56 protein-coding genes and 2 pseudogenes are annotated in these 55,866 nt (G+C 63.9%); 40 read left to right on the top strand and 18 right to left on the bottom strand.

What is annotated here, in order from left to right; all coding sequences use genetic code 11:
- Positions 1–239 precede the first annotated feature (239 nt).
- The 3 genes from L2A60_RS09675 to L2A60_RS09665 form a co-directional block, all read right to left on the bottom strand.
- Positions 240–1,340 (bottom strand): type ISP restriction/modification enzyme, encoded by a 1,101-nt coding sequence (locus tag L2A60_RS09675; protein ID WP_235704172.1) that lies wholly within the window; start codon positions 1,338–1,340, stop codon positions 240–242.
- Entirely contained in the window at positions 1,337–2,821 is a 1,485-nt protein-coding gene (locus tag L2A60_RS09670) for an N-6 DNA methylase (protein ID WP_235704171.1), read from the bottom strand. Before L2A60_RS09670 ends, L2A60_RS09675 begins: the two co-directional genes overlap by 4 nt.
- Positions 2,822–2,919: 98 nt before the next feature.
- Entirely contained in the window at positions 2,920–3,189 is a 270-nt protein-coding gene (locus L2A60_RS09665) for a type II toxin-antitoxin system Phd/YefM family antitoxin (RefSeq protein ID WP_235704170.1), read from the bottom strand.
- 107 nt (positions 3,190–3,296) lie between these two features.
- Here L2A60_RS09665 and L2A60_RS09660 point away from each other — a divergent pair, with 107 nt between their 5' ends.
- From L2A60_RS09660 to L2A60_RS09645, 4 genes are all read left to right on the top strand, one after another.
- The gene (locus L2A60_RS09660) at positions 3,297–4,775 is read left to right on the top strand and encodes a PAS domain S-box protein (protein ID WP_235704169.1); all 1,479 of its coding nucleotides are present in this window, start codon (positions 3,297–3,299) and stop codon (positions 4,773–4,775) included.
- 118 nt (positions 4,776–4,893) lie between these two features.
- On the top strand, positions 4,894–5,076 hold the full coding sequence (locus L2A60_RS09655; protein ID WP_235704168.1) for a CsbD family protein: 183 nt from the start codon (positions 4,894–4,896) through the stop codon (positions 5,074–5,076).
- Between the two features lie 29 nt (positions 5,077–5,105).
- Positions 5,106–5,357, top strand: a complete 252-nt coding sequence (locus tag L2A60_RS09650; protein ID WP_235704167.1) for a hypothetical protein — start codon at positions 5,106–5,108, stop codon at positions 5,355–5,357.
- A complete protein-coding gene (locus L2A60_RS09645; protein WP_235704166.1) occupies positions 5,354–5,584 on the top strand; it encodes a hypothetical protein in 231 nt (76 codons plus the stop codon). Before L2A60_RS09650 ends, L2A60_RS09645 begins: the two co-directional genes overlap by 4 nt.
- A 61-nt stretch (positions 5,585–5,645) precedes the next feature.
- Here L2A60_RS09645 and L2A60_RS09640 read toward each other — a convergent pair whose 3' ends face one another.
- The 3 genes from L2A60_RS09640 to L2A60_RS09630 all read right to left on the bottom strand — a co-directional run bounded on the left by L2A60_RS09640 (position 5,646) and on the right by L2A60_RS09630 (position 7,849).
- Positions 5,646–6,185 (bottom strand): YbhB/YbcL family Raf kinase inhibitor-like protein, encoded by a 540-nt coding sequence (locus L2A60_RS09640; protein ID WP_235704165.1) that lies wholly within the window; start codon positions 6,183–6,185, stop codon positions 5,646–5,648.
- A 9-nt stretch (positions 6,186–6,194) separates the two neighbouring features.
- Positions 6,195–6,806: an ABC transporter permease subunit gene (locus tag L2A60_RS09635; protein ID WP_235704164.1), complete on the bottom strand. Its 612-nt coding sequence runs from the start codon at positions 6,804–6,806 to the stop codon at positions 6,195–6,197.
- A 125-nt stretch (positions 6,807–6,931) separates the two neighbouring features.
- Positions 6,932–7,849, bottom strand: coding sequence for an extracellular solute-binding protein (locus L2A60_RS09630; protein WP_235704163.1), 918 nt, complete (start codon positions 7,847–7,849; stop codon positions 6,932–6,934).
- A gap of 82 nt (positions 7,850–7,931) precedes the next feature.
- Between L2A60_RS09630 and L2A60_RS09625 the strand changes: the two genes are divergently transcribed.
- The 4 genes from L2A60_RS09625 to L2A60_RS09610 all read left to right on the top strand — a co-directional run bounded on the left by L2A60_RS09625 (position 7,932) and on the right by L2A60_RS09610 (position 10,241).
- Positions 7,932–8,306 carry a winged helix-turn-helix domain-containing protein gene (locus L2A60_RS09625; RefSeq protein WP_235704162.1) on the top strand — a complete coding sequence of 125 codons (375 nt, stop codon included), beginning with the start codon at positions 7,932–7,934 and terminating at the stop codon, positions 8,304–8,306.
- Positions 8,307–8,447: 141 nt separating this feature from the next.
- Positions 8,448–8,906 carry a TspO/MBR family protein gene (locus tag L2A60_RS09620; protein WP_235704161.1) on the top strand — a complete coding sequence of 153 codons (459 nt, stop codon included), beginning with the start codon at positions 8,448–8,450 and terminating at the stop codon, positions 8,904–8,906.
- Positions 8,907–8,948: 42 nt separating this feature from the next.
- Positions 8,949–9,545: an ankyrin repeat domain-containing protein gene (locus L2A60_RS09615; protein ID WP_235704160.1), complete on the top strand. Its 597-nt coding sequence runs from the start codon at positions 8,949–8,951 to the stop codon at positions 9,543–9,545.
- Between the two features lie 141 nt (positions 9,546–9,686).
- On the top strand, positions 9,687–10,241 hold the full coding sequence (locus L2A60_RS09610) for an acetate uptake transporter (protein WP_235704159.1): 555 nt from the start codon (positions 9,687–9,689) through the stop codon (positions 10,239–10,241).
- A gap of 267 nt (positions 10,242–10,508) precedes the next feature.
- On the opposite strand, the gene L2A60_RS09605 is transcribed toward L2A60_RS09610, so the two are convergent.
- A complete protein-coding gene (locus tag L2A60_RS09605) occupies positions 10,509–10,904 on the bottom strand; it encodes a (R)-mandelonitrile lyase (RefSeq protein WP_235704158.1) in 396 nt (131 codons plus the stop codon).
- Positions 10,905–11,124: 220 nt separating this feature from the next.
- Positions 11,125–11,277, bottom strand: a complete 153-nt coding sequence (locus tag L2A60_RS09600; protein ID WP_235704157.1) for a DUF3309 domain-containing protein — start codon at positions 11,275–11,277, stop codon at positions 11,125–11,127.
- Positions 11,278–11,512: 235 nt separating this feature from the next.
- On the opposite strand from L2A60_RS09600, the gene tatA (L2A60_RS09595) reads away from it, so the two are divergent.
- The 13 genes from tatA (L2A60_RS09595) to L2A60_RS09535 all read left to right on the top strand — a co-directional run bounded on the left by tatA (L2A60_RS09595) (position 11,513) and on the right by L2A60_RS09535 (position 22,834).
- Complete coding sequence (gene tatA, locus L2A60_RS09595) at positions 11,513–11,743, top strand: twin-arginine translocase TatA/TatE family subunit (RefSeq protein WP_235704156.1); 231 nt, start codon at positions 11,513–11,515, stop codon at positions 11,741–11,743.
- A gap of 3 nt (positions 11,744–11,746) precedes the next feature.
- The gene (gene tatA, locus L2A60_RS09590; RefSeq protein ID WP_235704155.1) at positions 11,747–12,013 is read left to right on the top strand and encodes a twin-arginine translocase TatA/TatE family subunit; all 267 of its coding nucleotides are present in this window, start codon (positions 11,747–11,749) and stop codon (positions 12,011–12,013) included.
- 22 nt (positions 12,014–12,035) lie between these two features.
- Positions 12,036–12,632: a methylthioribulose 1-phosphate dehydratase gene (locus tag L2A60_RS09585; protein WP_235704154.1), complete on the top strand. Its 597-nt coding sequence runs from the start codon at positions 12,036–12,038 to the stop codon at positions 12,630–12,632.
- Positions 12,629–13,168, top strand: a complete 540-nt coding sequence (locus L2A60_RS09580) for a 1,2-dihydroxy-3-keto-5-methylthiopentene dioxygenase (protein WP_235704153.1) — start codon at positions 12,629–12,631, stop codon at positions 13,166–13,168. The genes L2A60_RS09585 and L2A60_RS09580 overlap by 4 nt, the downstream gene beginning before the upstream one ends.
- A 7-nt stretch (positions 13,169–13,175) precedes the next feature.
- On the top strand, positions 13,176–13,883 hold the full coding sequence (gene mtnC, locus L2A60_RS09575; RefSeq protein ID WP_235704152.1) for an acireductone synthase: 708 nt from the start codon (positions 13,176–13,178) through the stop codon (positions 13,881–13,883).
- Between the two features lie 11 nt (positions 13,884–13,894).
- The gene (gene lnt, locus L2A60_RS09570) at positions 13,895–15,436 is read left to right on the top strand and encodes an apolipoprotein N-acyltransferase (RefSeq protein WP_235704151.1); all 1,542 of its coding nucleotides are present in this window, start codon (positions 13,895–13,897) and stop codon (positions 15,434–15,436) included.
- Positions 15,437–15,749: 313 nt separating this feature from the next.
- Positions 15,750–16,229, top strand: coding sequence for a helix-turn-helix domain-containing protein (locus tag L2A60_RS09565; protein ID WP_235704150.1), 480 nt, complete (start codon positions 15,750–15,752; stop codon positions 16,227–16,229).
- Between the two features lie 70 nt (positions 16,230–16,299).
- Entirely contained in the window at positions 16,300–16,971 is a 672-nt protein-coding gene (rpe, locus tag L2A60_RS09560) for a ribulose-phosphate 3-epimerase (protein WP_235704149.1), read from the top strand.
- A 17-nt stretch (positions 16,972–16,988) separates the two neighbouring features.
- Positions 16,989–18,563: a heparinase II/III family protein gene (locus tag L2A60_RS09555; protein ID WP_235704190.1), complete on the top strand. Its 1,575-nt coding sequence runs from the start codon at positions 16,989–16,991 to the stop codon at positions 18,561–18,563.
- Positions 18,564–18,699: 136 nt separating this feature from the next.
- Entirely contained in the window at positions 18,700–20,025 is a 1,326-nt protein-coding gene (locus L2A60_RS09550) for an aminotransferase class III-fold pyridoxal phosphate-dependent enzyme (RefSeq protein ID WP_235704148.1), read from the top strand.
- A 278-nt stretch (positions 20,026–20,303) separates the two neighbouring features.
- The gene (locus L2A60_RS09545; protein WP_235704147.1) at positions 20,304–21,062 is read left to right on the top strand and encodes an ABC transporter permease; all 759 of its coding nucleotides are present in this window, start codon (positions 20,304–20,306) and stop codon (positions 21,060–21,062) included.
- 15 nt (positions 21,063–21,077) lie between these two features.
- On the top strand, positions 21,078–22,088 hold the full coding sequence (locus L2A60_RS09540) for a taurine ABC transporter substrate-binding protein (protein WP_235704146.1): 1,011 nt from the start codon (positions 21,078–21,080) through the stop codon (positions 22,086–22,088).
- 11 nt (positions 22,089–22,099) lie between these two features.
- A complete protein-coding gene (locus tag L2A60_RS09535; protein WP_235704145.1) occupies positions 22,100–22,834 on the top strand; it encodes an ABC transporter ATP-binding protein in 735 nt (244 codons plus the stop codon).
- Positions 22,835–23,103: 269 nt separating this feature from the next.
- Here the strand turns inward: L2A60_RS09535 and L2A60_RS09530 are convergent, their stop codons facing one another.
- The gene (locus L2A60_RS09530; protein ID WP_235704144.1) at positions 23,104–23,898 is read right to left on the bottom strand and encodes a helix-turn-helix transcriptional regulator; all 795 of its coding nucleotides are present in this window, start codon (positions 23,896–23,898) and stop codon (positions 23,104–23,106) included.
- Between the two features lie 125 nt (positions 23,899–24,023).
- Between L2A60_RS09530 and L2A60_RS09525 the strand changes: the two genes are divergently transcribed.
- Entirely contained in the window at positions 24,024–25,127 is a 1,104-nt protein-coding gene (locus tag L2A60_RS09525; protein WP_235704143.1) for a DmpA family aminopeptidase, read from the top strand.
- Between the two features lie 61 nt (positions 25,128–25,188).
- Positions 25,189–26,595: an APC family permease gene (locus L2A60_RS09520; protein ID WP_235704142.1), complete on the top strand. Its 1,407-nt coding sequence runs from the start codon at positions 25,189–25,191 to the stop codon at positions 26,593–26,595.
- Positions 26,596–26,659: 64 nt separating this feature from the next.
- Here the strand turns inward: L2A60_RS09520 and L2A60_RS09515 are convergent, their stop codons facing one another.
- Positions 26,660–26,848, bottom strand: a complete 189-nt coding sequence (locus L2A60_RS09515; RefSeq protein WP_235704141.1) for a hypothetical protein — start codon at positions 26,846–26,848, stop codon at positions 26,660–26,662.
- Positions 26,849–26,872: 24 nt separating this feature from the next.
- Between L2A60_RS09515 and L2A60_RS09510 the strand changes: the two are divergent.
- The 3 genes and pseudogenes from L2A60_RS09510 to L2A60_RS09500 form a co-directional block, all read left to right on the top strand.
- A pseudogene (locus L2A60_RS09510) lies at positions 26,873–27,694 on the top strand (chemotaxis protein CheB); the annotation flags it as partial.
- A gap of 94 nt (positions 27,695–27,788) precedes the next feature.
- Complete coding sequence (locus L2A60_RS09505) at positions 27,789–30,692, top strand: response regulator (RefSeq protein ID WP_329603567.1); 2,904 nt, start codon at positions 27,789–27,791, stop codon at positions 30,690–30,692.
- A 9-nt stretch (positions 30,693–30,701) separates the two neighbouring features.
- Positions 30,702–30,905 carry a LuxR C-terminal-related transcriptional regulator gene (locus tag L2A60_RS09500; protein WP_235704140.1) on the top strand — a complete coding sequence of 68 codons (204 nt, stop codon included), beginning with the start codon at positions 30,702–30,704 and terminating at the stop codon, positions 30,903–30,905.
- A 119-nt stretch (positions 30,906–31,024) separates the two neighbouring features.
- Here the strand turns inward: L2A60_RS09500 and L2A60_RS09495 are convergent, their stop codons facing one another.
- The gene (locus tag L2A60_RS09495; protein WP_235704188.1) at positions 31,025–31,471 is read right to left on the bottom strand and encodes a response regulator; all 447 of its coding nucleotides are present in this window, start codon (positions 31,469–31,471) and stop codon (positions 31,025–31,027) included.
- Positions 31,472–32,017: 546 nt separating this feature from the next.
- Between L2A60_RS09495 and L2A60_RS09490 the strand changes: the two genes are divergently transcribed.
- Genes L2A60_RS09490 through L2A60_RS09475 form a run of 4 tightly spaced genes read left to right on the top strand, consistent with a single transcriptional unit; the run spans position 32,018 to position 35,885 of the window.
- Entirely contained in the window at positions 32,018–32,500 is a 483-nt protein-coding gene (locus L2A60_RS09490) for a MerR family transcriptional regulator (protein ID WP_316044766.1), read from the top strand.
- The gene (locus L2A60_RS09485) at positions 32,497–32,712 is read left to right on the top strand and encodes a heavy-metal-associated domain-containing protein (protein ID WP_013640708.1); all 216 of its coding nucleotides are present in this window, start codon (positions 32,497–32,499) and stop codon (positions 32,710–32,712) included. The genes L2A60_RS09490 and L2A60_RS09485 overlap by 4 nt, the downstream gene beginning before the upstream one ends.
- On the top strand, positions 32,709–33,419 hold the full coding sequence (locus L2A60_RS09480; RefSeq protein ID WP_235704138.1) for a cytochrome c biogenesis protein CcdA: 711 nt from the start codon (positions 32,709–32,711) through the stop codon (positions 33,417–33,419). The genes L2A60_RS09485 and L2A60_RS09480 overlap by 4 nt, the downstream gene beginning before the upstream one ends.
- 3 nt (positions 33,420–33,422) lie before the next feature.
- Positions 33,423–35,885, top strand: a complete 2,463-nt coding sequence (locus L2A60_RS09475) for a heavy metal translocating P-type ATPase (protein WP_235704137.1) — start codon at positions 33,423–33,425, stop codon at positions 35,883–35,885.
- 84 nt (positions 35,886–35,969) lie between these two features.
- On the opposite strand, the pseudogene L2A60_RS20880 reads toward L2A60_RS09475, so the two are convergent.
- A pseudogene (locus tag L2A60_RS20880) lies at positions 35,970–36,293 on the bottom strand (hypothetical protein); the annotation flags it as partial.
- A 548-nt stretch (positions 36,294–36,841) separates the two neighbouring features.
- Here L2A60_RS20880 and L2A60_RS09465 point away from each other — a divergent pair.
- On the top strand, positions 36,842–37,309 hold the full coding sequence (locus L2A60_RS09465; protein ID WP_235704135.1) for an Lrp/AsnC family transcriptional regulator: 468 nt from the start codon (positions 36,842–36,844) through the stop codon (positions 37,307–37,309).
- 1 nt (position 37,310) lies between these two features.
- Here L2A60_RS09465 and L2A60_RS09460 read toward each other — a convergent pair whose 3' ends face one another.
- Positions 37,311–38,942: a GMC family oxidoreductase gene (locus L2A60_RS09460; protein ID WP_329603565.1), complete on the bottom strand. Its 1,632-nt coding sequence runs from the start codon at positions 38,940–38,942 to the stop codon at positions 37,311–37,313.
- A complete protein-coding gene (locus L2A60_RS09455) occupies positions 38,942–40,300 on the bottom strand; it encodes an MFS transporter (protein WP_235704134.1) in 1,359 nt (452 codons plus the stop codon). The genes L2A60_RS09460 and L2A60_RS09455 overlap by 1 nt, the downstream gene beginning before the upstream one ends.
- A gap of 164 nt (positions 40,301–40,464) precedes the next feature.
- Here L2A60_RS09455 and L2A60_RS09450 point away from each other — a divergent pair, with 164 nt between their 5' ends.
- Genes L2A60_RS09450 through pdxR form a run of 8 tightly spaced genes read left to right on the top strand, consistent with a single transcriptional unit; the run spans position 40,465 to position 50,729 of the window.
- Positions 40,465–41,325, top strand: a complete 861-nt coding sequence (locus L2A60_RS09450; RefSeq protein ID WP_235704133.1) for an IclR family transcriptional regulator — start codon at positions 40,465–40,467, stop codon at positions 41,323–41,325.
- 55 nt (positions 41,326–41,380) lie between these two features.
- Entirely contained in the window at positions 41,381–43,132 is a 1,752-nt protein-coding gene (xsc, locus tag L2A60_RS09445; protein WP_235704132.1) for a sulfoacetaldehyde acetyltransferase, read from the top strand.
- Between the two features lie 23 nt (positions 43,133–43,155).
- Entirely contained in the window at positions 43,156–44,148 is a 993-nt protein-coding gene (locus L2A60_RS09440) for a bifunctional enoyl-CoA hydratase/phosphate acetyltransferase (RefSeq protein ID WP_262312372.1), read from the top strand.
- Between the two features lie 31 nt (positions 44,149–44,179).
- Positions 44,180–45,604 carry an acylating sulfoacetaldehyde dehydrogenase gene (gene sauS, locus L2A60_RS09435; protein WP_235704130.1) on the top strand — a complete coding sequence of 475 codons (1,425 nt, stop codon included), beginning with the start codon at positions 44,180–44,182 and terminating at the stop codon, positions 45,602–45,604.
- A 10-nt stretch (positions 45,605–45,614) separates the two neighbouring features.
- Positions 45,615–46,742, top strand: a complete 1,128-nt coding sequence (locus L2A60_RS09430; protein WP_235704129.1) for a succinate--CoA ligase subunit beta — start codon at positions 45,615–45,617, stop codon at positions 46,740–46,742.
- Positions 46,739–47,641, top strand: a complete 903-nt coding sequence (gene sucD / locus L2A60_RS09425; RefSeq protein WP_235704128.1) for a succinate--CoA ligase subunit alpha — start codon at positions 46,739–46,741, stop codon at positions 47,639–47,641. The genes L2A60_RS09430 and sucD overlap by 4 nt, the downstream gene beginning before the upstream one ends.
- 46 nt (positions 47,642–47,687) lie before the next feature.
- A complete protein-coding gene (locus tag L2A60_RS09420) occupies positions 47,688–49,130 on the top strand; it encodes an MFS transporter (RefSeq protein WP_235704127.1) in 1,443 nt (480 codons plus the stop codon).
- Between the two features lie 9 nt (positions 49,131–49,139).
- The gene (gene pdxR / locus L2A60_RS09415; protein WP_407932535.1) at positions 49,140–50,729 is read left to right on the top strand and encodes a MocR-like pyridoxine biosynthesis transcription factor PdxR; all 1,590 of its coding nucleotides are present in this window, start codon (positions 49,140–49,142) and stop codon (positions 50,727–50,729) included.
- A 15-nt stretch (positions 50,730–50,744) separates the two neighbouring features.
- Here pdxR and L2A60_RS09410 read toward each other — a convergent pair whose 3' ends face one another.
- From L2A60_RS09410 to L2A60_RS09395, 4 genes are read right to left on the bottom strand one after another with little or no spacing between them, the layout of a single operon-like run.
- Positions 50,745–51,683, bottom strand: coding sequence for a CobW family GTP-binding protein (locus tag L2A60_RS09410; protein ID WP_235704125.1), 939 nt, complete (start codon positions 51,681–51,683; stop codon positions 50,745–50,747).
- A 5-nt stretch (positions 51,684–51,688) separates the two neighbouring features.
- The gene (locus L2A60_RS09405; RefSeq protein WP_235704124.1) at positions 51,689–53,335 is read right to left on the bottom strand and encodes an amidohydrolase; all 1,647 of its coding nucleotides are present in this window, start codon (positions 53,333–53,335) and stop codon (positions 51,689–51,691) included.
- Complete coding sequence (locus L2A60_RS09400) at positions 53,332–54,735, bottom strand: sodium:solute symporter family protein (RefSeq protein WP_235704123.1); 1,404 nt, start codon at positions 54,733–54,735, stop codon at positions 53,332–53,334. Before L2A60_RS09400 ends, L2A60_RS09405 begins: the two co-directional genes overlap by 4 nt.
- A 12-nt stretch (positions 54,736–54,747) precedes the next feature.
- Positions 54,748–54,945, bottom strand: coding sequence for a DUF3311 domain-containing protein (locus tag L2A60_RS09395; RefSeq protein ID WP_235704122.1), 198 nt, complete (start codon positions 54,943–54,945; stop codon positions 54,748–54,750).
- A 297-nt stretch (positions 54,946–55,242) separates the two neighbouring features.
- Here L2A60_RS09395 and L2A60_RS09390 point away from each other — a divergent pair.
- The coding region (locus L2A60_RS09390; protein WP_235704121.1) for an alanine dehydrogenase at positions 55,243–55,866 on the top strand (624 nt) is incomplete at its 3' end.

The following is a 55,866-nucleotide window of genomic DNA, read 5'->3' as shown; positions in this document are numbered from 1 at the left end:
TCTGACTGGCTGAAAAACGCCGTCATTAGAGATGGGTCCCATCCCCTGGAGCGTCGAGCCCGCAGCAAACGGGATTATGGTCGCGAGGCCTGCCGACCGCAGGAACTCGAACCGGATAAAAGGTGAGTTGGCCAGACGCCAGCTTTGTGCAGGACGCTCTGCCCCGGTCGGTTGCCAACGCCATCACGCCGGCTTCGCCGGCGCCGATCGTGCGCGCCTTGGATACAGGCGGGGGCCGTTCAGCCGTCGTCCTTCCCCGGAAACGCGGTTCTTGACCCACCCCATAAAAGGTAGAGGGGGAAGAGATAGCCGCGTTCTTTCGTTCGATTCGATACGAGAGAGTCGTCAGTGATATTTTCGGTGGCGAACGCATGTTGCCAATCGTCTGAAGTCACTTGTCGGCATGTTAGTAGGCCGACATTATCTTGCAACATATGCCGCATGACGTCATGCCGGGGATAACAATGAAAGCCGCGGGAACGGCCGGTATAATAGGTCCAACGTGTATCAAATGGCCGATACAACACCGGCTTGGCACAGGCTGATTCTGGTCCTGAAGCAATCACGTCACGCTGTGCCCATCCCACCCGCCAGTCCCGCACATCCTTGCCGAGGTGATAATGCTCCCGTGCATTTTCTACGTCCCGCTCAGAAAAATCCCGCACCACGCGCATGACATCCTCGCGGGAGAATTGGATTGCAAGATCATCCCGCGCGGTTACGATACCGACGCTGTTGACCGGGAAGATGTCGCCGACGGCAATGAAGCGCCGATATTCTACTTCCAACACGGCATCGCCGGTCTCGAACAAATAGAACGGCGTGGCCGGCTTCACCTCGCGCCAATCGACGGCGGCAAAACTGGTGCGGGCGCAGGTTTCGTACTTGGCAAGGCGCGGGCCAAAAATATCGGCACGGAAAACCTTCCGATCTTTCGGATCGCGCGTCTTGACGAACAGGGAAACGGCAACGCCCTGCTCGATATCGAAAACGTTTTCGTCCTTGCCGCCGTCCGGCGCGTGTTCCTTCTTCTTGGCGTTGCCGTGCAGGTCGAGCAGGTAAATCCGGTCGAAGCTCGCCATCAGGGATTGGCGCATCCCGCGAAAGGTCGGGTTGTCGAGAAACGAATGGTTGGTGATGATGCCGACAATGCCTTCCGGCACCGCGTCGATTTTCATCTGGGCGAAGCGGATGAACTTCACATAATCATCGTTCAGCCATTTCGGGTTTTTCTCGCCGAGCGGTTTGCCATCGACGATTTTATAGGCGTCGATCGCCCTGGTGATCCAATTTCCCTTGTTGCGGGAATGACCCGAATAAGGCGGGTTGCCGGTGATCACCAGGATGGGTTGGTCTTTGACCGATTGCGCGGCTTCGGCTTCGGCGCTGAGCGCAGGGAGTAGAAAATTGGGTTGCGGGCGATCGGTTCGAGGGTGTTGGTGAGGTAGATGCGCAGGCGCTCGGCGCCCTGGAGTCCGATGCCTTTGTCCTTCAGATATTGCGAGAGTTTCAGATGCGCGATGGTGTAGGGCGCGATCAGATATTCAAAGCCGAACACGTTGCGCAGCACATGCTCGCGCACCAGCAGCGCGCGCTTGGCCTCGCTATCGCCAATCGTCTCGAACATCCGCTCCAGCGCTTCGAGCAGGAACGTGCCGGTGCCGGTCGCGAAATCGAGCAGCGTGACCCGCCGGTGATCGGCCAGCCCGTCGGCGATGCCAAATTCCGAGCGCAGCAGATCATCGACGGCGCGGATGATGAAATTCACCACCGGCGGCGGCGTGTAATAAACGCCGCGCGATTTGCGCAGTTTCGCGTCGTACTTCGCCAGGAAATCCTCGTAGAAATAGACGAACGGGTCGCGCTCGAACAGCCGGTGTTCTTCCTCCGACCCCGCGCGCACCGTCCGGCGGATCGCCTTCCGGTTCGAGAAGCTGAGATCGGCGCGGATCGCGGCGAGGTCGAGTCCGTTCATGATCGACAGGATTTCCTCGACCAGCCAGCGGATCGGCGCGTAATCCGGCGCGCGGAGTTCGCCGATGAAGTCGATCAGTTCGCGGATCAGCGGGAACGCGCCGGGGACGAATTGCCGCGCATTGTCCAGCGTGATCGTCTCCTCGGTATTCAACCGCGCCAGAAACAATCCGTAGGCGAGCATCTGCGCGAAGGCGTCGGCGAATTCGCCGAGTTCGAGTTCGTGAAACACCTGGGCCCGGAAAGCGTTATACAGGCCGAACAGGCGGCCTTGCTGGTTGTGGGCGGCCTGGTGTGCGAGGGCTTCGGTCAGGCCGTCGCGCAGCAGGTGCGAGCGGGCGGCCAGCGCCGCGGCGAGATCCTGCGCACGGGCGATGCCGGTGGGGGCGGCCGAGAAAAATCCCCGCAACAGCCGGGCGACGCTGGCGGCGCGATCGGGGTTGAGCTTGTGCTTGCGGCTCTCAAGATCGTCCGGGTAGGCGAGGGTTTCGCGCTCGATGCCGTGCGGGCCGATCCAGATGACATGCAGATAGTCGGTGAGCAGGATGTTATCGGAGAGAAAACGATATTTTTTGATTTGCGCGGATTTCAGGACGGCGTCGAGATTTTCGCCGATGGTTTTGACCTCGACATAGCCGAGCACGGCGCCGCGCGCGGTGATTTTGAAGTCGGGCGAGCCTTTGTCGTCCTGGCGCTTGGGTTCGTGCTGAACGGTGACGCCGGATGGCGCGAACGATGTCAGCAGGGTTTCCAGGGCGGCGCGATCGGTATGCTCGGTCTTCTGGTCAAGCGGGATGCGGCGCAGCGCATCCAGATAGGTTTGAAAACCGTGGTCGATCGCCGTCATCATTCCCCCTGTCGTTAGCGTTCAGGAATGTTGCACGAAAATCCTGGGGAGCCAAACAGGCGGCAGAGAGCGCCGATGAATGTTCAAGCGGCGCTTCGTCACCCCGATGGGACGAGATGGCTATCGATCCGCCTGCCTTCGCCGATCAATTCCCTGATCGAGAGGCCGGCCAGCACAACGCCTTTGCTCGCCTCCCGCAGCCTATCGGCCACGCGCCGCGCCTTCGCGCGATCGAATCCGGCCTCGGCGGCCACCAGCCGGGCAACCGGCTTGCCGCGCCGGGTAATCAGGATTTCGCCGCCGTTTTCGACTTCATCGAGCAGGGACGTCAGCCGGTTTTTCGCCTCGAAAACACCTACGCTGTGCATGACCGCTTCTCATGGCTAGCTATCTGGCTAGATTAGCGAATCCCATACAATCGCGCAATGTTCGAACGCTCTTTCCCATCCCCGCCTGCCGCGCCTAAAACCCAACCATGTCAGAACCCCTCCCGCGCCAGCACGCCGGCCTTCGCCACCTTCGCCAGATCGTCGCCGGGGTCAGCGACGGCGTGATCCTGATCGCGACCGACCAGACCATCATCTGGGCCAACGACCGCGCCCTCGCGCTGCACGGCGTCGAAACCGTCGAGGACTTGGGCGTCACCGTCTCGGAGTATCGCGAGCGTTTCGAGTTGCGCTATCGCAACAACCATCGCCTCGCCGAGGGGCAGTACCCGATGGAGCGCGTGCTGGCCGGCGAGGTGTTCGACGAGGTCGTGGTCGAGGTCGCGGCCGCCGACGCCAGCGATACGACCTGGACCCATCGCATCCGCAGCCTCGTTCTGGTCGATGACGACGGATTGCCCGATCTCCTTGTCCTGGTCATCGACGACGAAACCGAGCGCTACAACGCCGAGGATCGCTTCGAGCGCGCCTTCAGCGCCAATCCCGCGCCCGCGCTCATTCTGTGCCTGGACGATCTGCGCCATGTCCGGGCCAATCGGGGTTTTCTCGAAATGACCGGCTATCGCGAGGAGGACGTCATCGGCCGCTCGATCTACGAAATCGACGTTCTGGAGGGCTCGGCGCGCCGCGAACTCGCGATCGAACGGCTCCAGGAGGGCCGCACCATCCCGCAAATGGAAGCGTTCCTGCAACTCCCCACCGGCGGCGAAAAATGCGTCGTCGTGGCCGGCCAGCCGATCGAGATCGGCGAAGCACGCTGCATGTTGTTCACCTTCGCCGATCTCGATGGCCGCAGGCAGGCCGAGGCGGCGCTCGCCCAGAGCGAGGAACGCTTCGAAATCGCCTTCCGCCTCGCCCCGGTTCCCACCGCGATCGCGCTGCGCAAGGGGTGCCGGTTTCTTCTGGTCAACGATGCCTTCACCCGCGAAACCGGCTACGAACAGCAGGATGTCGTCGATCGCGACGCCGCCGAATTGCCGCTCTGGGCCGATTCCGGCGCGGGCGCCGAACTGGAGCGGCTGCTGCGCAAGGATGGCCGCGTCCGCGGCCTTGACCTGCGCCTGCGCACCAAATCCGGCGATACGCTCGACTGCCTGGTCTCCGCCGAGGCGGTGGAAATTCGCGACCAGTCCTGCGTTCTTCTGGTCGCGCAGAATATTTCCGATCGCAACCGTACCCAGGTCGAGGTCGCCCATGCGATCGAGGCGGTGATGAAGGACACCACCTGGTTTACCGGCGCCGTGCTGGAAAAACTGGTTCGCCTGCGCCGCCCCGAGACCGCAAGCCCGGCCAAAACCGCCGGCCTCGCCGAATTGCCGCCCCGTGCGCGCGAGATTCTGGGGCTGGTCTGCCAGGGGCAGGACGACGCGGCGATCGCGACCCAGCTCAGCCTGTCGCGCAACACAGTGCGCAACCACGTCGCCAGCCTGTATCGCAAGACCGGGGTTTCCAGCCGGGCGAAACTGATCATCTGGGCGCGCGAGCGCGGCGTGACCGGCGCCGATTAGTTTTCACGGCTCATGCTCACTGGTATGGCCGCACCAGCCTGAAAATATATAGCGCGTGCAATTTCGCAGCAATTTTACCAGTATCGCTCCAGGTTACACCCCGACACAGGAGCGAAAAATGGACAAGGATCGGATCAAGGGCAGCGCCAAACAGGTGAAGGGTTCCGTCAAGGAAGCCGTCGGCAAAGTCACCGGCGACACCAGGACGCAGACCGAAGGCGCAGCCGAGAAAGCCGCCGGGAAGGCACAGAGCACCGTCGGCGGCGTGAAGGACAGCGTGCGCGAAAAGCTCGGAAAGTAAGCCTTCGGCGCTATTCGGGATTTTCCAAAATGCAACCAGTTCGCTCAGCGGATCGGGATGCCGCCACGCCGGGCGGCTTCATGGTCTGGACGGCAATCCTGCTGATCTTCTCTCTATTGCCTGGCAAACCGATCGCGAGGGTCGCCGCCACCACGGCCAATGGCGTCTCGACCATTCAATGGTCTCCGGTCGGGCGCGCGGAGATGGATCGCTCGAACCGCGCAAAGCCGCGGCGGCAATCCGGCGACCATGAGTTCCACCCCGGCGGAAGGCGGCAATGACCGAGTTTATGCAAATTCAATCACCAGCGGAGCCGAATGACGCAGCGCCGCCGGCGAGCCCGCCCGATCGCGCGACCCTGTCGGCGCGGCGCCTGGGCGAGTTGGCGCGTTTGATCCGCAAACGCATCGTTGAGGGTCGATTTGCGCCCGACGAGCGTGACCGGTTCGACGACCTCGTCACGGCGGAACTGGATGCGGGACGGGCCGCTTCGGCGATCCCAATTTAGGTCCGGTCTGGTGCCTTTGTTTCGCGTGAAACAAAGGACAGTTATTATTGTTAATTATACGTTAGTTCGGTTTCGCCCGCCCGTAGCGCCCGACGATCGAGGCTGACGCAAGCGAATCATGGGCGAGAGCGGCTGCGAGCGCCGCGTGGGAACGCAGCGCGGCAGCGGGAAGTTTCGTGACGCGCAGCGCATAGACGGTGAGATGGTAGTGGTGCGGTGCGTCGCCAACCGGCGGGCAGGGGCCGCCATAATGGGCGAACCCCCAGTCCGTCTTGCCCGGCTTGGCGCCGTTCGGCAGAGCCCCGCCGGCGGTGAGATGGGTTGCCGAGGCGGGGATATCCGCGACGATCCAGTGCCAGAACCCCTTGCCCGCGCGGGCATCGGAATCGAACAGCGTCACCGCGAAGCCGCGCGTTCCCGCCGGCGCGCCCGACCACGCCACCGCCGGGCTGACATTCCGGCCGGCGCAGCCATGCTGGTCGAACACCTGCGCCAGCGGAATGGTCCCGCCATTGGCGAAGGATGCCGAGGAGATGGTGAAATTGCCGGCCTGGGCGATGCCGGTGGTGGCCAGCAGAACAGCGGCGAGCAGGCGTTTCATGGCATTTCCTCAGCGTTTCGAGCCGCGCCGCAGCAGCCATAGTGGCAGCGGCAGAGCAGCGGCAAGAAAAATCCACAGCAGCGGAAACGTGGCGTCCAGCCCGCGATCCTCCAGATCGACCCAGAGCCGGATCGGCATGCCTTGCGGAAAATAAGCGAAGATCAGCACGATGCCGAGTTCGCCCACCCCGCGTACCCAGGCGAGGGCGAGTGCCGCGCCCAGTCCGTCGCGCGCCATCGGCAGGGTGATGTGGCGAAAGATCTTTTGCCGCGAAACGCCCAGGGTAAGGGCGGATTCGGCGAATTCCGGCGGGATATCGGCGAAGGCGGTCCGCGCCGCGACCACATAGGTCGGCATACCGGCATAAATGCCGGCGATCAGGAAGGCGGCGGGATTGTTGGTGATGATCAGGCCGAATTTCCCGATCAGCGCGCCGACCGGCCCGATCGGGCCGTAGAACGCCGCCAGAAGAATGCCCAGCGCGAGCGGCGGGGTGAGCAGAGGCAGCAGCAGGAACACCTGCGCGGCATGGCGCGACCTGCTCTTCGCCGTGGCGAGCCAGAGCGCCAGCGGCGTGCCGAGCAGGGCGATGACCGCGAGGGTCGCGAGACCGTAGAGCACCGAAGTGGCGATCGCCGAAGCATCGCTGCGGGTCAGATCGAACCGCGCCCAGTCGGTCAGCAGCGCCAGCCCGACGAATGGCGCGGCCAGAAGGGCGAGAACGAATGCGCCGGTGATCGCCTTGGTCAGATGGCGCCGCCTTGCGGAGGATTGTAGCCGTAGCGCGCGAACAAATCCTGACCCGCCTTGCTTTGCATGAGTGCGATGAAGGCGCGGCCGGCATCCGGGTTCGGCGCGTCCTTCGGCACGCAGGCATAGAAGACCAGAGGCTCGGTGTGCAAGACCTTGGTTTTGCCTTTCAGGTCGAGCGTGACCGCCGCCTTGGAATACCATGGCTCGACCATGGCGGGATCGCTGAGATTGATTTCCTTCGGCAGCGGGATGAACGGCAGTTTCAGCGATTTCACCGCGCTTTCGTAACCCGATGTCGCGTCGAGTTCGCCGGCGTCGAGCCGGGCGAGCAGCGAGGGTTCGGTAAAAATCTGGCGCGGGTTGATCGGCGCGCCAAGCACGCGTTTGGCCAGGCCGGGCTGATGGTAGAATTTCTCGGCGAGATCGAAGGTGAACAGGATGTTGCGGCCCTGCGGGTCGGTGCGCGGATCGGTGCGGCCGAAGCGCAGGCCCTTGCTCTCCAGCACGTCATACCACTTGGTTTTGCCCGAAGCCGCCGCTTCGAGCTGCGGCGCGAAGCGCGATTTCGGGCTGTAGGCGATGACCATGGCGGTGCTCGCAACCGGCACGGCGTGGCCGACCAGACCGGCCTTCTGCAGCACGCGGATCGGCCCTGGCGTGATCGAGACGAACACGTCGGCATGCATGGTCTTGCCGGCGATCAGGCGGGCGAGCGCGAAGGCGCCCTGGCCGATGCCGCGATAGGTGATGTGCGTCTGTTTTTCGAATTCCGGTCCGAGGCCCCGGTTCATCAGCACGCCCATCGATCCGGCATAGGCCACCGTGATCGTGCCTGATGCCGCCTTGGCCAGCGCGGGGAGGGCGAGCGCCGCGCCCGCGCCGATTCCGAAGGTCCGCCGATTGATTGCCATGAAGTCCTCCATCGTTTCGGCCGTAGCGATATGGCTAATTGGCTATATCGTCAATCGCGCGATTTCGTGATTGTGTTGCGTCATGGTGAAGGTCCGGCATCCCGAGACGGCGGGGCTGCGCATCCGCGTGGTGCTCGGCGACGGGCTGATCATCGGGCCGGGTCGGGCCGATCTGCTCGAAGGCATTCGCGAGACCGGCTCGATCGCGGCGGCGGGGCGGCGCATGGGCATGAGCTACAAGCGCGCCTGGCAGTTGGCTGAAACACTGAACGCGACGTTTCGCGGCCCGGTGATCCTGGCCGTGAAAGGCGGGGTCGCGGGCGGCGGCGCGCAGCTCACGCCGCTCGGCGATGCGGTGCTCGACGCGTATCGGAACCTGCAGACCGCCTCGGCCGAGGCCGGCGCCGGAGCGCTTGCGGCGCTGACCGGGGCGGTGGCGGCTTCCGGTGCGAAATAACCCTAACAATCTGCCTGAAGATCGGCGCGGCACATCTTTTCAGCGGGGTGATGCAAGCCTAAGTTTGTTCTCAAAGGAGATCGTGTCTTCCGCCCTCCCGAGCGACCCGAACAGAACCGCACGCAAGGCGCCCAGTTCTGGGTGCTGGCGGGATTCGTCGCGCTCACGCTGCTGGTCGCGCTGGTTGGGGGGATGGCGGCGGCGCCTTCGGTCAGACCCTGGTACGCGGTGCTGCCGCATCCGCCGGCCTCGCCGCCGGACTGGCTGTTCGCCCCGGTCTGGACCGTGCTCTATATCGTCATGGCGGTTGCCGCCTGGCGGGTCTGGCTGCGCGGCGACCTGCTGATCGACAACCGGCGCGCGCTGGTTCTGTGGGGGTGGCAGCTCGGGGCCAATGCGGTCTGGGCGCCGGTGTTTTTCGGCCTGCACCGGCCGGGCATCGCCCTGATCGCGATGATTGCGATGAATATACTGGTCGCTCTGACCATCGCCGCGTTCCGCCGGATCGACCGGATGGCGGCGTGGCTTCTGGTGCCCTATCTGGCCTGGGGGATTTTCGCGACCTATCTGAATGCCGGGTTCTGGTGGCTGAACCGATGATGGGCTAAAAAGCACGATCCGCAATACAGGATTGCCGCCGCCATGACCGTTTCCAAGCCTGCCCTTGCCGCCGCCGTCGCCTTGCTGTCGGCATTCGCCCTGACCGGGACGGCCGCGGCGCAGATGCCGACGCCCGGTGCGCCGATGGCGGGCCCGGCGATTCATCCGCAGCCGCGCGAGGAACAGGTTCCGCCGCCCGCGCTGCCGGGAGCTGCCAATTCGGGCGATGTTTCGGCCGGCCCGATCGCGACCGCCGGGGAGGACCCGACCAAGCTGCTGTTTTCCGCGATCAATCACGGCAATTATACCGAAGCCCGCGCGGCGGTGAGCCGCGGCGCCAATCTCGACGCGCGCAACGCGCTGGGCGAGACGCCGATCGAGATGTCGGTCGAGCTGAATCGCAACGACATCACCTTCATGCTGCTGTCGGTGCGCCAGGAAGAAGGCCCCGGCAGCGGCGGCAATGCGGCGCCGCTGCCGGTGGCGGTGCGGCCTTCGGCCCGGACCCCGGTTTTCCAGGCGGCGCGGAGCCGGCCGCGACCGGCGCATAGCCAGCCGGTGCGGGCGCCGGCGAGCCCCGATCAGCCGGGCGTGCCCAACCCGGCGGCGGGATTTCTTGGCTTCGGCGGGCATTCCTGACCGGGGGTCAGTGTTTCCGCCGCGCGGCGGCGCGGCATTCATTCCAAATATTGAAATATGTTGCTATCGAACGATCGGGACGCGATAGTCGGCGGCGCGGCCTGATTCGCTTGCGCCGCTCAAAAAATATTTGGAGGAGTTATGCCCGTTACCAATCCCGCCCCGCTCGGGCTGTTCGGCTTCGCCACCACCACCTGGCTGCTCAGCATGATCAATGCCGGGCTGTTTCCCGGAACCTCGGTGCCGATGGTTCTCGCCATGGCGATCGCGTTCGGCGGCACCGCACAATTCGCCGCCGGCCTGATGGAGGTTCGCAACGGCAACACGTTCGGCTTCGTCGCGTTCTGCTCCTATGGCGCATTCTGGTGGAGTTTCGCGCTGTTCGTCGAGCTGTTCGCGAAGGGCGTGCCCGGCGATTTCGTCGGCTGGTATCTGTTCGTCTGGGGCGTGTTCACCTTCGCGATGTGGATCGCGAGTTTCGCGCTGAACCGGGCAGTGTTCCTGATTTTTCTGGCGCTGTGGATCACCTTCGTGCTGCTCGCCTTCGGGATCTGGCTGGGCGCGCCGGCGCTGACCCATGCCGGGGGCTATACCGGGCTGCTCACCGCCTTGTTCGCGGCTTATCTGGCTGCGGCCGATGTGATCAACGCGACCCATGGCAGGACGATCCTGCCGGTCGGGGCGAAAGCGGCCTGAGCAACCGGCCGGCCGGCGGTGACGTCATCCGCCGCCGGCCGGCTGTGCCGGCGCGCGGAACCATGCTCGCGCCACGTTGTCCGAGATGCCGGAGTGAAACGGCACAAGACCCGCGAACCGTTCTGCGCGTTTCGCGTTGAGCATGCCAAATTGCGGATATCTCGTGTCCTACGGGTCAGCGGCTTGTCTGCATTCGCCGGCCACACCGCCATTGGGTACACACCCTAACGAAGACTTTGTCCTTAATACCTTGCGTCATGACTTGTCTCAGCGCCGGTATTGCGCGTCACTCACCTTTTCCATCCAGTCGACGGGCGAGCCGTTAAGTTTCTCCTGAATGGCGATATGACTCATGGCGGTGGTGGGCGTAGCGCCGTGCCAATGCTTTTCACCGGGCGGAAACCAAACCACATCACCCGGCCGGATTTCCTCGACCGGCCCGCCATCGCGCTGAACCCAGCCGCAGCCGGACGTGACGATCAGGGTCTGACCGAGTGGATGGGTGTGCCATGCCGTGCGCGCGCCGGGCTCGAAGGTAACCAGGGCGCCAGCAACGCGGGCCGGATCGGGTGGGCTGAACAGCGGGTCGATCCGAACCGTTCCGGTGAACCAGTCTGCCGGTCCCTTGCCAGAAGGCTGCGAGCCGCTTCGTCTTACTTCCATGCGAGTTCTCCTCTGCGCATCCGGGCGTTCTACCGATGCATGATGGTCAATCAGGTTCGGCGGTAATTTAGCATGTCGCTAGTGTGGAGATTCTGAAATTCCTATTCGTTTGCGGCGGCAATTTTAGGAATTTGAGAATCAAAGGCCACACCGCTATTGGGGACACACCCTAAGATTGAGACGGCGCAAATGCCGATGAACGGATTGGGCGCGGGGCGGGTCAGAGGATCAGCAGGATCAGGACGACCACGAGAACGAGGCCGAGGCCGCCGCCATACCAGATACCGTGCGGGCCGATGAACAACCCGCCATGCAGGCCGAAGCCGCCACCAAGCACCAACAGGATCAGCAGGACGATCAGCAGAAGCCGCATCGGGCGCTCCGTTCACGTTTTGTAGAGGTCAGATGAGGTGTCGGAGCCGGGTTTCCAAGGGCTGGGCCGGTTGCGCGGCAACGCCCCGGCATGTCGGTCCGGCCGAAACCGGGCGCGCCATTGGCGCGGCCGGCCGGTTGGGCTATGCAGAAGGCTCGGGACCGCGGCCATTGTCGGGTGGCTCGGCCATACCGATGTGCCGAGATACGTATCCCGCTGAGGAAGGATTTGGATCATGGGTGGTTTGAGCATCTGGCATTGGCTGATCGTGCTCGCGGTCGTGCTGATCCTGTTCGGCACCGGGCGCGTCGGCAATCTGATGGGCGAACTCGGCAAGGGGATGAAATCGTTCAGGAACAACCTTGCCGACGATCAGCCCAAGGATGCGTCGATGCTGGAACAGCACGTGCAGGCGCCGGCGGCGCAGGCCGGCTCGACAACGACGACCGAGCGGAACCGGGGCTGAGCCGTGGGTTTCGATTCGCCGGTTCATTGGCTCATCGTCATCCTGGTGGTGGCGCTGCTGTTCGGCGGCTCGCGCGTCGGCAATCTGATGGGCGAGCTCGGCAAGGGCATCAAGGCGTTCAAGCAGAATCTGGGCGACGATTCGGCCAAGCCGGCGCAACCGGCAGCACCGCCGCAGGTGCAGAATCGGGTTGCCGAGGGCACAATACCGCCCGATGCCGCGAAAAGCGCGCCCGAGACGGTGCGCACCGACGATTCTCCGCGATCCTGAGCCGCGCGGGCGGCACGAGGCGATGGCGGAGGCCGCGCGCGATCTTGTCGCGGTCGGCGCGCGGATGGACCGGCTGGGCTGGGTGCCCGGATCGTCCGGCAATCTTTCCGCGAGGCTCGGCGATACCGCCATCGCGATCACCCGCAGCGGAGTTCACAAGGGCAGGCTGACCGAGGCGGATATCATCGAAGTCGGGCTGGACGGCGTGGCGCTTCGCGCGGGCGACAAGCCGAGCGCGGAGACGAAGCTGCATTGCCAGCTCTATGCGCGGTTTCCCGAAACCGGCGCGGTGCTGCACGGGCATTCGGTTGCCGCGACGGTGCTGTCGATGGCGGTGCCGGGCGATGCGCTGGTGCTGGAAGGCTACGAGATCCTGAAGGCGTTTCGCGGCATCGTCACCCATGACACGCGGGTCGCGCTGCCGGTTTTCGACAACGATCAGGACATGGCGCGGCTCGCCGATGTGATCGCGCCGGCGCTTGATGCGGAGCCGATCGGCTATATTCTGCGCGGCCATGGCGTGTATGCCTGGGGGCCGGACGTGGAGCGCTGCTTCTGGCGCCTGGAGGCGCTGGAATTCCTGCTCCGCTGCGAACTCGAACGGAGGCGGATACGATGAGCGGCCTGAGAATTTTCGACGAGAACGCGCCAGGCGCGCCGATGCTCGATACCGGGGATCCAGCCGCGATCGCGCGCGAACTCGGCGCGATCGGCGTGCGGTTCGAGCGCTGGGACAGCCCGGTGACGCTCGATGACGATGCCGAGCCGGAGGCGATTCTGGCGGCCTACCAGCCTTATCTCGACCGGCTGATGGGCGAGACCGGGGCGGGTTCGGCGGACGTGATCAAGATGACGCCGGATCATCCGCAGGCCGGGGCGCTGCGCGAGAAATTCCTGAACGAGCACATCCACACCGAGGACGAAATTCGGTTTTTCGTGCGCGGATCGGGGCATTTCGTGCTGCATACCAGCGGACGGGTCTATGACGCGCTGTGCACGCAGGGCGATCTGATTTCGGTGCCGGCGAATATCCGCCACTGGTTCGATGCGGGGGCGAAGCCGGATTTCATCGCACTGCGGGTCTTCACCGATCAGTCCGGCTGGGTCGCGCATTTCACCGGGGATGCGATCAGCGCGCAATTTCCGGTCGCCTGAACCGATCATGTCCGGCGAGACCGTGCCGCCATCCGTGGTGCTGCTCGATATCGAGGGCACGGTGTCGCCGATCAGCTTCGTCCATGACGTGCTGTTTCCCTATGCGCGAGCAAGGCTGGGCGCGTTCATCGCTTCCCATAGCGGCGAGCCCGACATCGCGGCGGCGCTGGCGGAACTCGACGACATGACGCCCGGCGCGCAGCCGGTGCAGACGCTGCACGCGCTGATGGACCGGGACGCCAAGGTCGGGCCGCTGAAGCTGATCCAGGGGCGGATCTGGGCGGAGGGTTTCGCCGCCGGCGCGCTGAGCGGCCGGTTCTATCCCGAGGTCGCGCCGGTGCTGCTTGCGTGGCACGCGGCGGGGCTGGCGCTCGCGGTCTATTCCTCCGGCTCGGAGGAGGCGCAGCGCCTGCTGTTCGGCCATACCGAAGCGGGCGATCTGACGCCGCTGTTCGTCGGGTTTTTCGACACGCGGATCGGCGGCAAGCGCGAGGCGGCGAGCTATGCCGCGATCGCGCGTGCGCTGGGACGGCAGCCGGCGGCGATTCTGTTCCTGTCGGATGCCGAGGCGGAGCTTGCCGCCGCCGCCAAGGCCGGGCTCATGGTCTGCCAGCTCGTACGGGCGGAAGACGGCACCGCGCCTTCGGCGGCGCATCCTCACGCGCCCGATCTCGCGTCGGTCGCGGCGCGGTTTGGCCTGCCTCAGCCCTCATAACGGAGTTCTCGATGACCCTGCTGGAACGGTGGGCCGCGCGCGTCCCGGCCCCGCTCAAATCCGGCCCGTGGCGCGCCTTCGGCCTCGGACTGCTCGCCGCTTTGGCGCTGCCGCCGTTCTTTCTGCTGCCGCTGCTGTGGATCGTGGTGCCGGGCCTGCTGCGCCTGCTGGCGCGCGCGGGGGGCTGGCGGCGGGCGATCTGGCTCGGCTGGTGTTTCGGGTTCGGCTTCAACCTGCTCGGGCTGTTCTGGGTGACCGAGCCGATGCTGATCATGGCACGGCAATTCTGGTGGGCGGTGCCGTTCGCCGCGCCGGGGCTCGCGGCGGCGGTGGCGTGCTACATGATGCTGCCCGCGGCCGCGAGCTACTGGATCAGGCCGGTGACGGCCTTGTCCCGCCTTGCGATGATTTTCCTGTTCGCCGGCGCGCTGGCGATGGCGAATCTGGCGCAGCAATTCCTGTTCACCGGGTTTCCGTGGAATTACTGGGGCGCGGATTGGGCGCTGCCGGGCATCGCGGGTGTGGTGATGATGCAGCCGGCTTCGGTCGGCGGCATTTATCTGCTGACCTTGCTGACCGCGATCGTTGCCGGGCTGCCACTGCTCGGCCCGCGCGGTTGGGCGGCGGCGGGTGCCGTGCTGGCGGTCTGGGCGGGATTCGGCGTGTGGCGCACCGATGCCGGCCCGGCGCCGGACCACAATCTGACCGTCGCGATGATCCAGCCGGATTTCGCGGTGCCGGGCAGTTTCACGCGACCGGCACTGATCGCGCGCTGGCACCGCGATCTCGCGATGACGCAGCAGGCGCTGCAGGCCGCCGGGGCAGGACCGAAAGTGGTGGTCTGGCCGGAGACCGCGAGCCCGGCCTTGCTGCAGACCGATGCATCGGCGCGCGGCGCGATCGCGAGTGTCGCCGGCAATACCCCGGTGCTGGCGGGGTCGTTCCGCTATGCGCGCGATGGGCGGCCGCGCAATTCTCTGGTCGCGGTCGAGGGCGCGGGGCCGGCGGCGGCGTGGTACGACAAATGGAAGCTGGTGCCGTTCGGCGAGTACACGCCGAAATGGATCCCGCTCAAGATCACGCCGGGCGGCGGTTTTTCGCCCGGTCCGGGGCCGCGGACGCTCCATGTGAAGGGGATTCCGCCGGTCGGGCCGCTGATCTGCTACGAATCGATCTTTTCCGGCGAAATCGTCGATAAAAGCGACCGGCCGGCGTGGCTGCTGAACATCAGCGACAATGCCTGGTTCGGCGACACCACCGGCCCGCGCCAGGATTTCGCGACCACGCGGCTGCGCGCGGTGGAGGAGGGGCTGCCGCTGGTGATCGACACCAATTCCGGCATTTCGGCGGTGATCGGGCCGCACGGGCGGGTCGTGGCGAAATTAGGACTCGATCGGCGCGGGGTTTTGGCGCATAGACTTCCGGTTGCATTGCCGGTAACCCCTTATGGGCGGTTCGGGCTGACGATGGCCGGGATTCTCAGCCTCTATTGCGTTGTTTTGGGGCTGATTTTTTTGATCGTCTCGGTCACGTTGCGCACTGAAAGGCGCTAAGCAGCTCGTCTTAAAAATTGTTCACTCTTGTAGAAAATTTAAAATTTTGCTATCGCTGGTGGTAAGATGAGTGCTATACCAAATATCTGCGGTAGAAAGATTATGAAATGATAATTTTGTTTTTCGACAGTATCATTGTGTTTGATGACAGAATTATGACATATGACACCAAATGAATGTGATGAATTGTCTCGCCGATTTTCAGGAGATGTTGACCCCAGGCGCGGGGGAGCCGGGGGGTCGTTGCTGAATCGTTCTGGAAACCAATGTGTCGGGCGGTGACGAACGATCCGCCGGAGCGCCGGAGGCGTCGATGATCGCAAATGAGATGATGGATCGCACGGATCGGGACGGCAGGCCGAGCCCGATCGATGTTCATGTTGGCTCGCGCATCCGGCTGCGCCGCACTCTGCTCGGGATGTCGCAGGAGAAACTGGGCGACGCGCTGGGGCTGACGTTTCAGCAGGTGCAGAAATACGAGCGCGGGGTGAACCGGGTGGGAGCCTCGCGCCTGTTCGACATTTCGCGGGTGCTGGACGTGCCGATCAGCTTCTTCTTCGACGACATGCCCGAAGGGATGAACGAAACGCCGATGTCCGGCCCGCGTGGGCGCAGCCATGGTTTTGCCGAGGCGCAGGAGCCGTTCGGCGTCGGGCTCGACGATCAGTTGACCAAGCGCGAAACCCTCGAACTGGTGCGCGCCTATTACCGGATCAGCGAGCCGACGGTGCGCAAGCGGATGTTCGAGCTGATCAAATCCCTGGCGCCGGCGGACCCGTTTCCCACCGAATGATGGCCGATCGGGCGCCTGGCCTTCGCGCGGCGCTTGTGAAGTCGCGGCGCTGTTGGCTAAACGTGGAAGGATGAAAGCAACGCCCGGATCGCCGCTTGTCATCGCACCCAGCCTGCTCGCCGCCGATTTCGGCCGGCTTGCCGACGAGGTCGCCGCGGTGGAACGATCCGGCGCGGACTGGCTGCATCTCGACGTGATGGACGGGCATTTCGTGCCGAATATCAGCTTCGGCGCGCTGGTTCTGAGGGCGCTGCGCAAGCGGAGCAATCTGCCGTTCGACGTGCATCTGATGATCGCGCCGGCCGACCCGTATCTCGCCGAGTTCGCGGAGGCCGGAGCGGATCACATCACCGTCCATGCCGAGGCCGGGCCGCATCTGCACCGTTCGCTGCAGACGATTCGCGGGCTGGGCAAGCGGGCCGGGGTTGCGCTCAACCCGGCGACCCCGGCGGATGCGGTCGCGCATGTGCTCGATCTGGTCGACATCATCAATGTCATGACGGTCAATCCGGGATTCGGCGGCCAGCGCTTTCTCGACAGCCAGTTGCCGAAAATCGCCGAACTGCGCCGCATGGCGACGGCGAGCGGGCGGGAGATTCGCATCGAGGTCGATGGCGGGATCGACAAGGCGACCGCGCCGGCGGCGATCGAAGCCGGGGCGGACGTGCTGATCGCCGGCAGCTCGATTTTCGGCAAGCCGGATTACGCCGTGGCGATCGCGGCGCTGAAGCCGGGATCGTGACCGAGCGCGGCCCGGTAATGCGCGGCGCGCGGCAATGGATGGCGAAACTCGCTTCCCTGCGCGGCGCCAGCGTGCCGGATGCGCCCTCGCTGCCGGTGCGCGACCCCTGGCCCGGCGAGCCGGCGCGTGGCGCGCGAATCATCAAGGGCGAGATCGAATATCTCGGCGTGGTCAGGCCGCTGCGGCCGGGCGGGTTCACCTCCGGCGACGCGTCGGCGCCGATGCTCGCTCATATCCACGAATTTTCCTGGCTGCGCGATTTGCGGGCCCTGGGCACCGATGCCGCGCGGAGCCGGGCGCGGGCGCTGATCGAAGACTGGATCGATACCGAGGCGCTGCCGTCCCTGGCCGCCAGCCCGCCGGTGACCGGCGCGCGGCTCGCCGCGTGGCTCGGCCATTACGATTTCTTCGCCGCTTCCGCCGATGACGATTTCCGTCAGATGCTGATGGCGAAACTGGTCGCCGATGCGCGCCTTCTTGCCGCTTCGCTGCCCGCCGAGGTGCGCGACGGCAGGGCGTTTACCGCGATCAAGGGATTGATCGCCGCCTCGGTCGCGCTACCCGAACACGCGGCGTTCCTGCCGCGCGCGCTGCGCTTTCTGGCGCCCGAGATCGAGCGCCAGATCCTGCCGGACGGCGCGCATGTCGAGCGCAGCCCGGCGGCGCATCTCGCCGCCTTGCAGGATCTGACCGAAATCCGCGCGCTGCTTCAGGTCGCGCGCGCCGAACAGCCTGCGCAGCTGCCGGGGGCGATCGAGCGCATGGCGGTCGCGCTGCGCGCGCTGCGCCATGGCGATGGCGGGCTCGCGCTGTTCAACGGCACGCGCGAGGACTGGCCCAATCTGATCGACCTCGTGCTGAGCCAGGCGGGACGGACCGGGCGCAGCACCGCGTCGCTCGCCTATCCCGGTTTTCACCGGCTGGCCGCCGGCAAAAGCGTCGCGATCGTCGATGCCGGCCCGCCGCCCGCCGCCGGGCTCGACCGCAACGCCCATGCCGGCACGCTGTCCTTCGAGTTTTCCGCCGGGCGGGAACGGCTGATCGTCAATTGCGGTGCGGCGCCGGCTTCCGCCACCGATTGGCGCGACGCGCTGCGCGCCACCGCTGCCCACTCGACCATGGTGATCGCCGATGTTTCCTCGGCCGAGATCAGGCCTGACGGCCTCGGCCGCCGGCCGGTCGCGGTCGAGCTGCAGCGCCAGGAGGCCAATGGCGCACACTGGCTGGAAGCCAGCCACGACGGCTGGAAGAAACTGTTTGGCGCGGTCCATCGCCGCCGCCTGTACCTCGCCGAAAGCGGCGAGGATTTGCGCGGCGAGGACAGTATCGAGGCTGACGAACCGCAGCCCTTCACGCTGCGTTTCCATCTGCACCCCAACGTCACCGCCAGCCTGCAGCAGGACGGCGAGGCCGCGCTGCTGCGCCTGCCCTCCGGCCAGGGATGGCGGCTGCGTGCCGGCGGTGCGGTGCTCAGCGTGGAGGAGAGCATCTATTTCGGCGGCACCGAACCGCGCCGCGCCGAACAGATCGTGCTCACCGGCCAGCCAGACGGACCGCAACAGGTCAAATGGGCGATCACCAAGATGGGCTGAGGATAGGTTGAGGCCAGCGACAAACTGGCACCATGATTTGTGATTGTCTGGCCGGACATCCCGCCGATAAACAATGATTTCATCTGAACGAAACCGGAGACATCGCTCTCCGGTTCACCGGCTGAGGGATCATGAGATGTCAAGCTCCGACCTGTCGCTCCAGCATCATTGGATGCCGTTTACCAACAATCGCGACTTCAAGGCCGACCCGAAAATGGTCTACGGCGCCGAAGGAATCTGGCTGACCGGCGCGGACGGGCGGAAGATTCTCGACGGCAGCTCCGGCCTGTTCACCACCCCCGCCGGCCACGGGCGCAAGCGCATCGCCGACGCGGTGCATCGGCAGATGATCGAACTCGATTACATTTCGAGCTTCACCCGCGGCCATGAGCCCTCGTTCCGGCTGGCCGACCGGCTTGCCGCGATGCTGCCGCCGGGGATCGACCGGATCTTCTTCGTCAATTCGGGGTCGGAATCGGTCGATACCGCGATGAAGATCTGTCTTGCCTACCACGCGGCGCGGGGCGACGGCGACCGCAAGATGTTCGTCTCGCGGGAGCGCGCGTATCACGGCATGAACTTCGGTGGCCTGTCGCTCGCGGGCATGGTGCGCAACCGTCTCGGCTTCGGCACGGGGCTGCCGGGCATCGTCCATATGCGCCACACCGGGCTGCCGGAACATCGGTTCGTGTTGGGCGAGCCCGCCCAGGGCGCCGAGCTTGCCGACGATCTGCAGCGCATGGTCGATACCTATGGCGCCGACAGCATCGCGGCCTGCGTGGTCGAGCCGATCGCCGGATCGACCGGCGTTCTGGTGCCGCCGCGCGGCTATCTCCAGAGGCTGCGCGCGATCTGCGACCGGCATGGTATTCTGCTCGTCTTCGACGAAGTCATCTGCGGCTTCGGCCGCACCGGCAAGGCGTTCGGCGCGCAGAGCTTCGGCGTGACGCCCGATATCATCACCATGGCCAAGGCGCTCACCAACGGGGCGCTGCCGATGGGAGCGGTCGCGGTGCGGCAGAATATCCAGGACACGATCATGGCGGCGGCGCCGGAAAACGCGATCGAGTTCATGCACGGCTATACCGCTTCCGCGCATCCGGCCGCGTGCGCCGCGGCGCTGGCGGCCCTCGACATCTACGAGGAAGAGAATCTGTTCGAGCGGGCGGCGCAGATGTCGGCCTATTTTCTCGACACGGTCGCCGGGCTGCGCGATCTGCCTTCTGTCACCGATATCCGTGGGTATGGAATGCTCGCCGGGATCGATCTCGCGGCAGGCACCGGGCCGGGCGCGGGTGGCTATATGATGCAAAAGCGCTTGTTCGATGCCGGGCTTCATGTGAAGATCACCGGAGATACGATCATTCTCGCGCCGCCGTTCACGGTTAATGGCGGCGAGATCGATCAGATGCGCGATATTCTGCATGATGTTCTTGCGGCCGAACAGCGCGCCGCGGCGTAGGATGAGCGTTTGGCCGGGTTTCGGGAGATGATTTCAGAAGAATAGAACAATCCGAAAAAACCCCGGCACGAGAATCGATAAATGAGTGGCCTGCTTATCCCTGAAGTTCATGCAGGGAACTTCAGGAGCAGGACACGAGGAGGAAGGGTGCGTTGCAGGAAGAGATAATCGTTCAGGAAAACACGGCGCCGGCCGACGCATTGCCCGAGGCTCCGGCTCCGGCACTCGGAGCTGATCGCCCCCCGCCGGTTGCGCAGTTCCCCCTGCGGTGGCGGCACGTGTCCCGGTTCGCGACGGCGACGGCGTTGTGCGTGGCCCTTGTCCTGTGGGAACTTGTTTCGGTTCTGCATATTTTCCCACCGGTCGCCCTGCCGTCGCCGGTCGCGGTCTGGCACGCGCTCGTGCTGCTGCTGGTGCAGGGCTATGGCGGCCATTCTCTGCTCGACGACATCTGGATCAGTTCGGTGCGCATCGCGATCGGCTTTATCGGGGCGATCGTGCTCGGCGTGCCGACCGGACTGCTGATGGCGCGGAGCGATCTGATCTTTCGAATCATCGATCCGTTCCTGCAATTCGTTCGCCCGGTGCCGCCGCTCGCCTATATTCCGCTTCTGGTGGTCTGGTTCGGCATCGGCGAACTGCCGAAGATTCTCCTGATTCTGATCGGCACGGTTCCGGTCATCATCATCGGCACGATCTCGGGCGTCAGGGGCACGCCGTCGTTGCGGCTTTCCGTCGCGCGCACGCTCGGCGCCTCGGAAAGCCAGATCTTTCGCTATGTGATTCTGCCTTCCGCCTTGCCCGAGATTTTCACCGCCATGCGCGTCGGTATCGGCGTTGCCTGGACCTGCCTGGTCGCCGCCGAGCTGATCGCGGCGGATCAGGGGCTCGGGTGGCTCGTGCAATATGCCGGACAGGCATTGCAGGTTTCGATCGTCATCGTCGGGATCATCGTCATCGGCGTCATCGGCTATGCGATGGAACTGCTGATCCGGGTTTTCGAGCGCCGCGCCGTTCCGTGGCGTGGTCACGCGTAACAATAGGAGATCATCATGACGGCATCGCGTAAAATTCTCCTTGCAAGCCTGACGGCGGCGACAATGATCGGCGGGTTGGGAGCCGCCTATGCGGCGAAACCGCGCGTGGTCATCGGTTATGAGAATAACGGCGCCGATCCCTACATGGTGACCCAGTCGCTCGGCCTGTTCCAGAAGACGATTCCGGCAAACGTGACATTGAAATTCTTCGCGTCCGGCCCGGCGGCGATGAGCGCCCTGGCGTCGAACAGCCTGCAATTCATGTGCGGGCTCGGCGTGCCGCCGTTCGTCGCGGGAATTTCGCAGGGCCTGCCGCTCGCCATCGTGTTCAATCAGGAGCGCTATACGACGGCGGCGGGAATCGTCGTGCGGCCGGGAAAGGGGATCAAGACTGTCGCCGATCTGAAGGGCAGGAAGATCGCGATCGCCGAGGGCTCGCAATCCTCGTTCGAACTGGCGACGTTTCTGGCCGAAGCCGGTGTGCCGTTCGGCAGCGTGCGCCAGCTCAACATGTCGCCGCCGGAAATGCGCGTCGCCTGGACCACCAAAAGCATCGATGCCGCGATCGTCTGGGACCCGGTTTTCGACGCGCTGCGCGGGCTCGGCGGGCGCGTGCTCAAGACCGATGCCGAGTTGCCGCCCGATGCCTCATCCTACAATATCTGCATCGCCGACACCAAATGGGTTGCGGCACATCCGAAGCTGGCCACCGATTTCGTTCGCGCGCTCGATCAGGGCGTGACCTATACGAAGCAGCATCCCAAGAAGGCGCTGGCGATCATGGCGAAAGCCGCGGGCGTTACCCTGCCGGTCGCGAAATCCGAGCTGGCGGGATATCAGATTTTCTCCGCCAAGGATCAGACGACCCAGAATGTGCTCGGCTCCGGCAGCAATGTTGCTAATTCGGCCACGACCAAGACGCTTGAGAATACCGCCAAGGTCCTGCTGAAGATCGGCCGGATCACGTCTCTGCCGAAAAACCCGGCCGAAGCGGTCGAGCCGCGCTTCGCCGCGGCGGCGCAGTAGGGGCGGCGCCGATGCCAATTCTGGTTGATCGCGTCTGCAAGGATTTCGGCCCGTTGCGCGTGCTCGACGATGTGTCGCTGACGATCGAGGATGCCACCTTCGTGACCATTCTCGGCTCTTCGGGATGCGGCAAATCGACGCTGCTGAACATGCTGGCGGGATTGACGCCGCCCAGTGCCGGCCGGCTGACGCTGGACGGTTCGAATGTCACCAGGCCGGGGCCGGATCGCGTGGTGGTGTTTCAGCAGGCGGGGCTCTATCCGTGGCTGTCGCTGCGCGACAATATCGCCTTCGGCCTGCGCATGAAGTCCGCGCGATCGATCGATTGGGCGCGGGTCGATGAGCTGATCGAGGTCATGGGCCTGAAAGGATTCGAGAACCATCGCACCTACGAACTTTCGGGGGGAATGCAGCAGCGCGTCGCCATCGCGCGCGCGCTGGTGATGCGGCCACGGGTTTTGCTGATGGACGAACCGTTCGGCGCGCTCGATGCCCAGACCCGGCATACCATGCAGCAATTCCTGCTCGGGCTGTGGGAGCGGATTCGCGCGACCGTGGTGTTCATCACGCACGACATCGACGAAGCCATCCTGCTCGGCGACCGGCTGATCGTGATGAGCGCGCGGCCGGGCAGGGTGGCCCTGGAACGGGTTGTGCCGCTGGCGCGCCCGCGCCATTGGGACATGACGCTCGACCCGGAATTTCTCGATCTCAAGCGGCAGGCGATGGCGATTCTCGCGGCGTAAAGCCAACCGGCCTGGACAATGACCCATCCCCCCCCGTCATTGCGAGCCGGCGCAGCCGGCGTGGCGGAGCGTCGAAGGTTCCGGCAATCCAAGGGATTGCTGGAACGACGCGGAGGTAATCCATTTTGTTGCAGTGCTGTGCATGGAAAAATCGATTGCTTCCCCCTCGCGTCACGCGAATGCACGCCTTCGCGTGACGCTCGGTGTCGCAATGACGAGTTAGCGTCAGTCGTGAGTCGTAGGCTACGGCGGTTGGTATAAGCCGTGGTCTATGCCAATCGCTTGATGAACTGGGCGAAGATGCCGCCCTGAGACGATACGCCCAGTTTCCGGTAGAGATTGCGCTTGTGGATTTTTACCGTTTCCGGGGAAATTCCCATCTGGCCGGCAATGCTTTTTGCCGAATGCCCGCCGAGAATGAGCAGGGTGGTCTGAACCTCCCGGTCGGTCAGCGGCGGCCTGGCTTTCTCGCGCAGCCAATCCTCCAGGCGGACGAGCTGGTCGGGATCGTTCTGCAATCTTGAGGATTTCAGCGCGCCGTTGCCGTCGGCGTATGTGGCCTGGCGCATCAGCGGCAGCAGCCATGGCGTGTAGAGGCACAGCGCGCCGATTTCGGCATCGGTAAATCGCGCCTGGCCGCCGAGGGAGAGCGACAAAACGCCGAGATCGGGCAAGGGAAGCAGAAACTGGATCTCGTCGGCGACGACATTATGGACGAAATAATGGCGAAAATACTCGGTCTCCCGGAAATGTTCCGGCGCGACATCGTCGATTCGGAACAATCCGGGCGTGAACCGGGTCAGGGAAAACTGATAGAACGGGTCGAGGACATAGAGGCTGTTCACGTACTCGATGAATAGCGTATCCTCGGTCTCGTCCGCGCCGCCTTCGTAAAGCACGATCGGCGGGTAGCCGCCGCGGAAGATCACGGCAACCCAGGAATCGAACGGGACCAGCTTGCGCAGGAAGGTCGCGAGGGACGGCCAGAACTGGCCGGAGTCGAGACGCTCCACGAGATGTCCCAGGCGTTGGTGAAACGCCAAATCCGTCACCGGCAGCATCATCGATTATACCCTCCAATAGGTATAAGGGCGATCGCGCGATACCTCTTTTTGGGAATATCATTGCGCATCGTCAAAGTGCCAAGCTTGCTGGAAGTAATGACAAAAGCGAGGACTGAAAAGAAGGCATGTCAAGTTTATTATCTCCCGCCCCGTGCCGGCGCGCACGGGACATCGGTTTGCCGCTGCCGGGCACACCCGGACGGTTGAATGCCATTACCGACATTCCCGGCGTTTCCGTCGGCTTCACCACGCTGATCAACGACGATGCCGGTATCAGGACCGGCGTGACCGCGATCTTGCCGCGCCAGCGCGACGCGCTTTTGCATCCGGTCTGGGCCGGGACTTTCGCCATGAACGGCAACGGGGAACTGACCGGCTGCCATTGGATCAAGGAGGCCGGGTGGTTCACCGGGCCGATCACCATCACCAATACGTTTTCGCTCGGCATCGCGCACCATGCCACGCTGCGCTGGCTCGTGCGGCATTTTCCCGAGAAAGTCGGCAATACCCATTGGCCGCTGCCGGTCGTCGGCGAGACCTTCGACGGATGGCTGAACGATATCGCCGGGCTTCATCTGCGCGAGGAGCATGTGCTCCGGGCGATCGATACGGCGGCATCCGGGCCGGTGGCGGAAGGCAATGTCGGCGGCGGCACCGGAATGATCGCGTACGAGTTCAAGGCGGGTACCGGCACGGCGTCGCGGGTCGTGACGACCAGGGCAGGGACCTACCGGCTCGGCGTGCTGGTGCAGGCGAATCACGGATTGCGGCCCTGGCTCAACGTTTGTGGCGTGCCGGTCGGGGAGATGCTGCCGGAGAACAGTTTCTGGTCCGCCGAACGCGGCTCCATCATCGTCGCGATCGCGACGGATGCGCCGCTGCTGCCGACGCAGCTCCAGCGTCTGGCGCGACGCGCCTCATTGGGGATCGGCCGCGGCGGCACGCCGTCCGGCAACAATTCCGGCGATATATTCATCGCCTTTTCGACGGCGAACGATCCCGGCGAAGTGCCGGAGCCGGCGCTGCTGCGGTTCGATGCGATCGCCAATGACGATCTGGACGGGCTTTTCATCGCGACGGTCGAGAGCGTCGATGAAGCGATTCTCAATGCGCTGCTCGCCGCCGAAACCATGACTGGAAAAGACGGGCGCGTGGTGCACGCGATCGATCCCGATCGATTGGCTTCGTGTGTCTTGATGCAGCGCGGTCCGACGGCCGGGGCGCATTGAAACGAACCGTTAGAACGGACGACAGATAAAAGACTAAAAGACTATCCAACGGGAGGTAAAAATGGCTTTGATCGAAGACGCGATCGACAAGGATGCACCCGCATGGGTGCCTGCTGGAAACCTGAAGCGCGGCATGAAGGTTCTGGGGGTGCTGTTCATCACCCTGTCTTCGGTGACCCCGGCATCCTCTGTCTTCATCATCGTGCCGGGCATCATGCAGACGAGCGGTTCCGGCGCGTTTCTGAGCATGGTTCTCGCCGCGATTGTCGGGGTTTTCATGGCTCTTGTTTACGCCGAGCTGTCTTCGGCGTTTCCGTTGACGGGCGGCGAGTATGCGATCGTCGGACGGGTGGTCGGCCCGTTCGCCGGCTTCATCGTTCTGGGTATCCTGCTCGTCGGCAGCATTTTGATTCCGGCGGTTCTGGCGCTCGGCGTCAGCACCTATCTGAGCGTTCTGTTTCCCCATCTGTCGGTGGTCTGGACCGCCGTTGCCACCATTGTTTCGACCACAATCATCGCGATTCTGAATATCCGCACCAACGCGGTGATTACCGGACTGTTCCTGCTGCTGGAAATATTGGCGCTGATCGTTCTGGTCGTGCTGGGATTCCTGCATGTCAGCCGGCCGCTCGCCAGCCTCATCACGCATCCTGTGCTGTTGAGCCATGGGCATCTGATCGCAGCGCCGCTCGCCAGCATCGGCATGGCAACCTCGATCGCGATCTTCGCTTATAACGGCTACGGGTCCGCGGTGTATTTCGGCGAGGAAACCCACGATGCGCCACGGCACATCGCCCGTGCGATCCTCTGGGCGCTCGTCATCACCGTTCTCGCGGAGCTGGTGCCGCTGACCGCGGTTCTTCTGGGTGCGCCCGACCTCAAGGCGCTGCTTGGCTCATCGAACATGTTCGGGGATTTCATCGTCAGCAGGGGCGGCAGCGAGATCAATACCATCATCAGCCTTGGCGTTGCCCTGGCGATTTTCAACGCGGTCATCGCCACCACGCTGCAATCCGCGCGTATCCTGTTCAGCACCGGCCGCGATTCGGTGTGGGCGCCGGCCATCGACCGCGCCCTGAGCAAAATCCACCTGAAATTCCATTCGCCCTGGATCGCGACGCTGATCTGCGGCGGTTTTTCGGTGGCGGCGTGCTTCGTGAACGAGAACGTCCTGTTCGTCGTCACCGGCACCGGGATCATCTTCGTCTATGGATCGCTCTGCATCGCGGCGATCCTCGGACGGATGCGCGGCAGCACGGCGCACGCCCATTATAAAATGCCGTTCTTCCCGCTCGCTCCCGTCGCGGCGCTGCTGGTGCTGGGCTACGTGATCTATGCCAATTATCTCGACCCGGTGATCGGGCGGCCGAGCCTGCTGACCACGATCGGCATCGCGGTCGCCGCCGGAATCTATTACCTGGCCGTGCTGCGCCGCCGCGGCGCTTGGACGCTGCGGGGGCCCGAATAAATATGGGGCTGACGTAGATAGATGAGACAGCCGCTCTGAACAGGGCGGCTGTCGGCATGCTCGATCATGGACGCACGGGCGCTTCGCCGCGGCGGGGCTCGAAGAATGCGATTTTCAGAATCGAGGGTCTGCGGCGCGATGGGTGTGCCAGCCCCCGGTAACCGGCGCCGTTTCGGTTTGCTTCGCCGCCATAATCGTCATATCGATTAATTTTCTTGTCGAAAGCGATTATTTTGATGTCGAATGCCTTCATGTTCTAAACTCGGATAGCTTCGTCATGATCGCGTCGGCCAGCACACCTGAAGGCGGGCGAGACGACGCCGGCTTCCCCGTGGTCGGCATCGGGGCGTCGGCCGGCGGCCTGGATGCGTGCCGCAAACTGCTCGACGCACTGCCCGCCGGTCACGGCATGGCGTTGATTCTGGTCCAGCATCTCGACCCCACCCATGAGAGCATGCTGGTCGAGCTCCTGGCCAGCCATACCGCGATGCAGGTGCGTCAGGCGACCGACGGCATGGCGGTCGAACCAGACAAGCTTTACGTGATTCCGCCCGGCGCTTATCTGACGGTCGGTGGCGGCGTGGTGCATCTGTCACGCCCGCAGGCGCGCCATGGGGCACGGTTGCCGTTCGACCATCTGCTGCAATCGATGGCGGATGCATACGGCGCCCGCGCGGTATGCGTCATCCTGTCGGGAACCGGCAGCGATGGCTGCGCCGGGGCCAAGCAAATACGGATGAAGGGTGGGCGGGTCATCGCGCAGGCCCCCGAGGAAGCCGCCTATGACGGCATGCCGCGAAGCGCCATCACCGCCGGCGTGGTCGATCAGGTGCTCGCGGTGGCGAAAATTCCCGCGGCGCTGGCCCGGCTGCGCACCCATCCCGTCCCGCCAAGCGAGCCGGAAGGTGAGTCGGCCCCGAAGGCACAGCCGCACGCCGCGCCGGCGCCCTGGCTTGCCGACATCATCGGACTTCTGCGCAGCAGGACGGCGCATGATTTTACCCTCTACAAGCCGGGCACGCTGCAGCGCAGGATCGAGCGGCGGATGGCCCTGGCGGCGATCAAGCCCGCCGACAGCGGGCGCTACCTCCAGCGATTGCAGACCGACAAGACCGAACTCGATCTGCTGGCCCGCGACTTGCTGATCAACGTCACCAGTTTTTTCCGCGACCCCGCCGTTTTCGCGCCTCGATCTGATATCGTGCCGCAACCTGCTGATCTATCTGCGCCCGGAAGCACAGGCGAAGGTGATTTCGATGTTCCATTTCGGGCTGCGCGAAGGCGGGGTCCTTCTGCTCGGCCGTTCGGAAACGATCAACGGCGCCGACCAGCGGTTCGAGGTGATTTCGAAGCCGGAGCGGCTGTATCGGCATGTCGGGCGCAGGCGGCCGGGCGAGATCGATTTTTCGATCGGCTTCGGCCCTGGCGCACGCGCGCTGACCCAGCCGGGCCACGGACATGGACAGGCACAGGAACGCTCGCCGACCCGCCAGGCCGGCTTCGCCGAATTGTGCCGGCGCCTGGTGCTGGAAACCCACGCACCCGCGGCGGTGCTGATCAACCAAAAGAATGAAACCCTGTATTCGCTGGGCCCGATCGACCGCTATCTGCGGATCGCACCCGGCCATCCCTCCCATGATCTGCTGGCGATGACGGGGCAGGGCATGCGCACCAAGCTACGCTCGGCAATCCACCGGGCGATGGAACACAATGCCCGCATCGTCATCGCCGGAGGCAGTTTCGCGGCGAACGGCAGCAAGGTGGCGTTCGACATCGATGTGCAGCCGGTGCCGAACGAGGGTGAGCCACTATTTCTGGTCTGCTTCGTCGAGGCGCCGGCGCGGGCACGCGAGAAAACCGCGCCCCCCGGATCGTCCGCCGATCCGCGCGTCGCCGAGTTGGAACATGAACTGGCCGCGACCCAGGCCGAGCTTCGCGGCGCGATCCGCAATCTGGAACTCGCCTCGCAGGACCAGAAGGCCATCCACGAAGAGGCGTTGTCCGCCAACGAGGAATTCCAGTCCACCAATGAGGAATTGCTGACCTCGAAGGAGGAGTTGCAGTCGCTCAACGAGGAACTGACCGCGCTCAACGGCCAGTTGCAGGAAACCCTGGAACGCCAGCGCATCATTTCGGACGATCTGCAGAACGTGCTCTACAGCACGGACATCGCGACCCTGTTTCTCGATCGCGATCTGAACATCCGCTTCTTCACCCCTGCCACGAAGGCGCTGTTCAACGTGATCCCAGGCGATATCGGGCGCAAGCTGGCCGATCTGCGATCGCTCACCAACGACAATACCCTTCTGGGCGACGCGACTTCCGTGCTGGACAGCCTGACGCCGATCGAGCGCGAGATCGAGGCGCGGCAAGGCGCGTGGTTCAACCGCCGGATATTGCCGTATCGCACCCATGATGGCGGGGTGGGGGGCGTGGTGATCACCTTCACCGATATTACCGAGCGCCGGCATGTGGCGGATGCGCTGGCGGCGGCCAAGCACCAAGCCGAACTCGCCAATCGCGCGAAGTCGCGATTTCTCGCCGCCGCCAGCCATGATCTGCGCCAGCCGCTGCAGACCCTGGTTCTGATCCAGGGCATGCTGGAGAAACAGGGGCAGGGCGACATTCCGCGGGACCTTACCACAAAGCTGGGCCAGACCCTGGACGCGATGCTGAGCATGTTGAACACCCTGCTCGATATCAACCAGATCGAGGCGGGCGCCGTGCATGCCGACCTGGTCGATTTCCCGATCGGCGGTCTGCTCGGACGGCTGGACGACGAGTTCGCCTATCTGGCGAAGGCGCAAGGGCTGACTCTGCGCGTGGTGCCGTGCGGTCTTTCGATCCGAAGCGATCCGCATCTGCTTGAACAGATGGTCCGCAACCTGCTGTCGAACGCGCTGAAATATACCAGGCACGGTAAAATCCTGCTCGGGTGCCGCCGGCACGGCGGAACGCTGCGTATCGAGATCTGGGACGCGGGTATCGGCATTCCCGAAGCCGAACTCTCGGCGATTTTCCAGGAATACCACCAGATCGACAATGCGGCGCGGGAATACAGCCGGGGTCTCGGCCTTGGTTTGTCGATCGTGCAGCGGCTGGCGGACCTGCTGGGACATCGGGTACAGGTGCGGTCCCGCCCCGGCAAAGGCTCGGTCTTCGCCATCGAGGTCGCATTGCCGCCGTACGAGACGCTACCGCAACACGCGCGCCGGCAGAAAGCGGGAGATATCGCCGCATCGGACAGCCACACCGGCACGATCCTGATCGTCGAGGACGATCCCAAGATTCGCTCCCTGCTCGACCTGTTTCTCACCGAGGCTGGACACCGTACGGCGGCCGCGCGAGACGGCGCTGCCGCCCTCGCCCTGGTGGCGCGCGAACGGCTCCAGCCGGACCTCATCCTCACCGACTACAACCTGCCCGGCAACGTCAACGGCTTGCAGCTTGCGGCCACGCTGCGGCAGCGGCTGCGCCGCCCGGTGCCGGCAATTCTCCTGACCGGCGATATCTCGACCGACGCCCTGCGCAACATTGCCGGCGAGGACTGCGTGGCGCTCCACAAGCCGGTGCGACTGACCGCACTGACCAGCGCCATCCAGCGTCTGCTCGCCGCGCCGCGGCCGGCACCACAATCGCCACCCGTGGCGGCCGGTGCCGGATCAGCCCCACCCATCTGTATCGTGGACGATAACCCCGGCGTCCGTGAGGCACTTCGCGCGGCTCTCGAACGCGAGGGCAGGACCGTCAAAACCTATGCCAGTTGCGAAGCGTTCCTCGATGCCTACCATTCGGGCGGTGCCGTCTGCCTTCTGCTGGACGCCTACCTGCCCGGCATGAGCGGGCTCGATCTGCTGGCGCACCTTCACGAGGCGGGGTATCGGCTGCCGGTCATCATGATGACCGGCAGCAGCGACGTGCCGACGGCGGTTCGGGCGATGAAGGCGGGGGCGCTGGATTTCATCGAAAAACCGATCGGAAGCGGCGACCTGCTCGCCAGCATCGACCACGCGCTCGAACAGATGAGCAACGCGACCAAACGTTCCGCCTGGCGGGAGGACGCGGCGCGGCGCATCGCCGGCCTGACGGCGCGGTAGCGCGAGATCATGGAGATGATCCTCGCCGGGTATCCGAACAAAAACATCGCTGCCGATCTCGGCATCAGCCAGCGCACGGTCGAGGCCCATCGCGCCGCGATCATGGACAAGACGGGCGCGGCGTCGCTCCCGGCGCTGGCAAGGCTGGCGCTCGCCGCCACGTGGACCGGAGACGACACGCCGTTCGCCGAACCCGGGACGGGCAGGCCGTGATGGCCCACTTGCGGGTCAGTTTTTTTGATATGATACCAGCCGGCCTGAATTTTAACCCGTAGCTGAGCCTGGATCGTCATTGCGACGGCGAGCTTGCGAGGCGGAAGCAATCCATTTGTTCAATGCCGTGCTGTGGAAAAATGGATTACCTCCGCTGTCTTTCCATCGGCGTCAGCCGATGGAAAGACATGTGTGGACGGCGCCGTTTTGGCAAGAGCTTTCTTTCGGGATGACATTTGGTCGGGTGCAGCCATGTGTTCGGCCTTGAATGAAGCGGCTCTCATGGCCGCGTCAGTCTGAGCCGCATGGATACGGCCGCCGCTGGTCAACACGTAGGCGACAGGTCCAGTCCGCAGAATCGCGTCGACCGCACTGACGCCGCTGCCTCTGCCCAACCGCGCATCGACGATCATCAGGTCCGGCCGGCAGCGGGCCGCGGCGGCAACGGCGCCTTCTTCGGAGCCTTCGACCGCGCAGACCTCGTGACCCATATCGGTCAGCATCATCGCAAGTAGCGACGTGATCATCGCATCGTCATCGACGATCATAATTCGCAGCGCGTTCATTTCGCTCACGCTCGAGTCTCCAAGTTCTGGACGGGCGCTACTTTGGGCCGCGCCGATGAGACGGACGGTTTTGGATCAAACACGGGATCATAGAAGGCGTGCGTCGAGCGGCATAGACTCGGAAAATACCTTGCCTGCTCAGCAGGTCGAGAAGACCCCTATTAACCGCAACGGTGTCCGGGGCTCGGATAGGTAATTTTCGAGCATATTTTGCTCGAAGGACACTCGCGCCTGTTCTTCGACGCGGTCATGAGCGTCGGGCAGCCCGCGACGGCGGCGTGAGAAGAACAACGTGAACGAAGCGCCGAACGCCCAGCGTCATTCCGGTATCGGGCGGTGCAGGGCGACGCCGGGATCTATTACGTTGCCGTGCTGCGGCGCCGGGGCGCATGGACGCTTCGGGGCCGGAGTAAAATCCCGGCCTAGTAGAGAGAACGGGAGACGCAATCTCCCATGGCGCGATCCTTGCGAATTCCCCCCCCCCCTTGACTCCGTACTATGGTACGGATGCCATAGTGGGCACGAGGTGGTGAGATGAGAGCAGATTTGACCATTGGGATGGCCGCGCGGGCGGCGGGTGTCGGCGTCGAGACGATCCGCTTCTATGAGCGGCAGCATCTGGTCCGACAGCCGCCGAAGCCGGACGGTTCGGGCGCGCGGCGCTATTCCGCCGATACGGTCGGGCGCATCCGGTTCATCAAGGAAGCCCAGGAGCTCGGCTTCTCGCTGCGCGAGATCCACGAACTGCTGGCCCTGCGGGCCGATCCCGCTACCGACTGCTCGGAAGTCCGGGAGCAGGCTGTAGCGAAACGTGCTGACGTGCGGCGGAAGATCCAGCGGCTCCAGGATATCGGCGCCGCGCTGGAGCGGCTGATTGCGGCCTGCCCCGGCCAAGGCGCCTTACAGGCGTGCTCGATCATGGACGCCCTGACGCCTCGCTCCGGCGGGTGCGCCGAGAATGGGAGGCGCCAGCACACCAACCCGAGAAAATCGTCCTGCACAAAGCATAAAAAAGAGAACACGCGATGAAGAACACGATTTTCAGGATCGAGGGTCTGCGCTGCGACGGGTGCGCCAGCACCATCAAGGTATTGCTGGACAAGGAGCCGGGCGTGAAGGCGGTTTCGGTCTCGTTCGCAAGCGGCGAGGCTCGCGTTTTGTATGATCCAGGAATCGTCACGGAAGATCGTCTCGCAGCGACCATCGAACGCCCAGGCTACCGGGTCACGGCCCGACAATGACGCCGAATGTCGCTGTCACGACCGTTCTGCTGCCGATCGGGCTCGGTCTGCTGGGTTTCGTCGAACCCTGCACGCTGGGCACTACGCTGGTGTTCGTCGGATTTCTCGAAAGCAAGAGTGCCCGACGCAAGCTGGTCGAGACGATCGGGTTTGCCCTGACCCGCGCCGTGACGATCGGCCTGTTCGGCATGCTCGCGGCGTTCCTGGGAAGTCTGTTCCTCGGTGTGCAAAAAGATGTCTGGATCGCCCTGGGCAGCCTTTATGCCATTCTCGGCCTACTTGTTCTTACCGGCCAGACAGGACGTCTGATGGTCGCGCTCGGTCCCAGCCTCGCCCGTCTGTCGAACCTGCGTGGATCGCTCGGCCTGGGCGTGCTGTTCGGCTTTAACATTCCTTCCTGCGCGGCGCCTCTTGTCCTTGCCCTGCTTGGCACGGTCGCGGCGGGTGGTGCGGACGGCAGGCCGCTCGCCGTGGGATTTCTTTCGCTCGCGCTGTTCGGCCTGGTGCTGTCGCTGCCGCTCGTCGTCGCGGTGCTGTTCGCGCCGGCGCGCCGGGCGATCGATTGGCTGGGCGGCCTGTCGCGCCGCATGCCGATCATCACGGGACTGGTCCTGATTGCCGTTGGCCTCTGGTCGATCTGGTTCGGATTGTTCGTCTCGATCCGCCACCCGATGCCCGGAATGGGAATGCCGGGAATGAGAGGATAGAAAATGTCAGAAACAATTTCTACTGAAGCGTTCTGGACCGAAGAACCGTCAAACCGGCCCGACCGGCGCAAGATCCGCGCCCGGATCGGTGGCTTGCACTGCTCGCTCTGCACCGGAACCATCGAGAAGGCGCTCGGGCGCCAGCCGGGTGTCGATAAGGTGTCGGTCAGCCTCACCCATGAGCAGGCTCTCGTCGAATACGATCCGGGTGTCGCGCGCCCTGACCAACTGCTCCAGATATTGCGCGAGATCGGCTATACCGTCTCCGACCCGCGCAAGCTGCGCCCCTTCGAGGACGAGGAGCGCGACCTGGTCCGCGAGGGGCGGCGCTTTCTCACCGCGACGGCGTTCAGCCTGCTGGCGATCGCGTTGATCGCGAACCCGGCCAACGGTTCGGCCGCGATCACGCTCAGCGTCGCCGTGTTCGCGAGTCTGCTTGGTTTGGTCTTCCTCGTATTGCGCGCGCGTGGCCTCGCCCCGGCGATTCTCGGCACCGCGGTGCGGGCCGGTGCGGTGGTCGCGCTGCTCCTCGCGCGGCAGCTTGGTTGGGTTGTCGGAGCAACGCCCTGGATTGTCGCCGCGCTGGCCCTGGTCCTGGTCTTCGGCATCGGTCAGCACATCCTGGTGATGGCGTATCAGGCACTGCGGCGCGGCATCCTCAACCAGCATGTGCTGCTCGAAATCGGTGCTTTTGCGGGCATGGCCGGCGGCATCATCGGACTCGTGCTGAAGCAGCCGGGTTACCCGACCGCGCCGTTCTTCGCCGTCTCGGTGATGGTCATGACCTATCACATCTTCTCGGAGTGGCTGTCGCTCATCGTCAAGACGCGCAGCTCGCAGGCAGTGAAGAAGCTGCTCGACCTGCAGCCGGAGACGGCCCGCATCCTGCGGGGTGAGATCGAAATCGAGGTGCCGCTCGCGGAGGTGAAAGTTGGCGATCTGGTGCGGGTTCGCCCCGGCGAGCGCGTGCCCGTGGACGGCGTTGTCGTGAGCGGTCGCTCCGGTGTTGACCAATCCCTCGTGACCGGGGAACCAATCCCGGTCGAGAAAGCGGAAGGCGCCGCCGTCATCGGCGGCTCGATCAACGGCACCGGCACGCTGCTGGTGCAGGTCACGGCGGTCGGCGAGGCCAGCTTCCTGAACAAGGTCATCCGCGAGGTCGAGGATTCGCGGGCACTCAAGCCGGGTCTGCTGCACCTGGTTGACCGCGTGTTGCGCGTCTATACCCCGACGGTGCTGCTCGTCGCGATGACGGCCTTCGTGGGCTGGCTCATCGGCTCCTGGCTCGGCACTGGGCACATCGATGTGGAGCGGGCGGTATTCGCCGGCTTGAGCGTGCTGGTCATGGGCTATCCGTGCGCCGTCGGCATCTCCGCGCCGCTCTCCATCGTGCGCGGCGCCGGCGAGGCCGCCGAACAGGGCATCCTGATGCGCACCGGCGAGGCATTCCAAGGCTTCCGCCTGGTCCGCAAGATCGTCCTCGACAAGACTGGTACCCTCACCGAGGGCCGTCCTGTCCTGCACGAGGTCGAGACACTCGATGGGATCGGGGCGGACGAGCTTCTCGCTTTTACCGCCGCTGCCGAGGCGTCCTCGGAACATCCGCTCGCGCAGGCGGTGGTCAAGGCGGCGTTCGAGCGCGGCGCCGTCCCGCCCGAGGTTGACTCCTTCGATGCGATGCCCGGCAAGGGCGTGGTCGCGCGCATTGAAGGATACGACGTGCTGGTTGGCAATCCGCGCTTTCTGACGGAGCGCGGCGTTGACCTGACAGCGCTGGCCGAGCGTATCCGTTCGCTTGAAGAGGCCGGGCGGACGGTGATCGCGGTGGCGCGCAACGGGCGTGCTCTCGGCTGCCTGGCTTTGGGCGACACCATCCGGTCCGAGGCTAGCGGGGCGATCCAGGCGCTGCGCAAGGCGGGAATGGTGCCGATCATGGTCACCGGCGACAATGCGCGCGCGGCTCGCCGCGTCGCCAGCGATCTCGGCATTGACGAGGTGCATGCGGGAATACTGCCCGACGGCAAGGCGGAAATCGTGCGCCGCCTGCAGGCCGACCGGAGCAGGGTTGCGATGGTGGGCGACGGCATCAACGATGCGCCGGCACTGATGCAGGCGGATGTCGGGATCGCGATGGGCGGCGGCACCGACATCGCCATCGAGTCCGCCGACATCATCCTCCTCTCCAATCGGATCGACGCGCTTCCGGTCGCCCGGATGATCAGCCGGAACAGCTACCGCAAGATGCTGCAGAACATCTCCCTGGCCTTTCTGTTCAACGGGATCGGCATCCCGGTCGCGGCGACCGGGCTGATCTACCCGGTCTGGGCAATGGTCGCGATGGCGGTCAGCGTCACGGCGATTTTCCTCAACTCGCTCTGGGGACGGCCGCGCCTGTTCTTCAACGCGGTCATGAGCGTCGGACATCCCGTGGAGACGGCGGCGCTGCGAGCGGAGGCGGCAGCGTGAACGCCCAGCGTCATTCCGGGATCGGGCGATGCCCAGCAGTTCCGCCTGCGTCGGCACCTGATCCAGAACGAGGAAACCGACGATTGCCGCGGTTGCCGGCAGCAACGAAAGCAGCAGCGCGAAGCTCGCGCGGGGCAGACGCCGCATGGCGAGCTGGTCGCAGACATAGGGGATCACCGAGGAGGATACGCCCACCCCGAACGCCGCGAGCAGAAGCTCCGGGTGGTCGAACGCGGGCAGGGCGGCGCGGATGCCGATCGGCAGCGCGGCCAGCGATGCGATCAGCATGGAAGCCGCCAGCCGGTCTATCCCGGACGCGCCCGCCCGGCTCGACGCGATGCGGTGGCCGAGCAGGATGTAGAGCACGAACAGCGCGCAATTGGCGAAGGCGAAGACATATCCGAGCATCTCGCCGGCAAGGCGAATTTCGGTGAGCACATGGACGCCGGCGATCGCCAGGACGAGGGCGGCAAGGTTGCGCCGGGTGCGCGCGCCCGCGGCGGCGACGGCGATGGGGCCGAGGAACTCGATGGCGCCGACGGTGGCGAGCGGCAGACGCGCGATGGCCTCGTAGAAAACCATGTTCATGACCGCCAGAACCACGCCGAGCGCCACGACAATACCCTGGTCCCGCCGCGGCAGTGCGGCGAGGAACCGCCAGGGTCGCAGCCAGAGTGCGAACACCAGGCCGGCGCTTGCGATGCGCAGCCACGCGACACCGGAGGGCGCGATGCGTGCGAACAGGAGCACGGCGAAGGACGGACCGAGATAGTGGAAGACCGCGCTGGCCAGGAACCAGGCATACGGGGGCAACTGGTCGGCGAGCGCGGGTGCGCGGCTCTCCACCGGAGCATGAACGTTGGTCGCCATGCCGGTATGATCGCATGTCTATCCAGCTCTATGAATATCGAATGGAAGGTAGTATTATGGTTTTGAATTCAGGTTAAAAAGAGAAAATGCCAATTGGCCTTCAATCGGAATTACTGCGCGATCGGCGGAATGTCGAGCTGCTGAGCCTGCTGCGCGACGATCCGCGCATGGGCACGGCCGAGCTGGCCCGGCGGGTGGGGATGTCCGCGCCGGCGGTGCGCGAGCGGGTGATGCGGCTGGAGGAGGCCGGAATCATCGTCGGCTACCGGCTGGAGCTGAACCCGGCCGCGCTCGGGTATCCCGTGTGCGCCTATGTGCGGGTGCGCCCGGCGCCGGGCCAATTGCCGAAGGTGGCCGAGCTCGCGCGCAGGCTGCCGCAGGTGGTGGAGTGCCATCGGGTGACCGGCGACGATTGCTTCGTGCTCAAGATCCATCTGCCGGCGCTCGACCGGCTCGACGAGGTGCTGGATCAGTTCCTCGCCCATGGGCAGACCACGACATCCATCGTGCAGTCGACGCCCGTGCCGTTGCGCGGGCTGCCGCTGCCTGACTAACCTAAGCCGCGCGCACCAGGCCGGTGGCGCAATCCTCTAGGATCATGGCCGACGCCTTTTCGCCGATCATGATCGCCGGTGCATTGGTATTGCCGGATACCAGGGTCGGCATGATCGACGCATCGGCGACCCGCAGCCCGTCGATCCCGATCACCCGCAAGCGCGGATCGACCACAGCGAGCGGATCGATCCCCATCCTGCAGGTGCCGGCGGGGTGATAGATCGTCGTCGCGGTCTGTTGCGCATTGGCGAGGAAGTCTGCGTCGGTCCGCACGTCGGGACCGGGCACCAGTTCGGCCTTGACGAAATCGCGCAGCGGCGCGGTTTCGCAAAGCCGGCGCGAGAGGCGCATGCCGGCGACGATCACCTGCCGGTCCTTGGGCGTTGAGAGATAATTCGGGTGGATCACGGGCGGGCGAGACGGATCGGGCGATACGGTTTCGATCCGGCCGCGACTCTCGGGCCGGAGCTGGCAGACCGAGGCGGTGAACGCCGGATAGCGGTGCAGACCCTTGCCCGGCTCGTCGCTGGACAGCGGCTGGATGTGGAACTGGATATCCGGTGTATCCAGCGCGGGTTCGGAGCGCGCGAAGATCGCGACCTGGCTGGCGCCCATGGTCATCGGGCCGCGCCGGAACAGGATGTAGTCGAGGCCGATTTTCAGCTTGAGGAACGGATTGTTGACCTCGTTGTTGAGGGTCGGCCTGGTGCAGGCGTAAACCGCGCGCGCCTGCAGATGGTCCTGGAGATTTTCGCCGACGCCTTGCAGATCATGCACGATCTCGATTCCGGCGCGGGCGAGGCGCGCACCCGGCCCGATGCCGGAGAGCGCCAGAAGATGGGGAGAATGGACCGCGCCGGCGGCGAGAATGACTTCGCCGTGCGCAGACGCCTGGTGCAGCGTGCCGCCCGCCTCGAAGAGGACGCCTTTGGCGCGCCGTTTTTCGATCAGCACGCGATGCACCAGCGCGCCGGTCACGATGGCGAGGTTAGGGCGATTCCGCACAGGTCTGAGATAGGCGACGGCGGCGCTGCAGCGCCGCCCGTTGCGGGCGGTTAGCTGAAAATAACCGGCACCTTCCTGCGTCGCGCCGTTGAAATCGTCGTTGCGCGGAATGCCGAGTGCCGCCGCCGCTTCGATATAGGCATCGCAGATGTCGCGCCGGACCCGCATGTCCGACACCGCGAGCGGGCCGCCCGTACCATGAAACGCATCGGCGCCGCGTTCCTGATCTTCTGCGTGTTTGAAATAGGGCAGCACATCGTCGAACGCCCAGCCGGCGCAGCCGAGCTGGCGCCACTGGTCGTAATCGGCGGGCTGGCCGCGAATATAGAGCAGCCCGTTGATCGCGCTCGATCCGCCGAGCACGCGGCCGCGCGGCCAGGCGAGACTGCGCCCCGCCAAGCCCGGATCGGGTTCGGTGCGCAGGCACCAGTCGGTGCGCGGATTATGCATCGTCTTGAAATAGCCGACGGGAATATGAATCCATGGATAGGTGTCCGGCGGGCCGGCTTCGAGCAACAGAACCTTGTTGCGCGCATCCGCCGACAGCCGGTTGGCCAGCGCGCAGCCCGCCGAACCGGCCCCCACCACGATGTAATCGAACGAGACGTTGGCGAAATCAGCCATCATCAATTGGACTCCAGCCCCTGAGTTGCCGCCTGCATGATCGGAGACGCCGCTTCATGCGCCGCCGCGGTTTCCGGGATGCGCATCGCGGTAACCGAAACGAAGCTGATCAGGCCGACCGCGACCATATACCATGCGATATACCAGGGTCTGCCGTGATCGGCGGCGAGCAGAAGCGTCGCGACGATCGGCGTCAACCCGCTCGCGAAAATACCGGAGAATTGGTATGCGAAGGAGACGCCGGTGTAGCGCACCCTGGTTTCGAACTGGCTTGCGAACAGCGATGATTCCGGGCCGTAGACCATCGGGTAGGCGAGCGACAGCGGCACGATGATCGACACCCAGACCAGGATCGGATGGACGGCGCCGTAGGTCTGCATGACCGCGAAGGCGCCGACCGACGTTAGTGCGACGATCAGGGCGCCGGTGCCGAACATGCGCTTCAGGCCGATCCGGTCGGCCAAGGCACCGAAGATCAGGATGAAGGGGATCATTACCGCCGAAGCGATGATGACGCCGCCCAGGGTAAACCCGCGCGAGAGATGCAGCGTTCCGACCGCATAGGAGATGATGAAGACGCCGAACATGTTGAAGCAGGCACCTTCGATATAGCGTGCGCCGAGGGTGAGCAGAATGGCGCGCGGATAGAAGCGGAACATGTCGAATAACGGCACGCGGGATTCCGTTTTGGTCGCCTGCACCGCCAGGAATTCCGGCGTCTCCATGATTTTCAGCCGGATGAACAGGCCGACGGCGACGAGAAGGGCACTCAACAGAAATGCGATGCGCCAACCCCACAGCATGAATTGCCCATCGGGCAATTGCGTGAGAATCGCCACAACCGCCGCACTCGACATCAGCCCTGCCGGCACGCCGATTTGCGGGTAGGCGCCGAAATAGCCGCGGCGGCCGGCCGGGGCGTGCTCGATGGCGAGAACCACGGCACCACCCCATTCGCCGCCGATGCCGATGCCCTGGATGATTCTCAGCAGCAGCAGCAAAATCGGCGCCGCGACGCCGAGCGTTGCATAGCCCGGCAAAAGGCCGATCAGGAAGGTCGAAATTCCCATGATCAGCAGAGTCAGGATCAGCACCGTCTTGCGGCCGATCCGGTCGCCGAAATGGCCGAAAATAATGCCGCCCACCGGGCGGGCGACGAAGCCGATCGCGAAGGTGGTGTAGGATAGCAGAGTGCCGAGCAGCGGGCTGAAGCCTGGGAAGAACACGCGATTGAGCACGAGGGTCGCCAATACGCCGTAGAGGAAGAAATCATACCATTCGATGGTGGTGCCGATCGCGCTGGCCAGCGCGATCCGCCGAAGCCGCGTTTCCTCGTGGGCTATGGCCGAATCCTGCGTCATGATGTTCCTCCTGAGTTCGGTTTTGCTCTTGGCTCGGTCGGCCGCCGACTTTGACAAAGATTTCTGATAAAATTTGTCTCGACCAGCGGAATCGAGTTGACAGCTATCGGAGTTCGTATCATTATTCAAGATGGAAATGACCAATGAATGGAAAATTGCCGAAAGTGATCAGCCCCATCAAGCCTGACGAGACACAGCGCAAGCCGAAGCCGGCCGAAGCGGCCGTTCCGGCGCGTGCGATGCTGGAGGACGATCAGGTCGAATCTTCCGAAAAACTCGGGGTTTTTCAGCGGTCCTTCGCGGTGCTGGAATATGTCGTGCGCGCGGGGCGGCCGGTGACGCCGGCCGATATCGCCGAACATCTCGATCTTCCGAAACCCACGGTCTACCGCATGATCGAGCAGTTCGAGGCTCAGGGCCTTCTGCATCGGCGGTTCAGTTCCAAAGGCATCGCGATCGGGCCGCGCCTTGCCGATTTCGCGTTCGATATCCTGAGGAGTTCGGTGCAATATGGCCCCCGTCGCCTGATTCTGAATGCGCTGGTCAGTGAGATTGGCGAGACCTGCAATATCGGCACGCTCGAGGGGAGCGAGATCGTCTATTTCGATCGCGTCGAAGCGACGCATTGGCCGCTTCGCCTGCATTTCCACATCGGCTCGCGCGTGCCGCTCTATTGCACGGCGATCGGCAAATTGTTTCTCGCCTTCCTGCCCGAACGCCAACGCGCATCGATGCTTTCGCGGCTCGATCTGCAACCCGTCACGCCCCACACGATCACGACGCTTTCGGGACTTGAAGCGGAAATCGACAGCATCCGCCGGGAAGGATTGTCGGTCGATCGCGAGGAATATCTGCTCGGCGTGGTCTGTCTTGCGGCGCCGATCTTCAACGCCCGACGGGAAATCACCGCGGGCATCGCCATTCAGGCGCCCGCCGCCCGGATGCCGAGCACGGATGCCTATCGCCATCGCGGTGCGTTGCTGGTTGCGGCGCGGGCGCTAGGGGAAAGTTTCACCTTCGATTGACCATGGCTTTATCGATGCCGGACCAGTGGATGGGCGGCACTAACGGAGACACCAAATGACGGAAATGACGTCAAGCGAGGCTTTTGTTGAAACCCTGGTTGCTCAGGGGGTCAAAAATGTATTCGGCATTGTCGGGTCGGCCTTCATGGACGCACTCGACTTGTTTCCCGCGGCTGGAATTCGCTTCCTGCCGACGGTTCATGAACAAGGTGCCGCGCACATGGCCGATGGCTATGCGCGAATCAGCGGCAAGCATGGCGTGTGCATCGGGCAGAACGGGCCGGGCATCACCAATTTCGTGACCGGCATCGCCGCCGCCTACTGGGCGCATAGCCCGGTGGTCGCGATCACGCCGGAATCGGGAACACTGTCGATGGGGCTTGGCGGTTTTCAGGAAACCGATCAGCTTCCGGTGTTCTCGAAAATCACCAAATACCAGGGCCATGTGAATCATCCGCGCCGCATGGCGGAAATCACCGCGCGCTGCTTCGATCGCGCGATGCTGGATCTTGGGCCGACCCAGCTCAACATCCCACGCGATTATTTTTATGCCAATCACGACTACGACATTCCCGAGCCGATCAGGATCGAGCGCGGCGCGGGCGGCCGGGCGAGCCTGACGCAGGCAGCCGAGTTGCTGGCGCAGGCGAAATTCCCGGTTATCGTCGCGGGCGGTGGTGTGATCGCGGCGGATGGTGCCGAAGCGTGCATCGCACTTGCCGAACTGCTCGGTGCGCCGGTGGTGACGAGCTACCTGCATAACGACAGCTTCCCGGCGAGCCATCCGCTCTGGGCCGGTTCGCTGGGCTATCAGGGCTCGAAAGCCGGGATGAAGCTGATCGCCCGCGCCGATGTCGTGCTGGCGCTCGGCACCCGCCTCGGGCCGTTCGGCACGTTGCCGCAACACGGTCTCGACTACTGGCCGCGCAACGCGAAGATCATCCAGATCGACGCCGATCCGAAAATGCTCGGCCTGGTCAAGAAAATCTCGGTCGGGCTGTGCGGTGATGCCGGTGAGGTCACGGAAGCGCTGACCGAGGCGCTTGGCAATCGGTCTCTGGCCGGCAGTAAGTCGCGTGAGCAGCGGCTCGCGACGATTCGTGACGAGAAGGCGGCCTGGGAGGATGAACTGACGCGCTGGACCCAGGAGACCGACGATTTCAGCCGCGATGTCGGCAGCGATGGTTCGCGGATGCATCCACGCCAGATGCTGCGCGAACTCGAACATGCGATGCCGAAGGATGCAATGGTGTCCACCGATATCGGCAATATCTGCTCGGTCTCGAACAGCTATCTGCGCTTCGATCGTCCGCGCAGCATGCTCGCGGCGATGAGCTTCGGCAATTGCGGCTATGCGTTCCCGGTTGCTATTGGCGCCAAGGCGGCCGCACCGGAGCGCCCGGCGATCGCCTATGCCGGGGATGGCGCGTGGACCATGAGCTTCGGCGAAATTCTCACCGCCTTGCGGGAAAACCTGCCAGTGACCGCTGTGGTTTTCAACAATGGTCAATGGGGTGCCGAGAAGAAGAACCAGGTCGATTTCTATGCGTGCCGCTTCGTCGGCACCGATCTGAAGAACCCGAGCTTCGCCGCGATCGCGCGCGCGATGGGTGCCGAGGGTCAGGTGATCGACCGGGTTTCCGATGTCGGCGGTGCGCTGGAAGCGGCCTGCCGGGCGCAGCGCGACGGCAAGACGACGATCCTGGAAATGATGGTCACGCAGGAGCTTGGCGATCCGTTCCGTCGTGATGCGCTGTCGAAGCCGAAGCGGATGCTTGAGAAATACTCCGAATACACGGTGGCCTGACCGAGCGGCGGGGCATACGGAGCATGGATTCGCATTCGACAGAACCGTTCTCCACGCCAACCGGCGATGCCCCGCCGGTTCCCCTTGCGGGCGGATATCTCTGTTCGCCGGCGCTTCTGCTGCACGCCAAAACGCTGGGGCCTGCCCCGATGGCGATTGCCGCCGCCCATGCCGAGCACGTGCTGCAAAGCGTCGCCTGGGCGGCAGCGTTCGATCTGATCGAGCCGATCCTGGTCGGCGATGCCGGCTGGCTTACCACGGCGATGCCGCGCCACGGGCTTTCCCTTGCCAATTGCCGCATCGTGCCGGCCGCGGACGAGGCCGAGGCCGCCCGCATCGCGGTTGCCCTGGTCGCTGAAGGCACCGCCCAAATCCTGATGAAGGGGCATTTGCATACCGACGCGTTGATGCGCGCGGTTCTCGATCCGGTGACGGGATTGCGGCGTGGCGACCGGCTCTCTCATGTGTTCGCCATGCGCTGGCCAGGCAGGGCGCGCGATTTGCTGATTACCGACGCGGCGCTCAACGTTGCACCCGATCGCAAAACGACCGTGCAGATCGTCCGCCATGCGATTCGCGTCGCCCGCGCCCTTGGCATCGCGCATCCGCGCATTGCGATGCTGTCCGCGAGCGAGGTGATCAACCCGGCAATGCCGTCCTCCGTGGCGGCCGGTGATTTCGTCGCCAGCTTCCGCGACGAGGCGGAGGCTTCGGGGTGCAGCATTGCCGGGCCGCTTGCGCTCGATGTCGCTCTGTCGGCGGCATCCGCTTCGCTCAAGGGACTGGAGCACGACGCGGTTGCCGGGCGGGCGGATATTCTGGTCGTGCCAAATATCGAGACCGGCAACGCGCTGTTCAAGGCGCTGGTTCATTTGCTGAATGCAACGGCCGCGGGACTCGTTCTGGGTGCGACCGTGCCGATCGTTCTAACCTCGCGGGCCGATCCGGTGGAGGCGAAACTCGCCTCGATCGCGCTGGCCCGCATCGTTACCGCCATGCCACCCGCGCCTGCCTGACGCGAATTCAACGACCGGGGAAACGCAAGGAATGGATCAAGTTGCAGCGAATATCGAAACAGACGGCGTGACGGGGCTCGTCGAACACTTGGTCGCCAATGCACGCCGTGCGATGGCGGCGATCGCCGGCGCCGATCAGGATCGCACCGACGAGTTCGTCATCGCCGTTGCCTGGTCGCTCTATCGGCCGGATCGGGCCGAAACCTTGGCCAAGTTGGCGGTACGCGATACCGGGATCGGCAACGTTGCCGACAAGATCATCAAGAACCAGCGCAAGACGTTCGGCACGCTGCGCGACCTGCTGCGGGCGAAATCGGTCGGCATGATCGAGGAGGACAAGACGCTCGGCATCGTCAAGTTCGCCAAGCCGATCGGTGTCGTCGCCGCGGTGACTCCATCGACCAATCCATCCGCGACGGCGGTGAACAAGGCGATGATGGCGATCAAAGGCCGCAACGCGATCATCATCGCGCCATCGCCGACCGGGCTGGTGACGACGACGGAGACGGTCGCCGCCATGCGTGCCGAACTGGCACGGATCGGTGCTCCGCCCGACCTGGTTCAGGTGCTGCCGGCGCCGGCCTCCAAACAGATGACCCAGACCCTGATGGAGGCGGCCGACCTCGTGGTCGTCACCGGCTCTCAGGACAATGTCCGGCGTGCCTATCGCAGCGGCACGCCGGCGATCGGCGTCGGTGCGGGCAATGTTCCGGTCATTGTCGATGAGACCGCCGATCTTGACGATGCGGCCCGCAAGATCACCGCTTCGAAGACATTCGATAATTCCACGTCCTGTTCGTCGGAAAATGCCCTGATCATCGTGGACGCGGTTTATGACCAGGCCCTGGCGGCGCTTCGTCGCGCAGGGGGGTATTTGTGTACGACGAAGGAAGCTGCCCGGATTCAATCGATTTTGTGGCGGAACGGCAAACTCAATCGCTCGTTGATCGCGCGCGATGCCGAAATTCTCGCACGCGAATTCGACCTTCCCGAGGAAGCGCGGCAGGCCCGGTTTTTCATGGTCGAGGAAACCGGATGGGGACCGGAGCATCCGTTTTCCGGCGAGAAACTATCGCTCGTCCTCGCGGTTTATCGGGCGAGTGATATCGGGCAGGCGATGAGCACCGTCCGCCGTATCCTCGACTATCAGGGACGCGGGCATTCCTGCGGCATTCACACCAAGGACTTGAAACGGGCAACGCGGCTTGCCGAATCTCTTGATGTGGTAAGGGTTCTGGTCAATTTCGGGCATACTTTCGGTAATGGCGGCGGGTTCGACAGCGGGCTGAATTTCACCCTCAGCATGGGGTGCGGATCGTGGCAGAAGAATTCGATCAGCGAGAATCTGAACTATCGCCATTTTCTGAATATCACCCATCTGGTTACGCCGATTGCCGAGGACAGACCGTCCGAGGCCGATCTGTTCGGCAAATATTGGGCACGGTACGGGCGATGAGGTTCCAATCATGAATCTCCTCGAACATGATGCGAAAACCCTCATTCTCGGTCCCGCTGGAATTAAGCTGCTCGATAGCGTGTTGTGCCGGGATGCGGATGAAGCGGCGATTGCGGTGGAGCGACTCGGGCCGAGCGTGATCAAGGCCCAGGTGCCAACAGGCAAGCGCGGCAAGGCAGGCGGCATTCGCGTGGCGGAGTCGCCCGCACAGGCCAGAGAGGTTGCGCAGTCGATCCTCGGCATGGCGATTTCCGGCCACCGCGTGGGGGCGGTGCTGGTCGAGACCTGTGCACCCATTGCGCGCGAGTTCTATGCCGCAATTCTGCATGCGCCGCGCGAACGGGCATCGCTCGTTCTGTTCGCGGCCGAGGGCGGCATGGATATCGAGGAACTTGCCGCGACGCGGCCGGACGCGATCAGGCGCCATCTGGTCACGTCTCCCGATCGGTTCGATACCGCCGATGCAACCGCCATGCTCGACGGCCTGGAACTCGGCGACGCCGCTCCTGCGATCGCCGATATTCTGGTCAGGCTGTATCGGCGTTATCGCGAGACGGATGCGGAACTGATCGAGATCAATCCTCTGGCTCAGTTGAATGACGGGAAGCTGGTGGCGCTCGATTGTAAATTCACCCTCGACGATGCCGCTGCGTTCCGGCAGACATCGCTTGCCGCGGTGGCGCAAGCGGACCCGGCAACATCTTTGGAAACCGAAGGCGCGGCGCTCGGGCTCAAATACATCGAACTTGATGGATCGGTCGGCATTCTGGCCAACGGCGCCGGCCTGACCATGACCACCATGGATGTCGTGCGGCATTATGGCGGCAGACCGGCGAATTTTCTGGAAATCGGCGGCGACGCCTACACGAAAGCCGAACCGGCGCTTGCGCTGTTGCTGAAAAACCCGCGCGTTCGGGCGCTCGTCGTCAATTTCTGCGGTGCCTTCGCGCGGACCGATGTTATGGCGCGCGGCGTCGCCGAAGCCTGGAACCGGCTCAAGCCGGACGTGCCGGTGTTTTTCTCGGTTCACGGCACCGGCGAAGACGAAGCCGTTGCCCTGGTCCGGCGGGAGCTGGGGGTCGATCCTTTCGATTTCATGGAAGATGCCGTGTGCGCGGCAATCGAGGCGGCACAATGACGATGTTTCCCATCATTCGCCGAACCGACCGGATTTTGGTTCAGGGCCTGACCGGAAGCCAGGGCAGTTTCTGGACCGAGCGGATGCTGGAAACGGGCACGCAAATCGTCGCGGGCGTCAGCCCGAAGCGCGCCGGCGAAACCCATCTCGGCCTGCCGATCTTTGCCTCGGCGCGAGCCGCACTCGCGGGGATGCCGGTCGATATCGCGGTGATGTTCATTCCACCCGCCGCCGTGCGTGACGCGGCGCTCGACGCGATCGAAGCGGGTGTGCGCGGACTTGTCGTTCTCACCGAGCATGTGCCGACGCACGACATGCTGACGATTTTTGCGCGCGCGGCAGCAGCCGATTGCCGCATCGTCGGGCCGAACACCGCCGGCCTGGTGACGCCCGGAGAAGCTTTTGTCGGCATCATGCCTGGCCACAACACGAATGTTTTCCAGCCGGGCCGGATCGGCGTGATCTCAAGAAGTGGCAGTCTCGGCACGCTGATCTGCCTCAATCTGACGCGTGCGGGATTCGGTCAGTCGAGCTTCATCGGCATCGGCGGCGACCCGATGATCGGCACGACGACCGAGGATGCATTGCGCGCCCTCGACCAAGATCCCCGCACCGATGCCGTCGTTCTGGTCGGCGAGATCGGCGGATCGATGGAGGAAACCGCCGCGACCTATGCGGCTACGATGACGAAGCCGGTCGTCTCGTTCATCGCCGGTCGCGCCGCGCCGGAAGGCAAACGCATGGGCCATGCCGGCGCGATCGTCGCGGGCAATGCCGGAAGCTATGCCGGCAAGCGCGCCGCCCTGGAGGCAGCCGGCGTCACCGTTGTCGATACGCCACGGGTTATCGCCGACGCTTTGTCCGCTCGGCTGCCGATATACGCTCACGATACCGCGTAGCGCGTAACTCGCGGCTCTCAGCCGGGGTTTTGAGGAGGGAACGACAATGACCATAAACGTCGCAGACAAAATCGCCGCTCAGGAAACGATCGCATCGCGCCTCGAACGGTTGCCGGTCACCTGGCTGACCTGGCGCATCGTGATCGTCGCCGGGCTCGCCTGGTTTACCGAGGCGCTCAGCATCGGCTCGCTCGGCGTATCGCTTCCGGCGCTGCGCGCGACATTGCATCTGACTCCGGGCGATGTCGGCGCCCTGGTCGCCTTCCAGACATTCGGTGTGGTGATCGGCCTGATCCCCGCGGGCCGCCTCGCCGACAGGTTCGGACGCAAGCGAATCCTGATCGGGGGGATCATCTGGTATAGTCTGTTTACCTTCCTTTGCGGATTGGCGCCCAGCTACGACGTTCTTCTCGGCGTCCGGTTTCTTGCCGGATTGGGCATGGGTGCGATTTTTCCCCTGCCATATGCGATCGTCGGTGAATTTGTCCGCAAAAACCATCGCACCATGTTCAACGGCTTCATGGATGCCTGCCTTTCGGTAGGTTATTTCGTGGCGCCTCTGCTTGGTTTCGTCGTGTTTCCCCATTTCAGCCCGACGGTGTCCTGGCGGATATTTTTCATGATCGCGGCAAGCCCGATCATCTATGCCTGGTTCGTCTATTGGCTGTTGCCGGAAAGCCCGCGCTGGCTCGCGCGCAAGGGGCGCATGGCGGAAGCCGAGACGATCGTGGCGACGATGGAGGCCGAAGCGATAAGGCTGACCGGCAAACAATTACCTGCCCCGGTGGCGCAAACCGGCATGACTTTGCCGGCAGGCCGCGCGGCCGGTTTTGCGCAATTGTTCGGTCCGCGCCTGATCGGACGCACGATTGCCCGCTGCGTTTCGGCCACCGGCGTGTTTTTCATGTTTTATGTCGTGATGAGCTACATGCCGACGATTTTCGTCGCCCACGGCTACAAGTTCGCGACTTCTCTCATTTTCACGGCGATCATTACCGGCGCGGCGATTCCGGGCAAGCTGGCGAATGGCTGGGTTGCCGAACGGCTGGGCCGGCGCGCTGCCTATGTGATTTTCATGGGCGCCGCCGGGACCGGGGCTTTGCTGTTCGGCATCCCCGGTTCAATCATCGGAACGGTGTTTTATGCCTGCGTCATGTCGTTCTTTGGCACGGGTGCCTTTCCGGCACTCAAAATGTCCCTGGCCGAGCAGTATCCGATCGAATTGCGGGCAACCGGGGCCGCGACTGTCGAGGCGGTATCGCGGTTTTTCGGTGGCGTGGTGGGTGTTTACGCATTGCCCGTGCTGCTGCATCGCTATGGTCTGGCGACCAGTTTCATCATCATTGCCGTTGTCGCGTTCATCGGCGTGGCCGTCGAATTGACCTCGACGGTGGAGACGCGTGGCAAGACTCTGGAAGAGCTGGAACATAACGTCGTTGCTTCGTCGGCCGGTGCTGGTGTCGCGAATAATCCGCGCAACGTGGTTTGAGGAGCGCAGATGGCACCTATTTTGCTTGATCGCGATATGCGGGCAAGTCGGGAGAACCATCCTATGCATTCGAGGAAGCGATCGCCGCCGATCGACGATGGCTCTCCCAGGCCCAAACCCCGGCAGATACTCTGGCACCCGCTATTCGCGCTCGACCCACGCGATGATGCTTCGCTCCAGCTGCAGATCCGGCGTTCGCTGGTGACCGCGATCCTGGACAAACATTTGCGCGCGGCGACGCGATTGCCGTCCAGCCGCGCATTGTCCAGACATCTCGGTGTCGCGCGCAACACAGTCACGCTGGCCTACCGGCAACTGGTCGACGAGGGGTTCATCGTCGCCCATGCGCGGAGCGGTTATGTCGTATCCAGCGATGTTGCCGACCGAATAATCGCCAAGGCATCGTTGCGGCAAGACAATACCGCCGCTTCTTCCGTCCGGCCAAATTGGTCGACGAAGCTGAGCGGTCATTTTATCGATCAGCGTAATATTCAGAAGCCGCCCGACTGGTATACCTATCCGTATCCGTTCATCTATGGCCAATCCGATCCCGCGTTGTTTCCAACGGCGGACTGGCGCGAATGCAGCCGGAACGCGCTGGCAGTACTGGCGATCCGCGACTGGTCCGCCGACATGATCGACGGCGATGACGCGATGCTGATCGAACAACTCCAGCAGCGCATCCTGCCAAGGCGGGGTATTTTTGTCGCGGCCGATCAGATCATGATTACGATCGGTGCGCAGCATGCGCTCTATATGCTCGCCGAGCTGCTGGTCCGGCCCGGAAAGATCGTCGGCATCGAAAATCCGGGCTACCCGGATGCGCGCAATATTTTCACGATGCGCGGTGCGGCTCTTCGCGCATTGCCTTTGACGCGGGACGGGATCGCCATCGATGAGAGTCTGGCCGATTGCGGGCTGGTGTATCTCACGCCAAGCCATCAATGCCCGACATCGTCGACCTTGCCCCTCGCCACGCGCGAGGCTCTGCTCGATCATGCCGAACGCCACGACATGATCATCATTGAAGACGATTATGAGAGCGAATTGAAATTCGACGGCTCTCCGACGCCGGCCTTGAAAAGCCTCGATCGGTCGGATCGGGTCGTCTATGTGGGCAGTCTGTCGAAGAGCCTGGCTCCCGGCTTGCGAATCGGCTATGTCGTCGGTGCGCCCGAATTGATCACCGAATGCCGCGCGCTGCGCCGGCTCATGGTCCGGCATCCGCCCGCGAATAATCAGCGTGCCGCCGCTCTGTTTCTCGCCCTTGGACATCACGACGCGCTGATCCGCAGGCTGACAGCCGTGCTGGCGGAGCGCGCGGCGGTTCTTGCGGCGGCACTTGCCAGACACGTGCCCGAATTGCGCTTTCAACAGCCGCGAGGCGGCTCGAGTCTGTGGATCGAGGGACCGGAGGGACTGGATACGCGGCGGCTCGCCGAGGCGGCACGGCGGGCAGGCGTTCTGATCGAGCCGGGCGATGTTTTCTTCGATACGCCGCCCGCACCGTGCCCGTTCTTCCGGCTCGGCTATTCCTCAATCGCGGCAAACCAGATCGATACGGGAATCCGCAAGCTGGCCGCCCTGCTCCATGCGTAGCGCGTTGACAAGAAACTAACGAGAAGTTTGTAGATCGGCGGTTTGCAATGCATCGGTCAGCAGGCGGTCCAGCGCGCTCGCATCGGCGCGATCGCGATGGCCGATTGCGACGATCCGGCTGCCGGCGGGTGCCGCCCGATCATGAAGCGTCGTCATGCTCCATCGGCCTGGGGTGAATTGCAGGCTTTGCGGCGCAACCTCGCCGGCGAGAGTGACGATCCCCTTCAACCGGAGAATCCAGGGCGGCATCGCCGCCATCGCGGCGTGCAAACGCCCTGCGTCGAAAGGCACGTCTGTGACGAAGCGCAGACCGACGAAGCGATCCGCGGCGGCCGGGGCCGGTGCGCGCACGGCGCGGAATCGGGATGGGTTGTGGTCAGCGCTGAGCAATTCAGGATCGATCGCACCGTGTTCGCTAATAGCGAAGCGCTTTCCCAGCCAGGTTTCTCGCATCCACGCGATAAGATCTCCTTGTGCGGGCACCAGATCCATCTTGTTCAGAATCAGCAGGTCGGCTGATTCGATCTGGCTGAGCGCGAGATCGCCGATATAGCGGTCGGCGAGCTGGGTTTGAATTCGCGACCCGTCCACCACCACCAGCGTCATCGGCGGAGCGAACTCAGGGGCCGCGCAAATCAGCTCGGCGATCCGCCAGGGTTCGGCGACGCCGCTCGCCTCGATCAGCAGATGGTCGGGGCGAATGGGTTGCGCGAGCATGTCGATCAGTGCGCGCGACAGGCTGTCGCCGATGCCGCAGCAGAGGCAGCCATTGGTCAGCCGGATCGCATCGCCGTCGCGCGATGCGATCAGATCGGCATCGATGTTGATGGCGCCGAAATCATTGACGAGCACGCCGATCCTCCGGCGCGGATCGTGCCGCAGGATATGGTTGACCAGCGTGGTCTTGCCGGCGCCAAGAAATCCGCCGATCAACGTGACGCCGATGGGCGGCATCGCAGTCATCCGGTGGCGGGGGCAGAGTGGTATCGGCCGCCGATTATGGTGCCTGCGACCCGCACCTCCTTCAGGGGCAGCGAATCGTCCGTCGGGTCGTCTTCCAGCACCGCGAAATCCGCCTGCTTGCCGGTCTGGATGCTGCCGATGTCATGATCGAGCTTCAACGTATAGGCAGCGCCGAGGGTGATCGCAGCGAGTGCCTGCTGACGGCTGATGCGGTTGTTCGCTCCGAGAACGCGCCCGGACGCGGTGCGGCGCTCCATCGCGCACCACGCCGTGAAGAGCGGGGCGAGCGGCGTGATCGGCGCATCGGAATGGATCGCGGCGGCAACGCCGGCGGCGAGGGCGGTGCCAACCGCATCCATCGCCTCCGCCCGGTCCGGCCCCATGGTTTCCGTGTAGTGCGCGTCGCCCCAGTAATAGATGTGGTTGGAAAACAGATTGGCGCAGACGCCGAGTTCGGCCATTTTGCGAAATTGCGCGGCGTCTGCCATCTGACAGTGCTGGATGGTGTGCCGATGGCCGAAGCGCGGCGCTTCCGCGAGAACCCGCTCCAGCGCTTCAAGCGTGACCTCGGAGGCCTCGTCGCCATTGGCGTGGGTGTGGACCTGAAATCCAGCCCGATGGAAAGCCGAAAGATAGGAATACAGCATGTCCGGGGTGAGATTCCACAAACCGTTCGGTCGTCCGTTGAAATAATGCGGCCATTTCAGCCGGGCGGTAAAGCCCTGGATCGATCCATCGGTCATCAGCTTCACCAGACCGAAGCGCAGCCGCTCGGTATTATGCGTGCGCAGCTCGGCAAGCCTCTGCACCGCTTGTTCCGGCGCAAGCCCGGAGGGATTATAGGCGGGCACCAGGCGAACGGGAAACGCGGGGTCTGCTGTCGCCGTGCGATAGGCATCGACGGTTTCATCAGGAAGCTCGTTATAGAGATCGGTGACCGTGGTCACGCCCGCGCGCACCGCCGAGGCGGCGAAGCGGTCGAGCGCGCCGGGCATGGTCGCGGCCCGCCAGAACTCCGTCCCGGCGACCCGGAGCGCCATGAATTTGGCGGCCATTTCCTGCAACTCTCCGGTAGGCTGCCCGGCGGCGTCGCGCAGAACGCCGTGGACCTGGGTATCCGGCCCGATACCGGCGCGCGCCATCAACCCGGAGTTGACGTTCAGCACATGGAAGCTCGCATGCATCACCAGGATCGGCCGGTCCGGCGAGACTGCATCAAGGTCGGCGGCATTCATCCGCCGCGCGCCGAGAAAAATCGGGTCGAAGCCCCAGGCCAGCAGTGGTTTTCCCGGAGGGAGCCCTCGCTCCGCCGCGCGCAACCGTTCGATCACGCCGCCGATGTCGCGCAATCCGGGCCAGGTTTTGCCGGCGGGGTCGACCCGGTCGTAATAACCGACATAGGGATAAGCCCAGACCCCGCCCTCCATGACATGGCAATGGCCTTCGACGAGGCCGGGCATCAGCACCTTATCGGCGAAACGTTCATCCACCGGCGCATCGCCATAGCGGCGTACCCGGTCGAGATCGCCGACCGAGAGAATCCGGCCGTCGCGGATGGCGGCATGGGTTGCAACGGGATTGGCAGGGTCCATCGTGACGATGCGCCGCGCGCGCAGGATGATCGTTTCGGTCTTCGGGTTCATTGCGGCATCCGTTCAGCGACGGGGATCAGGTCGGTTCGGCGGCGCGCTGGAATACTTCCCAGGACGACAATGGCGATATTCAGAAGCAGGCAGGCGAAACCGAGATTCCAGCCATCGAGCGAGACGTTCATGAGATAGAGACCGATCGCGAGCGCGTCCGCGACGATGATTCCCGCCATCACGGCGCGCGCATCGACGCGGCGGAAAAAGATGATCGCCAGAATGCCGGGCAGGAACTGAGTGATCCCGAAATACGCCGTGTTGATCAAGGTCAGCATCAAGGACGGTGTCGCCAGGGTGAACAGGATCGAAAGGGCGAGATAGACGACGATCACGATCTGAGCACCGGAGCGCTGGCGTTGCTCCGACAGATGAGGCAGTAAATTCCGCGACACCAGAGGCCCGATCGCGAGGCTGAGGCCGGCCAGCACGACGAGGCCGGACAGCGATGCGCCGGCCGCGACCAGACCGAGCAGCCAGCCGGGCAGCAAATTGACCGCCGCCGCCATGAACGCATCGTTCGGGGACGCCAGCTTGAAGTGCTGATCGAGCGCATAATAGGCGGCGACGACGAGAAACGGATACATCAGCATGTAGAGCGGCATGAAGATCTGAGTCCGCCGGATCGTCTGTTCGTTCCGCGCGGTAAAGATATTCGGGATGGCGAAGGGAAACATGTAGAATCCAAGCGCCTGAAACACGATCGTGCTGATCGCGAAGCGTTCTCCGGTTGGGGTCATGTGGTTATGTACATGCGTGCTGGCCGCCTGGAAAACATGCGCGAGCCCGGTCGCCGACGCGGCGGCCACGCCGGTGACGATCAGGGCGAGAACGAGGAGCGTGTCCTTGACGATGGATACCATGGCGGGTGCACGGATACCCGAAGCGGCGATATAGGCGAAGGCCAGCCCTGCCGCGATCAGAGAAAGGACGAGCGGGTCGAAATGCCAGCCCAGCCCGTTCAGCGCGACGATCAATCCGGTGAATTGCAGCTCTCCCCAGGGAATCAGGAAGATGATCGCGGTGATCGTGACCGTCAGTTCAAGCGCGCGGCTGTTGAAGTGACCTTTGAACAGGTCGGGTAACGTCACGGCATCATAGACCTGCCCGGCGCGCCAGATCCACGGGTTGAGAAAATAGCCGACCGGGTAGGCCAGCAGAATATAACCAAGAAACCAGATTCCGTAGGTCGGGCCATTGGCGTAGATTCCGCCGGGAAAGCCGATCATCGTGCCGATGCTGTAGATTTCGCCGGCGGCCAGAAAGAACAGGAGATAGCTGCCGAATTGCCGGGATGCGATGAAATACTCGTGCAGGTCGCGGACATTGTGGCCGCGTTTGGCGGCGAACGCGACGATGAGGGAAAACAGGATCAGGAGGCCGAAGACCGCGGTTGCCATCGAGTATCTCCCTCACGAATTTTCGTTGCGGTGCTGGTCGAAGCTAAACCAGCAGATGGCAAGGCAGACCGATGTCAGCACGAACCAGGCGAACAACCATAAATAGAGAAACGGGATGTTCCAGATCGTGAACTGAACGAGATTGATGACGGGAAGCAGGACAACGATCGCCGTGAACGGGATTCCCAGACCAATGATGACTCTGAGCATGGATCAACCTCCTTGCAGATTTTAGGGTGCGTCCGGTGTTCCCTGGTTATTGGAGGCAGGCTTGTCCCGCTGTGCCTCGGTGTCGATTCGGATAGAGAGCCGTTATTATTTTAGAAGCACTGAAAGCGATGCGATAGGCCCACATCCGCCAGACGATGGAGCCAGCCTTGCCGCTTCGGTCGCGACCGAAACTGGACCCATTGAAGTCTGTTGAGTGGCCTTGCGGGCAGCGGCTAGATGAACAAGGTCCATAGGTTTCATATACCTCTGGAATAATCAATTGCAGTGAGAAGTCCAATGCATGTAGGCGTATCTCGGGAGATCAAGAACCATGAGTATCGTGTTGGGCTGACGCCTGCGTCGGTACGGGAGTTGCGGGCGCATGGGCATTCGGTTTTGGTGGAGAGCGGTGCGGGCGAGGGGATCGGGATGGACGATGCGGCCTATGTGAAGGCTGGGGCGGAGATTGCGCCGGATGCGGAGGCTGTGTTTGCGCGTGCCGAGATGATCGTGAAGGTGAAGGAGCCGCAGCCGGTGGAGTGCAAGCGTCTGCGGCCGGGGCAGATTCTGTTCACCTATCTGCATCTGGCGCCCGATCCTGAGCAGGCGCGGCTGCTGATGGCGTCGGGCGCGGTGGCGATCGCCTATGAGACGGTGACCGACGAGCGCGGGCGGCTGCCGCTGCTGGCGCCGATGAGCGAGGTTGCGGGCCGGATGGCGGTGCAGGTGGGTGCGGTGTCGCTGCAGAAGGCGCAGGGCGGGTTTGGCGTGTTGCTGGCTGGGGTTCCTGGGGTTCCGCCGGCGCGGGTGGCGATCCTGGGCGGCGGGGTGGTGGGGACCAACGCGGCGCGGATCGCGATGGGGATGGGTGCGGACGTGACGATCCTGGACAAGTCGATCGCCCGTCTGGCGCAGCTGGAT

Source organism: Acidiphilium iwatense, from assembly GCF_021556475.1.
Classification (GTDB): Bacteria; Pseudomonadota; Alphaproteobacteria; order Acetobacterales; family Acetobacteraceae; genus Acidiphilium; species Acidiphilium iwatense.
This window is presented reverse-complemented; position numbering and strand designations above follow the sequence as displayed.

What these genes read in the sequence shown, in the direction of transcription:
- L2A60_RS09670 (WP_235704171.1), bottom strand. Translation starts at nt 2,821, where the DNA reads ATGACGGCGATCGACCACGGTTTTCAAACCTATCTGGATGCGCTGCGC.
- L2A60_RS09665 (WP_235704170.1), bottom strand. Translation starts at nt 3,189, where the DNA reads ATGCACAGCGTAGGTGTTTTCGAGGCGAAAAACCGGCTGACGTCCCTG.
- L2A60_RS09660 (WP_235704169.1), top strand. Translation starts at nt 3,297, where the DNA reads ATGTCAGAACCCCTCCCGCGCCAGCACGCCGGCCTTCGCCACCTTCGC.
- L2A60_RS09655 (WP_235704168.1), top strand. Translation starts at nt 4,894, where the DNA reads ATGGACAAGGATCGGATCAAGGGCAGCGCCAAACAGGTGAAGGGTTCC.
- L2A60_RS09650 (WP_235704167.1), top strand. Translation starts at nt 5,106, where the DNA reads ATGCAACCAGTTCGCTCAGCGGATCGGGATGCCGCCACGCCGGGCGGC.
- L2A60_RS09645 (WP_235704166.1), top strand. Translation starts at nt 5,354, where the DNA reads ATGACCGAGTTTATGCAAATTCAATCACCAGCGGAGCCGAATGACGCA.
- L2A60_RS09640 (WP_235704165.1), bottom strand. Translation starts at nt 6,185, where the DNA reads ATGAAACGCCTGCTCGCCGCTGTTCTGCTGGCCACCACCGGCATCGCC.
- L2A60_RS09630 (WP_235704163.1), bottom strand. Translation starts at nt 7,849, where the DNA reads ATGGCAATCAATCGGCGGACCTTCGGAATCGGCGCGGGCGCGGCGCTC.
- L2A60_RS09625 (WP_235704162.1), top strand. Translation starts at nt 7,932, where the DNA reads ATGGTGAAGGTCCGGCATCCCGAGACGGCGGGGCTGCGCATCCGCGTG.
- L2A60_RS09615 (WP_235704160.1), top strand. Translation starts at nt 8,949, where the DNA reads ATGACCGTTTCCAAGCCTGCCCTTGCCGCCGCCGTCGCCTTGCTGTCG.
- L2A60_RS09610 (WP_235704159.1), top strand. Translation starts at nt 9,687, where the DNA reads ATGCCCGTTACCAATCCCGCCCCGCTCGGGCTGTTCGGCTTCGCCACC.
- L2A60_RS09605 (WP_235704158.1), bottom strand. Translation starts at nt 10,904, where the DNA reads ATGGAAGTAAGACGAAGCGGCTCGCAGCCTTCTGGCAAGGGACCGGCA.
- L2A60_RS09600 (WP_235704157.1), bottom strand. Translation starts at nt 11,277, where the DNA reads ATGCGGCTTCTGCTGATCGTCCTGCTGATCCTGTTGGTGCTTGGTGGC.
- tatA (WP_235704156.1), top strand. Translation starts at nt 11,513, where the DNA reads ATGGGTGGTTTGAGCATCTGGCATTGGCTGATCGTGCTCGCGGTCGTG.
- L2A60_RS09585 (WP_235704154.1), top strand. Translation starts at nt 12,036, where the DNA reads ATGGCGGAGGCCGCGCGCGATCTTGTCGCGGTCGGCGCGCGGATGGAC.
- L2A60_RS09580 (WP_235704153.1), top strand. Translation starts at nt 12,629, where the DNA reads ATGAGCGGCCTGAGAATTTTCGACGAGAACGCGCCAGGCGCGCCGATG.
- mtnC (WP_235704152.1), top strand. Translation starts at nt 13,176, where the DNA reads ATGTCCGGCGAGACCGTGCCGCCATCCGTGGTGCTGCTCGATATCGAG.
- lnt (WP_235704151.1), top strand. Translation starts at nt 13,895, where the DNA reads ATGACCCTGCTGGAACGGTGGGCCGCGCGCGTCCCGGCCCCGCTCAAA.
- L2A60_RS09565 (WP_235704150.1), top strand. Translation starts at nt 15,750, where the DNA reads ATGATCGCAAATGAGATGATGGATCGCACGGATCGGGACGGCAGGCCG.
- rpe (WP_235704149.1), top strand. Translation starts at nt 16,300, where the DNA reads ATGAAAGCAACGCCCGGATCGCCGCTTGTCATCGCACCCAGCCTGCTC.
- L2A60_RS09555 (WP_235704190.1), top strand. Translation starts at nt 16,989, where the DNA reads ATGCGCGGCGCGCGGCAATGGATGGCGAAACTCGCTTCCCTGCGCGGC.
- L2A60_RS09550 (WP_235704148.1), top strand. Translation starts at nt 18,700, where the DNA reads ATGTCAAGCTCCGACCTGTCGCTCCAGCATCATTGGATGCCGTTTACC.
- L2A60_RS09540 (WP_235704146.1), top strand. Translation starts at nt 21,078, where the DNA reads ATGACGGCATCGCGTAAAATTCTCCTTGCAAGCCTGACGGCGGCGACA.
- L2A60_RS09535 (WP_235704145.1), top strand. Translation starts at nt 22,100, where the DNA reads ATGCCAATTCTGGTTGATCGCGTCTGCAAGGATTTCGGCCCGTTGCGC.
- L2A60_RS09530 (WP_235704144.1), bottom strand. Translation starts at nt 23,898, where the DNA reads ATGATGCTGCCGGTGACGGATTTGGCGTTTCACCAACGCCTGGGACAT.
- L2A60_RS09525 (WP_235704143.1), top strand. Translation starts at nt 24,024, where the DNA reads ATGTCAAGTTTATTATCTCCCGCCCCGTGCCGGCGCGCACGGGACATC.
- L2A60_RS09520 (WP_235704142.1), top strand. Translation starts at nt 25,189, where the DNA reads ATGGCTTTGATCGAAGACGCGATCGACAAGGATGCACCCGCATGGGTG.
- L2A60_RS09515 (WP_235704141.1), bottom strand. Translation starts at nt 26,848, where the DNA reads ATGAAGGCATTCGACATCAAAATAATCGCTTTCGACAAGAAAATTAAT.
- L2A60_RS09500 (WP_235704140.1), top strand. Translation starts at nt 30,702, where the DNA reads ATGGAGATGATCCTCGCCGGGTATCCGAACAAAAACATCGCTGCCGAT.
- L2A60_RS09495 (WP_235704188.1), bottom strand. Translation starts at nt 31,471, where the DNA reads ATGAACGCGCTGCGAATTATGATCGTCGATGACGATGCGATGATCACG.
- L2A60_RS09485 (WP_013640708.1), top strand. Translation starts at nt 32,497, where the DNA reads ATGAAGAACACGATTTTCAGGATCGAGGGTCTGCGCTGCGACGGGTGC.
- L2A60_RS09480 (WP_235704138.1), top strand. Translation starts at nt 32,709, where the DNA reads ATGACGCCGAATGTCGCTGTCACGACCGTTCTGCTGCCGATCGGGCTC.
- L2A60_RS09475 (WP_235704137.1), top strand. Translation starts at nt 33,423, where the DNA reads ATGTCAGAAACAATTTCTACTGAAGCGTTCTGGACCGAAGAACCGTCA.
- L2A60_RS09465 (WP_235704135.1), top strand. Translation starts at nt 36,842, where the DNA reads ATGCCAATTGGCCTTCAATCGGAATTACTGCGCGATCGGCGGAATGTC.
- L2A60_RS09460 (WP_329603565.1), bottom strand. Translation starts at nt 38,942, where the DNA reads ATGATGGCTGATTTCGCCAACGTCTCGTTCGATTACATCGTGGTGGGG.
- L2A60_RS09455 (WP_235704134.1), bottom strand. Translation starts at nt 40,300, where the DNA reads ATGACGCAGGATTCGGCCATAGCCCACGAGGAAACGCGGCTTCGGCGG.
- xsc (WP_235704132.1), top strand. Translation starts at nt 41,381, where the DNA reads ATGACGGAAATGACGTCAAGCGAGGCTTTTGTTGAAACCCTGGTTGCT.
- L2A60_RS09440 (WP_262312372.1), top strand. Translation starts at nt 43,156, where the DNA reads ATGGATTCGCATTCGACAGAACCGTTCTCCACGCCAACCGGCGATGCC.
- sauS (WP_235704130.1), top strand. Translation starts at nt 44,180, where the DNA reads ATGGATCAAGTTGCAGCGAATATCGAAACAGACGGCGTGACGGGGCTC.
- L2A60_RS09430 (WP_235704129.1), top strand. Translation starts at nt 45,615, where the DNA reads ATGAATCTCCTCGAACATGATGCGAAAACCCTCATTCTCGGTCCCGCT.
- sucD (WP_235704128.1), top strand. Translation starts at nt 46,739, where the DNA reads ATGACGATGTTTCCCATCATTCGCCGAACCGACCGGATTTTGGTTCAG.
- L2A60_RS09420 (WP_235704127.1), top strand. Translation starts at nt 47,688, where the DNA reads ATGACCATAAACGTCGCAGACAAAATCGCCGCTCAGGAAACGATCGCA.
- pdxR (WP_407932535.1), top strand. Translation starts at nt 49,140, where the DNA reads ATGGCACCTATTTTGCTTGATCGCGATATGCGGGCAAGTCGGGAGAAC.
- L2A60_RS09410 (WP_235704125.1), bottom strand. Translation starts at nt 51,683, where the DNA reads ATGCCGCCCATCGGCGTCACGTTGATCGGCGGATTTCTTGGCGCCGGC.
- L2A60_RS09405 (WP_235704124.1), bottom strand. Translation starts at nt 53,335, where the DNA reads ATGAACCCGAAGACCGAAACGATCATCCTGCGCGCGCGGCGCATCGTC.
- L2A60_RS09400 (WP_235704123.1), bottom strand. Translation starts at nt 54,735, where the DNA reads ATGGCAACCGCGGTCTTCGGCCTCCTGATCCTGTTTTCCCTCATCGTC.
- L2A60_RS09395 (WP_235704122.1), bottom strand. Translation starts at nt 54,945, where the DNA reads ATGCTCAGAGTCATCATTGGTCTGGGAATCCCGTTCACGGCGATCGTT.